The organism is Cellvibrio sp. GW822-FHT04B05 (genome assembly GCF_058800985.1).
On sequence record NZ_JBXAMU010000003.1, the window covers coordinates 574193 to 631863 of the forward strand.

53 protein-coding genes and 1 tRNA gene (2 of these 54 running past the window's edge) are annotated in these 57671 nt (G+C 50.3%); 31 read left to right on the forward strand and 23 right to left on the reverse strand.

Annotation, left to right across the window (positions count from 1 at the left end):
* From pelA to dksA, 10 genes are all read right to left on the reverse strand, one after another.
* Positions 1-393 carry the 5' end (the start) of a pectate lyase gene (pelA, locus tag AC1RJL_RS12340; protein ID WP_492914387.1) on the reverse strand. It extends 804 nt beyond the left edge of the window, so the window shows 393 of its 1197 coding nt (coding positions 1-393); it begins with the start codon at positions 391-393; the stop codon falls past the left edge of the window.
* 144 nt (positions 394-537) lie between these two features.
* Complete coding sequence (gene panB / locus AC1RJL_RS12345; protein WP_492914390.1) at positions 538-1377, reverse strand: 3-methyl-2-oxobutanoate hydroxymethyltransferase; 840 nt, start codon at positions 1375-1377, stop codon at positions 538-540.
* Positions 1378-1419: 42 nt separating this feature from the next.
* Positions 1420-2103, reverse strand: a complete 684-nt coding sequence (locus AC1RJL_RS12350; RefSeq protein WP_492914392.1) for a deoxynucleoside kinase — start codon at positions 2101-2103, stop codon at positions 1420-1422.
* 23 nt (positions 2104-2126) lie between these two features.
* Entirely contained in the window at positions 2127-2612 is a 486-nt protein-coding gene (gene folK / locus AC1RJL_RS12355; protein WP_492914394.1) for a 2-amino-4-hydroxy-6-hydroxymethyldihydropteridine diphosphokinase, read from the reverse strand.
* A 3-nt stretch (positions 2613-2615) separates the two neighbouring features.
* Positions 2616-4004, reverse strand: coding sequence for a polynucleotide adenylyltransferase PcnB (locus tag AC1RJL_RS12360; protein WP_492914396.1), 1389 nt, complete (start codon positions 4002-4004; stop codon positions 2616-2618).
* Positions 4005-4892: 888 nt separating this feature from the next.
* Positions 4893-6308, reverse strand: a complete 1416-nt coding sequence (locus AC1RJL_RS12365; protein WP_492914398.1) for a sigma-54-dependent transcriptional regulator — start codon at positions 6306-6308, stop codon at positions 4893-4895.
* 116 nt (positions 6309-6424) lie between these two features.
* A complete protein-coding gene (locus tag AC1RJL_RS12370) occupies positions 6425-9394 on the reverse strand; it encodes an ATP-binding protein (protein WP_492914399.1) in 2970 nt (989 codons plus the stop codon).
* Between the two features lie 51 nt (positions 9395-9445).
* Positions 9446-9628, reverse strand: coding sequence for a hypothetical protein (locus tag AC1RJL_RS12375; RefSeq protein WP_435782288.1), 183 nt, complete (start codon positions 9626-9628; stop codon positions 9446-9448).
* Between the two features lie 44 nt (positions 9629-9672).
* Positions 9673-10659 carry a tRNA glutamyl-Q(34) synthetase GluQRS gene (gene gluQRS / locus AC1RJL_RS12380; RefSeq protein ID WP_492914403.1) on the reverse strand — a complete coding sequence of 329 codons (987 nt, stop codon included), beginning with the start codon at positions 10657-10659 and terminating at the stop codon, positions 9673-9675.
* Positions 10660-10683: 24 nt separating this feature from the next.
* A complete protein-coding gene (gene dksA, locus AC1RJL_RS12385; RefSeq protein ID WP_007645291.1) occupies positions 10684-11127 on the reverse strand; it encodes an RNA polymerase-binding protein DksA in 444 nt (147 codons plus the stop codon).
* A gap of 249 nt (positions 11128-11376) precedes the next feature.
* On the opposite strand from dksA, the gene sfsA reads away from it, so the two are divergent.
* On the forward strand, positions 11377-12120 hold the full coding sequence (gene sfsA / locus AC1RJL_RS12390; RefSeq protein ID WP_492914743.1) for a DNA/RNA nuclease SfsA: 744 nt from the start codon (positions 11377-11379) through the stop codon (positions 12118-12120).
* 214 nt (positions 12121-12334) lie between these two features.
* Here the strand turns inward: sfsA and AC1RJL_RS12395 are convergent, their stop codons facing one another.
* On the reverse strand, positions 12335-12880 hold the full coding sequence (locus AC1RJL_RS12395; protein WP_492914406.1) for a DUF4136 domain-containing protein: 546 nt from the start codon (positions 12878-12880) through the stop codon (positions 12335-12337).
* Positions 12881-13015: 135 nt separating this feature from the next.
* Here AC1RJL_RS12395 and AC1RJL_RS12400 point away from each other — a divergent pair, with 135 nt between their 5' ends.
* The gene (locus AC1RJL_RS12400) at positions 13016-13834 is read left to right on the forward strand and encodes an undecaprenyl-diphosphate phosphatase (RefSeq protein ID WP_492914408.1); all 819 of its coding nucleotides are present in this window, start codon (positions 13016-13018) and stop codon (positions 13832-13834) included.
* Between the two features lie 21 nt (positions 13835-13855).
* Here AC1RJL_RS12400 and AC1RJL_RS12405 read toward each other — a convergent pair whose 3' ends face one another.
* The 5 genes from AC1RJL_RS12405 to AC1RJL_RS12425 form a co-directional block, all read right to left on the reverse strand.
* Entirely contained in the window at positions 13856-14236 is a 381-nt protein-coding gene (locus AC1RJL_RS12405; RefSeq protein WP_492914410.1) for a gamma-butyrobetaine hydroxylase family protein, read from the reverse strand.
* Between the two features lie 17 nt (positions 14237-14253).
* Positions 14254-15576: an ATP-dependent protease ATPase subunit HslU gene (hslU, locus tag AC1RJL_RS12410; protein WP_492914413.1), complete on the reverse strand. Its 1323-nt coding sequence runs from the start codon at positions 15574-15576 to the stop codon at positions 14254-14256.
* Positions 15577-15639: 63 nt separating this feature from the next.
* Positions 15640-16164, reverse strand: a complete 525-nt coding sequence (hslV, locus tag AC1RJL_RS12415) for an ATP-dependent protease subunit HslV (protein WP_492914415.1) — start codon at positions 16162-16164, stop codon at positions 15640-15642.
* A 112-nt stretch (positions 16165-16276) separates the two neighbouring features.
* Positions 16277-16825, reverse strand: a complete 549-nt coding sequence (locus tag AC1RJL_RS12420) for an SPOR domain-containing protein (RefSeq protein ID WP_492914417.1) — start codon at positions 16823-16825, stop codon at positions 16277-16279.
* Between the two features lie 128 nt (positions 16826-16953).
* Complete coding sequence (locus AC1RJL_RS12425; protein ID WP_492914418.1) at positions 16954-19179, reverse strand: primosomal protein N'; 2226 nt, start codon at positions 19177-19179, stop codon at positions 16954-16956.
* Between the two features lie 225 nt (positions 19180-19404).
* On the opposite strand from AC1RJL_RS12425, the gene rpmE reads away from it, so the two are divergent.
* Together rpmE and AC1RJL_RS12435 are read left to right on the forward strand one after the other, a co-directional pair.
* Entirely contained in the window at positions 19405-19629 is a 225-nt protein-coding gene (gene rpmE / locus AC1RJL_RS12430; protein ID WP_492914420.1) for a 50S ribosomal protein L31, read from the forward strand.
* Positions 19630-19633: 4 nt separating this feature from the next.
* Positions 19634-20491, forward strand: coding sequence for a thermonuclease family protein (locus AC1RJL_RS12435; RefSeq protein WP_492914422.1), 858 nt, complete (start codon positions 19634-19636; stop codon positions 20489-20491).
* Positions 20492-20496: 5 nt separating this feature from the next.
* On the opposite strand, the gene AC1RJL_RS12440 is transcribed toward AC1RJL_RS12435, so the two are convergent.
* Positions 20497-22962: a penicillin-binding protein 1A gene (locus AC1RJL_RS12440; protein WP_492914424.1), complete on the reverse strand. Its 2466-nt coding sequence runs from the start codon at positions 22960-22962 to the stop codon at positions 20497-20499.
* A 103-nt stretch (positions 22963-23065) separates the two neighbouring features.
* On the opposite strand from AC1RJL_RS12440, the gene AC1RJL_RS12445 reads away from it, so the two are divergent.
* The 8 genes from AC1RJL_RS12445 (at position 23066) to AC1RJL_RS12480 (ending at position 31578) form a co-directional block, all read left to right on the forward strand.
* On the forward strand, positions 23066-24133 hold the full coding sequence (locus AC1RJL_RS12445; RefSeq protein WP_492914426.1) for a pilus assembly protein PilM: 1068 nt from the start codon (positions 23066-23068) through the stop codon (positions 24131-24133).
* A complete protein-coding gene (locus AC1RJL_RS12450; RefSeq protein WP_492914428.1) occupies positions 24133-24720 on the forward strand; it encodes a PilN domain-containing protein in 588 nt (195 codons plus the stop codon). Before AC1RJL_RS12445 ends, AC1RJL_RS12450 begins: the two co-directional genes overlap by 1 nt.
* Positions 24721-25341, forward strand: a complete 621-nt coding sequence (locus tag AC1RJL_RS12455) for a type IV pilus inner membrane component PilO (protein WP_492914429.1) — start codon at positions 24721-24723, stop codon at positions 25339-25341.
* Complete coding sequence (locus AC1RJL_RS12460; RefSeq protein WP_492914431.1) at positions 25338-25862, forward strand: pilus assembly protein PilP; 525 nt, start codon at positions 25338-25340, stop codon at positions 25860-25862. The genes AC1RJL_RS12455 and AC1RJL_RS12460 overlap by 4 nt, the downstream gene beginning before the upstream one ends.
* Positions 25863-25868: 6 nt before the next feature.
* Positions 25869-28040 carry a type IV pilus secretin PilQ gene (locus AC1RJL_RS12465; protein ID WP_492914433.1) on the forward strand — a complete coding sequence of 724 codons (2172 nt, stop codon included), beginning with the start codon at positions 25869-25871 and terminating at the stop codon, positions 28038-28040.
* A complete protein-coding gene (aroK, locus tag AC1RJL_RS12470) occupies positions 28040-28555 on the forward strand; it encodes a shikimate kinase AroK (RefSeq protein ID WP_492914435.1) in 516 nt (171 codons plus the stop codon). Before AC1RJL_RS12465 ends, aroK begins: the two co-directional genes overlap by 1 nt.
* Positions 28556-28695: 140 nt before the next feature.
* Positions 28696-29778, forward strand: a complete 1083-nt coding sequence (gene aroB, locus AC1RJL_RS12475; RefSeq protein WP_492914437.1) for a 3-dehydroquinate synthase — start codon at positions 28696-28698, stop codon at positions 29776-29778.
* A gap of 27 nt (positions 29779-29805) precedes the next feature.
* Entirely contained in the window at positions 29806-31578 is a 1773-nt protein-coding gene (locus tag AC1RJL_RS12480; RefSeq protein ID WP_492914439.1) for an AAA family ATPase, read from the forward strand.
* An 84-nt stretch (positions 31579-31662) separates the two neighbouring features.
* Here AC1RJL_RS12480 and gcvH read toward each other — a convergent pair whose 3' ends face one another.
* The 6 genes from gcvH to AC1RJL_RS12510 all read right to left on the reverse strand — a co-directional run bounded on the left by gcvH (position 31663) and on the right by AC1RJL_RS12510 (position 37358).
* Complete coding sequence (gcvH, locus tag AC1RJL_RS12485; RefSeq protein WP_492914441.1) at positions 31663-32055, reverse strand: glycine cleavage system protein GcvH; 393 nt, start codon at positions 32053-32055, stop codon at positions 31663-31665.
* Positions 32056-32110: 55 nt separating this feature from the next.
* Positions 32111-33199, reverse strand: coding sequence for a glycine cleavage system aminomethyltransferase GcvT (gcvT, locus tag AC1RJL_RS12490; protein ID WP_492914443.1), 1089 nt, complete (start codon positions 33197-33199; stop codon positions 32111-32113).
* Between the two features lie 114 nt (positions 33200-33313).
* The gene (locus AC1RJL_RS12495; protein ID WP_492914445.1) at positions 33314-33880 is read right to left on the reverse strand and encodes a YbhB/YbcL family Raf kinase inhibitor-like protein; all 567 of its coding nucleotides are present in this window, start codon (positions 33878-33880) and stop codon (positions 33314-33316) included.
* 58 nt (positions 33881-33938) lie between these two features.
* Positions 33939-34991 carry an FHA domain-containing protein gene (locus AC1RJL_RS12500; protein WP_492914447.1) on the reverse strand — a complete coding sequence of 351 codons (1053 nt, stop codon included), beginning with the start codon at positions 34989-34991 and terminating at the stop codon, positions 33939-33941.
* Positions 34988-36463, reverse strand: a complete 1476-nt coding sequence (locus AC1RJL_RS12505; RefSeq protein WP_492914449.1) for a S1 family peptidase — start codon at positions 36461-36463, stop codon at positions 34988-34990. Before AC1RJL_RS12505 ends, AC1RJL_RS12500 begins: the two co-directional genes overlap by 4 nt.
* Before the next feature lie 169 nt (positions 36464-36632).
* Complete coding sequence (locus tag AC1RJL_RS12510) at positions 36633-37358, reverse strand: ComFC family protein (protein ID WP_492914451.1); 726 nt, start codon at positions 37356-37358, stop codon at positions 36633-36635.
* A 172-nt stretch (positions 37359-37530) separates the two neighbouring features.
* Between AC1RJL_RS12510 and bioB the strand changes: the two genes are divergently transcribed.
* The 19 genes from bioB to AC1RJL_RS12605 all read left to right on the forward strand — a co-directional run.
* Positions 37531-38589 carry a biotin synthase BioB gene (gene bioB, locus AC1RJL_RS12515; protein WP_492914453.1) on the forward strand — a complete coding sequence of 353 codons (1059 nt, stop codon included), beginning with the start codon at positions 37531-37533 and terminating at the stop codon, positions 38587-38589.
* 59 nt (positions 38590-38648) lie between these two features.
* The gene (gene bioF, locus AC1RJL_RS12520) at positions 38649-39830 is read left to right on the forward strand and encodes an 8-amino-7-oxononanoate synthase (protein ID WP_492914455.1); all 1182 of its coding nucleotides are present in this window, start codon (positions 38649-38651) and stop codon (positions 39828-39830) included.
* The gene (gene bioC, locus AC1RJL_RS12525) at positions 39823-41361 is read left to right on the forward strand and encodes a malonyl-ACP O-methyltransferase BioC (protein WP_492914458.1); all 1539 of its coding nucleotides are present in this window, start codon (positions 39823-39825) and stop codon (positions 41359-41361) included. The genes bioF and bioC overlap by 8 nt, the downstream gene beginning before the upstream one ends.
* Positions 41354-42049, forward strand: coding sequence for a dethiobiotin synthase (bioD, locus tag AC1RJL_RS12530; RefSeq protein ID WP_492914460.1), 696 nt, complete (start codon positions 41354-41356; stop codon positions 42047-42049). Before bioC ends, bioD begins: the two co-directional genes overlap by 8 nt.
* A gap of 94 nt (positions 42050-42143) precedes the next feature.
* A complete protein-coding gene (locus tag AC1RJL_RS12535; RefSeq protein WP_492914461.1) occupies positions 42144-42767 on the forward strand; it encodes a DUF2459 domain-containing protein in 624 nt (207 codons plus the stop codon).
* A 177-nt stretch (positions 42768-42944) separates the two neighbouring features.
* Complete coding sequence (locus tag AC1RJL_RS12540) at positions 42945-43187, forward strand: hypothetical protein (RefSeq protein ID WP_492914463.1); 243 nt, start codon at positions 42945-42947, stop codon at positions 43185-43187.
* A 30-nt stretch (positions 43188-43217) separates the two neighbouring features.
* Positions 43218-44168: a putative metalloprotease CJM1_0395 family protein gene (locus tag AC1RJL_RS12545; RefSeq protein WP_492914466.1), complete on the forward strand. Its 951-nt coding sequence runs from the start codon at positions 43218-43220 to the stop codon at positions 44166-44168.
* A gap of 197 nt (positions 44169-44365) precedes the next feature.
* A tRNA-Met gene (locus tag AC1RJL_RS12550) sits at positions 44366-44442 on the forward strand.
* Between the two features lie 303 nt (positions 44443-44745).
* Entirely contained in the window at positions 44746-45240 is a 495-nt protein-coding gene (gene rimP / locus AC1RJL_RS12555; RefSeq protein WP_492914468.1) for a ribosome maturation factor RimP, read from the forward strand.
* Between the two features lie 115 nt (positions 45241-45355).
* A complete protein-coding gene (gene nusA / locus AC1RJL_RS12560) occupies positions 45356-46837 on the forward strand; it encodes a transcription termination factor NusA (protein ID WP_492914469.1) in 1482 nt (493 codons plus the stop codon).
* 60 nt (positions 46838-46897) lie between these two features.
* On the forward strand, positions 46898-49666 hold the full coding sequence (gene infB, locus AC1RJL_RS12565; protein WP_492914471.1) for a translation initiation factor IF-2: 2769 nt from the start codon (positions 46898-46900) through the stop codon (positions 49664-49666).
* A gap of 157 nt (positions 49667-49823) precedes the next feature.
* Entirely contained in the window at positions 49824-50243 is a 420-nt protein-coding gene (rbfA, locus tag AC1RJL_RS12570; protein WP_492914473.1) for a 30S ribosome-binding factor RbfA, read from the forward strand.
* Positions 50243-51232, forward strand: coding sequence for a tRNA pseudouridine(55) synthase TruB (truB, locus tag AC1RJL_RS12575; RefSeq protein WP_492914475.1), 990 nt, complete (start codon positions 50243-50245; stop codon positions 51230-51232). The genes rbfA and truB overlap by 1 nt, the downstream gene beginning before the upstream one ends.
* Before the next feature lie 167 nt (positions 51233-51399).
* Positions 51400-51669 (forward strand): 30S ribosomal protein S15, encoded by a 270-nt coding sequence (gene rpsO / locus AC1RJL_RS12580; RefSeq protein ID WP_492914477.1) that lies wholly within the window; start codon positions 51400-51402, stop codon positions 51667-51669.
* A 243-nt stretch (positions 51670-51912) separates the two neighbouring features.
* Positions 51913-54039, forward strand: a complete 2127-nt coding sequence (pnp, locus tag AC1RJL_RS12585; RefSeq protein ID WP_492914479.1) for a polyribonucleotide nucleotidyltransferase — start codon at positions 51913-51915, stop codon at positions 54037-54039.
* 320 nt (positions 54040-54359) lie between these two features.
* Complete coding sequence (locus AC1RJL_RS12590) at positions 54360-55235, forward strand: TraB/GumN family protein (RefSeq protein WP_492914481.1); 876 nt, start codon at positions 54360-54362, stop codon at positions 55233-55235.
* A 121-nt stretch (positions 55236-55356) separates the two neighbouring features.
* Positions 55357-55731 carry a GntR family transcriptional regulator gene (locus AC1RJL_RS12595; protein WP_492914483.1) on the forward strand — a complete coding sequence of 125 codons (375 nt, stop codon included), beginning with the start codon at positions 55357-55359 and terminating at the stop codon, positions 55729-55731.
* Positions 55732-55777: 46 nt separating this feature from the next.
* Complete coding sequence (locus tag AC1RJL_RS12600) at positions 55778-57334, forward strand: alpha/beta hydrolase (protein ID WP_492914484.1); 1557 nt, start codon at positions 55778-55780, stop codon at positions 57332-57334.
* A protein-coding gene (locus tag AC1RJL_RS12605; RefSeq protein WP_492914486.1) for an ABC transporter ATP-binding protein crosses the window boundary here: on the forward strand, positions 57331-57671 show its 5' end (the start). The gene runs 454 nt beyond the window's last position; 341 of the gene's 795 nt are visible here — the first part of the coding sequence; it begins with the start codon at positions 57331-57333; its stop codon lies beyond the right edge, outside the window. Before AC1RJL_RS12600 ends, AC1RJL_RS12605 begins: the two co-directional genes overlap by 4 nt.

Below are 57671 nucleotides of genomic sequence, written 5' to 3' on the forward strand. Positions count from 1 at the left end.
AACACCAAACGCCTGACCGGGTTTGCGCAGTGCTTTGCCCATATCAGTGCGTTTTGACCAACCACCGGAAGGGGTTTGGAAGGAGAGGATGATATCCATCACGCGTTTACCTTCGACGCTTTTAAACCAATCTGCCGGTTGCTTGACCTCAAAGCCGAACTCTTTGGCTTTCTCGGGTAAGCTTGGCTTGTTTTGACCCAAGGTTTTTAATTCTGCGGCAAGGAAATCCCGGTCTGCCTGGCGTAGCTTTTGGGATGTGGCGAGATATTGCTCCCAACTGTTTTGCTCGGACTGTATTTGGGATGTAGGAGTTACTTGTGATGGAGTGCAGGCGTATAAACTGACGCTGCCGCACGCAAGCGCGGCAACAATCAATGCTGTTCTTGTGATCATAACGTTAAACCTTTTCTCATGTTTTTTGGTGAGGCTGCAATGTTTTGTCGTAGTGCAGCTGTTATGACCGAATTTTATGCTGAGTTTTTACCAGTTTAGCAGCACACCTGTGCGCTGCTAAGAATCCCTGTGTTTAATGAATTTTTAGATAAAAATATTATCGTCACCAGGGAATATACCTGACTTAACATCGGCAACGTATTTTTGCATCGCGCCGGGAATATCCTTCGCTTCCAATAAAAAATTCTTGGAGAATTTTGGCGGTTGCTCGGTGAGGCCAAGAATATCGTTGATCACCAACACTTGCGCATCAGTGTCGCGTCCTGCGCCTATTCCAATAACAGGAATAGCAATTTCACGGGTAATGCGCGCACCCAAATCGGCGGGTACACATTCCAGTACTAATAAATCTGCACCGGAATCGGCGAGTAGTTTTGCATCGGCAAGAATTTTTTCTGCGCCGGCATCATCGCGCCCCTGAACGCGGAAACCGCCAAATTTATTGACCGATTGCGGAGTTAAACCCAAGTGTGCACACACAGGCACGCCGCGTTCAGCGAGCATATTTACTGTTTCAGCAAGCCATGCACCGCCTTCCAGTTTTACCATCTGTGCACCGGCTTGCATGATGCGGGTGCAATTGCGCATAGCTTCATCGGGTGTGGCGTAGGTCATAAAAGGCAGGTCGCCGATAATGAGCGACTTTTTATTGCCGCGCGCGACCGCTTCCACGTGATAAATCATTTGTTCCATGGTCACTGGAATCGTGCTGTCATAACCCAGTACAGTCATGCCCAGTGAATCGCCAACCAATACAACTTCTACCCCGCAGCGTTGCGCCATAGCTGCCATGTGCGCGTCATACAGTGAAATCACAACAAATTTTTCGCCGCTGCTTTTTAGCTTGTTGAGTGTATTGATAGAGACATTTTTAGTGAGCGCGGTATTCGCCGTTGAGGTGCTGTTGATAGTTGAATAAGGCATAGCAATTCTCGCTACAAAAAATAAAAATCAGAATTGTCTGAATTAAAGTGCAGGCACCGGATTGTAATAATGGCGGCCACTTTTAATGGTGAGGATATATTCCACCAATTGCTTAAAGTGATCGCGATTTTTCGCCAGGTTTAAATCTTTGGCATTTACAATCAATAGCGGTGCACCATCATAAAAGTGAAAAAATTCTGTGTACGCATCGTTGAGCACTTTTAAATACTCGGCATTGATATATTGCTCGGCGCTGATGCCGCGCTGGCGGATGCGGTCGAGCAATACATCCAGCGGTGCTTGCAGATAAATCACTAAATCCGGACGCGGTGCATTGATGACTAATTTGTCATACACCTGACGATAAATATTGAACTCGTCGTCGTCCAAGGTGACGCGCGCAAATAATTGGTCTTTCTCAATCAGAAAATCAGCCACACGAACCGGTTCAAAAATGTCGTCCTGACGCAGGCTTTGTAATTGGTTGGCGCGTTGGAATAAAAAGAATAATTGGGTCGGCAGTGCGGTGGATTTTGGATCGCGATAGAAGCGTTCCAAAAATGGATTTTCCTCCGGCTGCTCCAACAACATGTCGTAATTAAACAGTTGGGCGATGTTGCGTGCAAGGGTCGTCTTGCCTACCCCAATGCACCCTTCCACGGCGATATAACGCGGCAGGTTGGTATTGGTTAAATCCAGTCCGAGTTCTTCAAAAACAACGTCCACGGTAACTCCTTGAAACTAATTCGTTAAGCGGGCAATGACAGCCGTACCAGCCCATCGGCAGGGCAACAGCTGAGCAAATCGGCAAGCGGAGTGCCATCGGGCAAGTGTAAATCCGGGGTGATGTCCGCGAGCGGATAAAGCACAAAGCTGCGCTGGGTCAGATAGGGATGAGGTACGGTGAGGCGCTCATGCTGGATAGTGCGATCCGCATACAGGAGCAGGTCCAGATCCAATGTGCGCGGCCCCCAGTGCTGGATACGCACGCGCTGATGGGCTTGTTCTATGGCTTGCAATGCATCCAGAAGCGCGAGAGGCTCGAGGTTGGTGTCCAGCAGTGCAACAGCATTGATGTAATCCGGCTGCTCGGGCCCTACTGCATGGCTGGAATAGATGGCGGAGCGCCTCACCAGAGCTGTGTAGGCTATATCAGCCAGCTCGGCGAAGGCGCGCGCTACCTGCGCGAGTGGATCTTCCAGATTGCTGCCGAGACCTATGTAGGCCAGCGCCATGGATTATTCATTCCCGCCGGGTGCGGCATCGGTTTTGGGTTTGCGCGGGCCACGGCGACGGCGCGGCTTGCTCGCTGATTTGCCACCGGCTTGCTTGCCGATGTCCTTCACCATTTGTTCGCGCTCTTCGTCGTTAGCGGTCTGGTAATTGGTCCACCATACACCGAGGCCATCAAGCGCTTCGCCTGCCGCTTCACGCATCAATAAGAAATCGTAGGCTGCACGGAAGCGTGGGTGATCAAGTGTACGCAGTGCGCGCATTCCCAGGCGGCTTGGCAGGCGCTGCTGCAAATCCCAGATCTCCCGCATTGGGATCAGGAAGCGTTTGGGCACTGCCGTGCGGGTCAATTGTTGGTTGATGACGTTTTGCGCTGCCTGTGCCCAGGCTTGGGTAGGCGTCATCTGTCCGCTGAGCAACTTGAATTGTTGCTGCAGACCGGGCCACAGCAGGGCGGCATAGATAAACGCGGGGGTAACAGTTTTATCGGCCCGGATGCGTTTATCGGTATTGATCATGCACTGCTCGATCAAATTGGCGCCAAATTCGTCGCCTGCTTTGAGTGCTTTATCGGTGCCGGGAAAAAGATGAGCCAGCAGGTCGTACTCACGCATCAAATTGAATGTAGCGGTGGCTGAGCCGCCCAAAAATAATTTCAGTACTTCTTCAAATAAGCGGGCATCGGAAACGTTCAGTAACAGGCCGCTCAGTTCACGAATGGGCTTGGCGGTTTTGGGCTCCAGGCTAAAGCCAAGCTTCGCGGCAAAGCGCAAGGCCCGCAGGATGCGCACCGGATCTTCTTTGTAGCGCGTGGCAGGATCGCCAATGATGCGCAGGGTGCGATGCTTTAGGTCTTCCATGCCATTGCAGTAGTCAATGACGGAAAAGTCCTTGAGCGTGTAGTACAGGGCATTAACGGTAAAGTCGCGGCGCATGGCATCGGTTTCGAGGGTGCCGTAAACGTTATCGCGTAACAGCATGCCGTCTTCACTGCGGGCATGTGAGGCGGACTCCTCGTGATGGCCGCGAAAAGTAGTGACTTCGATAATCTCGCGCCCCATGCGTACATGGACGATCTGGAAGCGGCGGCCGACGATACGTGCACTGCGGAACAGGCGTTTAACTTCTTCGGGCTTGGCATTGGTAGCGACATCAAAATCTTTAGGATGGTTGCCGAGTAGCAAATCGCGTACACCACCGCCAACCAAATAGGCGGCGAAGCCGGCATCTTCCAATTGCTTGATGATCTTGATGGCGGCGGGGCTGATGTTCTTGCGGGAAATATTATGCTGGTCGCGCGGAATCAGGCTGGCACCATCGCTAGTGCGGATTGCGGATGCCTTACTGGAATCCTTTGCGCCGGAAGTGAACAGGTTTAGCAAGCGTTTGAGCATGTTGTCTCGCTGGTGTTTAGGCAGTCAGTTGCACAAGAGCGGCGAGTTTAGCAGAAGCACGGAGTTTTTTACGACAATCCTGCCTCTCGATCAGGCTTGAAATCAGGTGCGAACTCCCGCTTTTATGGAAATAAACAGGTATGAGTTAGCGCTGTGCATGCGAACGATTAAAAAAGCACATACCGAAAAGCAAAACGGGAAAGCTTTCGCTTTCCCGTAGGAGGGAGCACCGGAGTGCTTTAATCGGCATTCAATGGGGTGCTTCCATGCCCATATCCAATCTCGCGTGCTATCCCATCCCGTGCCTAGTCAGTATCCGCTTTATTTTACTGTCTTATTGCTTTTGTCTTCTAGCGTGGTGTATCTAAGTTATTGTTTTCGTTATTATTATTCAATTTCTGTTGTTATTGTTTGTTGTTGTTATGTTCTTTATTTTCAGTTTTTTTATTGTTTCTTGTTGTTATTTGTCTGGTTCAGTTTCTTATTGTCTATTGTTGTTATTTTTAAGTTCGTTACGCTTTTTATTATTTGTTGTTGTTATTAGATTTTCACATTTAATTCTTATTATTTGTTTTTGTTATGGCGCTCTAAAAGCAGTACTTGTGCCATATTTGGAATTGTTAATTAAATCAATGCGTTGGCTTTTTTGGCGCGCTCCTTATTTCTTTTTGTTATTTCGATAGGTTACATATTTGTCACTTGTTTGTTACGTCTGACAAATGCGGTAACAGTATTTTTACGGTAACACTCTCGTGTTTGAGGGTAACGATTTGGCATTTTTAACAACATTGTTGGCGCCAAAATATTAAAAACTGTCACTAGAAACTAAAAATCCCCACTGCTAAAAGGCAAGTGGGGATTTTTTTAAAGCAAATGTTATTAAGTGGGTTATTTGGCGTTACTGAGTGCCGCCGAAGATTTGGTGCGCGGAATGCCAAGGCGTTGGCGGCGCTCCCACAGGCACTTGCGGCTGACGCCGAGCTTACGGGCGAGTTCTGTTTCGCTCATGCTGTCCTGATGCTCGAGTACAAAGCGCTGGAAATAATCTTCCAGGGACAAATCTTCCGATGCTGCTGGTGCACCGCCAGGAGTGCGGTTGGCGAGGCGTACAGGCTCAAAGAGTGAGCTGCCGGTATTATCGTCGAGATCGCTACCATCCATATCGATGGAGAGCAGGTGATCGCCGATTTCATTGCTGTCTTCGCACAGGATCACCGCTCGCTGCATGGCGTTTTCCAGCTCGCGCACGTTGCCTGGCCAGTTGTAGCTCATGATGGCATCCATTGCGGAGGAGGAGAGCTTGAGTTGCGTTTTGCCAAACTGGGCGCAGTAACGCTGTAACAGGGATTCGGCGATATTGATGATATCGCGCCCGCGCTCGCGTAATGGCGGCAGTTCGAGCTGTACTACGTTAATGCGGAAATAAAGGTCTTCGCGGAACTTGCCCTCTTTGGAAAGCTTGCGCAGGTCGCGGTGGGTTGCGGCGACGAGGCGGACATCCACTTTGCGCGACTCCACCGAGCCCAGCGGGCGAACCTCGCCTTCTTGCAGTACACGCAGCAGGCGCGCTTGGGCTTCCAATGGCAATTCGCCGATCTCATCGAGGAACAGGGTGCCGCCGTCAGCTGCTGCAACTAGGCCTTCACGGTTGGTCGCCGCACCGGTAAAGGCGCCTTTTTCGTAACCGAAGAGTTCGGATTCAATCAGGGTATCGGGAATCGCGGCGCAGTTTACCGAGATCATCAAATGATTATTGCGGCTGCTCTCTTCGTGCAGGGCGCGGGCGACCAGCTCTTTACCGGTACCGGTTTCACCGTGGATAAGTACCGTGGCATTAGTCGGAGCAACTTTGTGGATGCGGTTGTACAGGTCCTGCATAACATCGCTGGCGCCAATCATGCCGGCGATAGCCGTGCTGGCTGCGATTGAACCGCCGCTGGCCTTGTTGGCTGCCTTGGCTTTGCCGATTACGCGTTTGACGGCGTTGACCATTTCATCGTGGTCGAAGGGTTTGGCGATATAGTCCACCGCACCCATGCGCATGGAATCTACCGCGGAACGCAAGCTCGCATAGCTGGTCATGATGAGTACCGGTGTATCGCCTGCCAGTTTGATCAGATCGGTGCCCGGCGCGCCAGGCAGGCGCAGGTCGCTGACGATCAGGTCGAAATCCTTGAGCTGGAATTTGGACGTCGCCTCTTTTACCGACGGGGCCTCGCTGACCTCGTACTGGTTGCGCTCAAGCAGCTTGCGCAGGGCGTTACGGATGATGGTTTCGTCTTCAACAATCAGAATCTTACTCATAGCTATCCGGGTCTTGCGTTAAGTGTTACTGGTCAATAACGGGCAGTTGGCTGCCGGTCGCTGTCTGGTGTGCACTAACCGTGCTTCTTGTTATATCGGTGTACATTAAAGAGTTATCAGGCATCCATAAATGAATCCAGATGGCGTGGCAAGGTAATGACAAAGCGCGCGCCGCGGTTATGAACTGTATCGGCAGGGCTAATGATGTCCATATGGCCGCTATGGTCTTCAATGATGCTGTACACCATGGCCAAGCCCAAACCTGTACCTTCACCGGGTTCTTTAGTGGTGAAGAAAGGTTCGAGAATCCGTTCTATCAGTTCGGGAGGGATACCATGCCCCTCATCGGTAACAGAAACTGTTACCGAATCCTCATCTTCGTTACTTTCAAGCATAACACGCCCTTGCTCCGGGCTGGCATCCCGCGCGTTAGATAAAAGATTTATAAAAATCTGAATTATGCGTTGCGCGTCACCAGCGACTATCGCCGTTTTGGGAATGTCATTGCAGAACAGTACCTGCGTTTTCTCCTTTTGTAGGGAGAGCAGATGAATCGCTTCATTGGCGCAATCGCGGATTGAGACGGCCTCAAACTCGGTTTTGCTCGCGTGGCCAGCGTGGGAGAAGCTCACCAGTGATTGCACTATGCGGCCAACGCGATCGGTTTGGCTGAGGATCTGCTCAGCGGTTTCCAGGACTTCGGCTGGGTCGGTGGAGTCGTATTTCAGGTTTTGGGCAAGACAGGCGATGCCGGTAATCGGGTTGCCGATTTCATGGGCAACACCCGCCGCAAGGCGGCCAACTGATGCCAGGCGCTCGGAGTGCACCAGTTCCTGCTCCAGTAATTGGGTCTCGGTAACATCTTCCAGCAACATTACCTGATCGTAGACACCGGCAGTGATCGGTCCCTCAATATTGGCCTTATGCAGGCTGATCCAGTGCGGGCGGTTGTCCAGCTCGATTTCGCGGCGATAAAAATGCGGCTCTTTGCTTTGGCTGAAGTCGATCAGCAGGCTGCACCAGGGTTCGGGAATGTCCTCCAGATAAGAGCCGGTAACATCCTCGGTAGGCGTTTGCGTCAGCTCTGCCATGGCACGGTTCCACATCAATACTTCCATATCGCGTCCGAGTGAGCAGACCGCCATCGGCAACTCTTCCAGGGTTTTACGATGATAAAGACGCAAAGTATTCAATTCCGCCGCCATACCGGTGAGATGGTCGCGGTATTGCGCGAGGCGGTTTTCGATCAGGTTGATGTCCACCGTGCTCTGCGACTCAGCGGTCGAGTGAGGAATGTACTTATCCATAATTTCGCTGGCAACATGAATCCCCATCAGGCTGGAGAGGTTGCCCTCAATCTGGTCGCGCAAACGGCGCAGGGCATAAGGGCGGCGCTCATCAATATTGAGTTCTAACTCTTTGAGGGCGATATCAACTTCGCGGCTGGCGGTGACTTTGCCCAACGGCTTGGCGAGGCGATGTTTGAATTCCGATGCAGAATGTACATCCAGCGCCTGGCGCACCGGGTGACTCAGCTCATCGGCAGCGCAGAGGTTAGCGCTGTATTGCTCGTCTTCCGTTTGCTGGGTTAGCAGCGAGATCACCACAAAAAAGAAAGTGTTCAGCCCGAGGGAAATAAGCGTTACCTGACTCCAGTACTCAATTCCGATGGGGATGCTGATAGTGGCAATGGGCAGGTTGATGTATTCGATACCGGTCAGAATCGGCAGCAACAAACCGAGCGCCCAAATAGTAGTACCTACGGATAAGCCGGCGATCAAACCGCGCCGATTGCCCTTGCTCCAGAAGACAATGGCAAAGGTCCCGGGCAGGAATTGCAGGGTTTCGATAAACGCGGTCATGGCGAGATGCGCCAGGCTAAAGCTGTTGTCCAGCACCCAATAAAAGAGATAACCGCCGCCGAAAATGGCAGCGATGAGCACTCGTCTCAGCCAGAGCAATTGGCTGTAGAGATCGGTGCGGGTCTGCAGTTTCAGGCTGGGCAGCAGCCAATGGTTCATTACCATGGTGGCGAGCGCGAGAGAGATAATCACCATCGCGCCGGTTGCCGCCGAAAGTCCACCGAGGAAAGCCAACAGGGTCAGGCCGGGCGAGTTAAATAAAATCGGGACACCCAAGGTATAGTACTGCGGTGGCAATGGCACGCTAAGTTCAGTACCCGCCCAGAGGATCGGGAAAATCGGCAGCGCCATCAGCAACAAAAACAGCGGGAATGCCCAGGTGACCGTGTGTGAATTGCGCATCAGCGGGTTTTCCGCCAAACCCAAATGGAAGATGTGCGGCATGGTGACGGCGGTCGCAACAAACACCAGCAGGAGTGTGTGGGCGGAATCCGAGTGGATGGGGGTGTGCAGTAACGCCAGGTTTTCCGGGTGATCCAGTAACCATTGGTCTAGCCCATCAAGGCCATCAAATACGCCGAATACTGCGACCAAACCGACAGCACAAAGGGCGCAGACTTTCAGCAGCGATTCAAAGGCCATTGCAGTAATCAGGCCTTTATGTTGCTCGCGGTTGGCGCCGAAAGAGATGGTGAAGAAAGCAAGGATCGCGCAGTAACAGAGCGCCATAATATCTTTAAAAGTCAGGCCGGTTCCCGCCAGCGGCAGTGATGGATTACCGCTTACCGTGAGGATGTGCATGGTGTCGGCGATGGCCTGGATCTGCAGCGCCAGCAGCGGCAAGATCCCGCACAACATACAGAGTGTAGTGAGCGCTCCCACGCTGTGGCTGTGGTAGCGGAATACCAATAAGTCGGCGAGCGAGTGCACTTGATGGCGCCGCGCCAATTCTGCCAGCGGTGCCAGTGCGACTGGCGCGAACAGGAAGAGCGCGCCAGTCCCCAAATAGTAAGCGAGTGCGCCATAGCCATATTGGAAGGCTAGGTCAATCACCCCGTAAAACGCCCAGGCGCTGGCAAAAATACCCAATGACAAAATATAGGTAATCGGATGTGAGGTGACTGCCTCGGGAATCCAGCCACGCTCGGTAATCCAGGCGATGCCAAACAGCAGCAATAAATAGCTGATACCGATGAGTGCTACCTGGCTGAGGTCAAAAGTCATGTTGGTTTATATTCTTATCAGTCTTGTGGAAGGATCAATTGATCGGCACAGTTAATCAAAATCGTGATATTTCTTGCGGCGGATCTGCATGATAAACGCGATTACAATCACCACTACCCACACAATATAGGGACGATACCAGGCGCCTTCGGTATTGATAATCCAGTTAAACAGGCTCGGCGAAAATATATAAGCCACTAGCAGCAGCAAGATAACCAGGCGTTGATTGTTCATATCGTAATCTTCCCTATGTGCAAAGCGAGGCAGGTTAATGGCTCTTATTCTTCTTGTTCGTAATTTTCGTCCTGATACAGATGGCCAAGGCCAGAGATGGAATCGCGTTGCCAATGATGCAAAGCCCAGTCCAATAATTCAGGGGTAGAACTATCCGCCAGATCGGCGGGAGGATTTTGCCCTAAAAACTCTAGCCCATGCCACAGATTCCTGCTCGCAAGTTTGCCGTCTATCGCCTTTGCATGGTTTTGTTTACTGAGTTTTTGACCGTTGGCCTGCATGGCCAATGGCACATGGCCAAATTGCGGTAGCGGTGCGCCCAATAATGCGAAGAAAAATAACTGACGACCGGTAACCTCGAGCAGATCGCTGCCGCGAATAATATGGGTAATTCCCTGTGCGATATCATCGACCACAACCGCTAACGGGTAGGCGAAGTAACCGTCGCGTCGCTTGAGGATCTGGTCTCCCGCTTCAGTGCGCAGGTTTTGCGTTTGTGTGCCCTGGATTAAATCATCGAAGCGGATCAAGTCTGGTGTAGCACGATCCGGCAGATCGTAGAGCTTCAGGCGCTGTGAGCAGCTCTGACCGGACGCTGGCTGGTGTGCGCGGCAATGACCGTTGTATATCCCTCCCATATTGGCCAAGTCCTGGCGCGAACAAGTGCAAGGGTAGGCGTATCCGGCATCTGACAGTGCATCAAGGCACTGTTGATAGGCGTGGTGGCGCTGGCTTTGGTAGAGAACTTCCCCATCCCAATGTAGCCCGTGTTCATCGAGGCTTTGCAGTATTGCGCTGGCCGCCCCGGGTTGTTCGCGCGGCGGGTCGAGATCTTCTATACGTACCAGCCATTGTCCGCCATTGGCTTTGGCATCCAGATAACTGGCGAGCGCGCTGACAAGGGAGCCGAAATGCAGTGGGCCACTGGGTGAAGGAGCAAAACGACCGATATAGCCTGATGTTTCAGTGCTGTTGAGTCGGGAAGGGGTAAGCGAAAGAGGTGTTGCTGACATGGTGATTGAGGCGAGCAAGGGCTCGCCTCGATCAAACCGGCATTAGCCGCCGATTTGTTTTTCCTTGATTTCCGCGAGGGTTTTGCAATCCACGCAGAGGGTAGCAGTCGGGCGCGCTTCAAGGCGACGGATACCGATTTCAACGCCGCAGGCATCGCAGTAGCCGTAATCATTGTTTTCGATCAGCTCAAGGGTGCTGTCGATTTTCTTGATCAGCTTGCGCTCGCGGTCGCGGGTGCGCAGCTCAAGGCTGAACTCTTCTTCCTGACTGGCGCGATCGGCCGGATCAGGAAAGTTGGCCGCTTCGTCTTTCATGTGGCTTACGGTACGGTCTACTTCTTCCATCAGTTCTGAACGCCAGTTGAGCAGTAACTGCCTGAAGTGCAGCTTCTGGTTATCGTTCATATATTCTTCGCCTTTCTTCTCCACATAAGGAGTAAAAGGACGCAGTGCAAATGTTTCAGTAGAGGGTGATTTTTTCGCCATAGTAGCGCCTCGCAAGACTTCCTGGATCGGCAATAATCTGCACCGGTAAGTGGGCAGAATTAGAAGGGGGAGCAAGCTATCAGATAACAAATGCGAGTGCTAGCTTTTTTCGCGCACTGGCTGGCTGAGGTGCTTGATCCTGTAAATCCACTCTCCAATTCCTATTTCAAGCAAAAACTATAGCCCCAAATTGGCGCGTTTGTGCTTCAATTTGCCGCCAATCGACCAACAATCGGGTTATTGCTGCTTATGTCCTTGTTTTATCCCGCGCTGCTACTCAGGCGCTACAAACGTTTTCTGGCCGACGTGCGCCTGCCCGATGGCCGTGAGTTAACCATCCATTGCCCTAATACCGGCTCGATGAAAAATTGCGTCCTCCCCGAGAGCCCCTGCTGGTATTCCGTCAGTCTGAGCCAGGCGCGCAAGTATCCGCAGACACTGGAACTGGTGACAACACCCGGCGGTCATCTTGCGGGAATCAATACCGCGCGCACTAATGAGCTGGTTGAGGCTGCCTTGCGCGCGCAAGTTATTAGCGAATTGCGCGGCTACCAGACGCTGCGGCGCGAAGTGGTTTATGGCAGCGAAAAATCGCGCATTGATTTTTTATTAAACCAACGTGTATTGAGTGATAAATGTTTAAGTGAAAACAAAAGTCCTGATACGCGCCTGTGTTACCTGGAAGTGAAAAATGTGACCTTGATGGAAGAGGAGGGCGAAGGATTTTTCCCCGATGCCGTAAGTGAGCGCGGCAGTAAACACTTGCGTGAATTGATTGCGATGGTGGAGCAAGGACACAGGGCGGTTTTATTATTTTGCGTACAGCACACCGGCATTCAATCAGTGCGGGCAGCGGCGCATATCGATTCGGTGTATGCAACAACATTGCGAGCGGCGCATGCCGCTGGTGTCGAAGTGGTCGCCTATGCAGCGGCGATCAAGCCTGAGCAATACTCTATTGTGTTGGATCGCCCTTTACCGGTACTGATCTAGTTTATGCGCGGTTGAAATTAACTACCGCGACTGCGCTCCAATTAAATCGTCGCGCTCTATTCCAGCCAGCCTGGCATCCGGACGTCATAACCACGAGCGGTAAAATGCCTTCGGCAGCAAAACGTTGTGATTGCGACATAAGAGAAAAATCAGGAAGGAAAAATCGGACTGCCGGATTGGATAGTGTTATCCAATCCGGCATGAGGACAATGCATTATTTCGCAGAGGCTTGCGGCGGGAATGGACTTAAGAGTTTGGTAAAACTTTCGCGCAATTTGTTTTCGGCTTTTAGCGAGAAATTAATCAGTGGAATTTCTTCGGCGTTGCCGCGCCAGATCAAGGTATTGGTACTGGTCTGGGTGATGTCGAATACGATCACCCCGACTTGTTTGCCTTTACCCACGGTTTGTCCGGTTCCCAAACCAACATTGCCGTGACGCCCCACCGGTAAGCCGATACCAATGCCGATGCTGGTATTGCCGCCGCTGCTAACACGCGAAAATACCTGCATATCAACCAGTAAGTCACTGTTAGATGCGACTTTGGTGAAGCCTTGCGATTGCAATTGTGCATCGGCGAGATTTTGTAAAAAGGTTTGGTCAACGCCACCAATATCCACAGATAGAGCGCGCCAACTGTAGGTTTTTAAACCATAGAAGTTGGTGTCTGCTTTGAAGTCATTGGCGTAGTGGATATTAGTGCAGGCACTTAGCAGCAGTAACAATGCTGTCACCAGGGCTGTGGAATAGTAATTGCGCATTGCTTCATCCTCGTTGGGGTTTATATCTGTAATTATAACCTAGTCATTGACACCAGATTGGGCACAGAGTTTGCAAACACGGTGTAATTGTCGCAGACTTGCGCCCGCTAAATTAATACCTACCAAGGAGCTTTCGTGGATTTACTGCTGATTTTTAAAGCCATCATCATGGGAATTGTTGAAGGGTTGACTGAGTTTTTACCCATTTCAAGTACAGGGCATTTGATTGTTGTTGGCGATTTGATCGATTTTCATAACGATGGGCGTGTATTTGAAATTGCTATTCAGTTGGGCGCTATCCTCGCCGTAGTCGTTGAATACCGCCAAAAGTTTACCCGCGTTGCACTGGGAATGTTTAATGACTCGCAATCCCAGCGTTTTATTCTCAATCTGCTGATCGCATTTTTGCCCGCTGCTTTCGTGGGAGTGTTGTTCATTTCGCTGATCAAAACCTATTTGTTCAATGCGCTGAGCGTAGCAACTATGTTGATTCTCGGTGGCTTGGTGATTTTATGGGCCGAGCGGCGCACACATGAAATCCGTGTGACCGATGTCGATGATATGAGCTGGAAAGATGCGTTAAAAGTGGGCCTGTTTCAGGTGATATCGATGATTCCGGGCACATCGCGCTCGGGAGCGACGATTATCGGCGGTTTATTTATTGGATTGAATCGAAAGGTCGCGGCTGAGTTTTCATTTTTCCTGGCAGTACCGACGATGTTTGCGGCAACGTTTTATGATATTTACAAGCATCGCGATATGTTGGATATGGGTGATTTCCCGATGTTCGCGGCGGGCTTCATCACTGCATTTATCAGTGCCTGGATTGCGGTGCGGACGTTAGTGCGGTTTGTGGCTAATCACAGCTATGAAATTTTTGCCTGGTATCGAATTGTGTTTGGCCTGTTTATTTTGATCAGCGCTTACACCGGTTGGGTCAGCTGGTCGATATAAGCGATGCTGAGCGGATAACCGTCAATAAATAAATTTCACCACGCTGGTATCTTTTTCACGACTTTTACCCGCCTTGTGTAAATCCTCCAAATATTCTTGCCACATTTTCTCCTGGTTCTTGCCGAGTTCATAAAAATAGTCCCAGGTGAAAATTCCGCTGTCATGACCATCATCAAAAATTAATTTGAGCGCGTAATTACCTGCGCGCTCAATTTTGCTGATGCCAACGGCTTTTTTTCCATGCTGTAGAACGGCTTGCCCAGGGCCATGGCCTTTTACTTCGGCGCTGGGGGAGTGCACGCGCAAAAATTCGGCGGGCAATAAAAATTGCTCGCCACCGAAATGCAACTCAAGTTGTTGCGATTGTTTGTGGAACTGGATCTTTCTTGGAATTGCGCTCATGTTTTTTCTGCAATCAATTACAAAATAAAACGACTAAGGTCTTCGTTCTTCGCCAATTCGCCCAAGTGGGATTCAACATAAACAGCGTTGATCTCGACATCGGCTTTGCTATCGCCCGCTTCAAAGGATACACCTTCCAGCAGCCGCTCCAGAATAGTATGCAAGCGGCGCGCGCCAATATTTTCAGTGCGCTCATTCACTTCAAAAGCGGTTTCGGCAATGCGGCGAATTCCATCTTTGGTGAATGTAATCGTTACCCCTTCGGTTTTCAGCAACGCTTCCTGTTGTTCCGTTAACGATGCTTTGGGTTCGGTGAGGATGCGCTCAAAATCGTCCGGCGTTAACGCGCTCAATTCCACGCGAATTGGCAAGCGACCCTGCAACTCGGGAATTAAATCCGATGGTTTGCTCAGGTGGAATGCACCGGAAGTGATAAATAAAATATGGTCGGTTTTGATGGTGCCGTGTTTGGTGGAGACGGTGCAGCCTTCGATCAATGGCAACAAATCGCGTTGTACACCTTCGCGTGAGACATCGGCGCCGCTCACATTACCCTTGCGCGCAACTTTATCGATTTCATCGATAAACACTATGCCGTTTTGCTCGGTCGCTTCGATGGCTTGCGCTTTGATATCGTCGTCGCTCACCAGCTTTGCCGCTTCTTCATCCTGCAATTGTTTAAAGGCTTTTTTCACTGTCATTCTGGCTTTTTTGGTTTTGTCGCGCCCGAGTGATGAAAACATACTTTGCAATTGATTGGTCATGTCTTCCATGCCCGGTGGCGCCATGATTTCAACCCCCACGTTAGTGGCGGCTATATCGATTTCAATTTCTTTATCGTCCAGTTCGCCTTCACGCAATTTCTTGCGGAAAATCTGGCGGGTACCGGATTCATGTTTGCTTTCTTCGTCAGACAAGCTGCGTGCCGGCGGCAAAAGTACATCGAGGATGCGCTCTTCAGCTGCTTCGGCAGCGCGATGTTGCACCGATTTGGTCGCTTGCTCACGGCGCATTTTGATGGCGACATCGACGAGATCGCGAATGATCGATTCCACATCGCGGCCAACATAACCAACCTCGGTAAATTTGGTCGCTTCCACTTTGATAAAGGGCGCATTGGCGAGTTTAGCCAAGCGACGGGCAATTTCTGTTTTACCGACACCGGTTGGGCCGATCATCAAAATGTTTTTGGGTGTGATTTCATTGCGCATCTCGGCGGGCACTTGCATGCGGCGCCAACGGTTGCGCAGCGCAATGGCGACGGCGCGCTTGGCATCTGCCTGGCCGACGATATGTTTATCCAATTCGTGCACGATTTCGCGCGGAGTCATAGAGGACATAAAAAACTCTTAAAAAAATAAATGAATGTTGCAAACCTTAATTAATTTCCAAACGGAAACTGATCAATAGTCGAGCACTTCGATGGTGTGGGTATGGTTAGTGAAGACGCAAATATCACCGGCGATTTTCAGGCCTTTTTCAACGATAGTGCGCGCATCCAATTGGGTATTTTCCAGCAGCGCGCGGGCGGCTGCCTGGGCGTAGTTTCCACCGGAACCTATCGCGATCAGATCGTCTTCCGGTTGAATAACGTCGCCGTTGCCGGTGATGATCAGCGAGGCATCTTTATCGGCCACAGCAAGCAATGCTTCCAACCGCCGCAGGCTGCGGTCGCTGCGCCAATCTTTGGCGAGTTCCACGGCGGCGCGGGTCAGTTGGCCGTTGTGTGCTTCGAGTTTGGCTTCAAAGCGTTCGAAGAGCGTGAATGCGTCGGCGGTGCCGCCGGCAAATCCGGCAATAACCTGATTTTTATAAAGGCGGCGCACTTTGCGCGCATTGCCTTTCATCACCGTATTACCAAGGGAAACCTGGCCGTCGCCACCGATAACCACTTGCCCATCGCGGCGAACAGAGAGAATTGTAGTCACTGGACTTCCTATAAATTTACGTTGTGGAAGTCACAAAGTGGGGGGCAGGTGCGCCTTTTTCAAGGCGCTCTTTATCGTGAAGCAATCGTGGTGCGAGTAAGCGCGTTTTTAGCTAAGGTTTGGTTTTGGCACGTTTGAGGACTAATGCGTTGTACTGGTTATTGACCAATTGTGAGCGCGCTGTTGTCAATGCCGCTTGCGTTGCAAACGGGCCTACTACTACGCGATGCCAGATTTCACTTTTACGGATTTCCACTTTTTCGATATGGGCATCCAGATTGAGCAAAATTAATTGGGCACGCAATTTATCGGCATCGTATTCGCTCGGGAATGAACCTACTTGCAAGATGTATTCGGTGGTTTGTTCCTGCGCAGGTTTTTGCTCTTCCATCGTCTCGCTGGCGGGGACTATGGTTTCGCTTTCCTGCAGCAATTTATAGAAATCAAAACGCGGTTTCGGGGTTTTGTTTTCAGTGACTTTGGCTTTCGGCTTCTCTTTCGGCGCTTCCACCGTTACCGGATTCTTAATGAAGTAAACGCTGGCCGCAAAGGCACCCAGTACTAAACCGGCGATAAACCAGAGCCAGGCTGGTGTTGAACTGTTACCGGACGAGGTGCGGCGTGCGGGGGCACGGCTTTTTTTGGCGAAATCTTTGCTCATGGAATCGGTGTGTCTGGTGTGAATCAAGGGCGCGATTGTAAAGGGATTGCGCGGGTGAGTCACTAAGCCTGCAATTTGCGCCTTGGTCTGTTCTTTGTGTCACTTAAACATGACTCATTTCTTTATTGCTAACCCATCTCCTGCGGATCAACATCAATCGACCAGCGCACACGTTTGGCGAGGGGTGATGCTTCCAGTTGCAGTGCTAGTTGGCTGAGCAACTGTTGCAGTGGTTTGCGCTGCGCACTGTTGATTTGCAATTGGTAGCGAAAGCGATCGCCGCGTTTTTCCATCATCGCCGGCAAGGGCCCGAGATAATTAACGTGTGGCTGCGACGGCTGTAATTGCTCGGCTATTTGGCGCGCAACCTGCAGGAAGTCCACCGCTGCGATAGCCTGTTTGCTCTCCGCGCGAATGAGCGCCAAGTGGCGATAGGGCGGCAATTGGGTGATATGGCGTTCGTGCAGAATTAGATCGGCGAGGGCGTGATAACCCTGCTGTACCAATGTTTGCACCAGCGGGTGATCGGTGTGGTGGCTCTGCAAAATCACGCGGCCGTTTTTTTCTTCGCGGCCGGCGCGACCGGCCACTTGCAGTAATAACTGCCCCATGCGTTCTGCGCCGCGAAAATCAGTGCTGAATAAACCGGCGTCGGCATCGATAATCACCACTAGTGTGACATCGGCAAAATGGTGGCCTTTGGCAAGCATCTGCGTCCCCACGAGAATGCAGGGCTCGCCGGAATGCACATCGACCAATAACTTTTGCATCGCATTTTTATTGCGCGTGGAATCGCGATCCACGCGGATGACGTTGTGCGCGGGAAATAATTGTTGCAGCACAATTTCACTGCGCTCGGTGCCTTGGCCGATTGGCTGGATTCTGCTGCTGTTGCAGCTCGGGCAGCGCTTGGGGATGCCGCGTTGGTGATCGCAGTGATGACAGTGCAAGTGGCGTGGGGTCTGATGCACGGTCATGCGTGCATCGCAGTGATTGCAGTTGGCCAGCCAGCCGCAATCGTGGCATTCCAGCGTGGGCGCGTAGCCGCGGCGATTGAGGAAAACCAGCACCTGATTGCCTTTGCCCAAGGTATCGCCAATGGCGTCGATACTGGCTTGCGCAAAACCTTCGTGCAGGATTTCGCCGCGAATATCCAGCAATTGGATTTCCGGCGGTTTGGCATTGCCTGCGCGCGCCTTCAAACGCAAATAGTGATAGCGACCCTGCAGCGCATTGTGCAGGGTTTCCAGTGACGGTGTTGCCGAACCGAGGATCAGTGGAATCCCGAGGCGATGGGCGCGCACGGCGGCGAGATCGCGCGCCGAATAGCGAAATCCGTCCTGCTGTTTAAAGGAGCCGTCGTGCTCCTCATCGATAATCAAAATGCCCGGTTCTTTTAACGGCGTAAACAGCGCCGAACGGGTACCGATAATAATGCGCGCTATACCGTCGCGTGCTTGCAGCCAGGCATCCAACCGTTCGCGGTCATTCAGCCCGGAATGCAAAGCGACTATCGGCAGGGCAAAGCGGCGTTGGAAACGTTGCAGGGTTTGCGGGGTGAGGCCGATCTCCGGCACGAGTACCAGCGCCTGCTTACCTTGTTTGAGGGTTTGCTCTATAGCTTGCAGGTAGATTTCCGTCTTACCGCTGCCGGTGGCGCCATCGAGCAAGTAGGTTTTGAAATGGTGATAGTCGATCTGCGCAAATGCCGCCTGCTGTTCATCGCTCAAGGTCAGCGGCTGTTCGCGCAATATTTGCGATGGCATTGCTGTAGTGCTGGGGGCGACTTCCACAAGCGTGGCCAGCCCTTTGTCGATCAAACTTTTGGCGATGGTACGCGGGATGTCGAGCAGGTCGAGATCGTTACGGCTGAGCTGGTGGCGGTTTTGCAGCGCAGCGAGTAACGCGGCCTGTTTGGGTGAGCGTTTTAGTGCGCCTTCAGGCAAACCCTTGCCCTCAGTGGTGAGTCGGAACATAGGTTCGCCGCGCAATTGTGCCGGCTCCCCTTGACGCAACAGCGCGGGTAGCGCCGCTTGCAAGGCTTCACCGGGTGCACATTGATAGTAATCCGCGGCCCAGAGGCAAAGGTCGAGCAATTCGCTATCCAATGCCGGGTGCGAGTCGATAATCTCCAGCGCCGCGCGCAATTTGCCCGGGTCCTGCGTCAGCTCTGCTTTCACTTTCACCAACACGCCGATTAATTCCCGGTGCCCGAAAGGTACGCGCACCAATATGCCGGGTTGCAAATCACCTGGCGACACATTGATAGGTGGTAAATAGTCGAAGCAGCGACGCAGAGGTACTGGCAGTGCGACTTCAAGCAGCAGGAGATCGGTCGATAAGGTGTGGGTCATGGGGTCGGCAATAATCAAACGAGGCGGGCAGCATAACGCAATCGCTCTCGCCTTCGCATAATATTGCCATAGGGCTGATGATTTTTTGCTCGAAATGGCGCTTTTCAGTTGCGCACCTGCGGTTTTCTGGTAGTATCGCCGCTCCCAAAAACAGCCGTTTTTAAACCTATGTGCGGTGCCTGGCAAATGATCAGGTGGCGGCGCAGCTCACACAAGGCATTTATCATGAAAGCAGATATTCATCCAAATTACGTTGAGATCGCAGTAACTTGCAGCTGCGGCAACAACTTCGCTACTCGTTCAACCATGGGCAAACCCCTGCACGTTGACGTATGCGGCGCCTGCCATCCGTTCTATACCGGCAAGCAAAAAATTGTTGATACCGGTGGCCGTATCGATCGCTTCACCAAGCGTTTCGGCAGCCGTATCGCCGGTGCCAAGAAAGACTAATTTCTTGTTTCGCGCCCTGCTGGCATCGCTAGTAAAAACGCCGGGAATGAAAATTCCCGGCGTTTTTTTATGCTTGTTAATTCCTCTTACGGCAGTTGCTGAATGCGGCATCCCCTCAAGCGCGAGTATTCAAGTCGCCCGCGTATCGGACGGCGATACCCTGAAGTTGCAGGATGGCCGCTCGGTACGGGTACTTGGCATCAATGCACCGGAGATTATCCACGGGAAAAAATCCGGCCAGCCGCTCGGGCGTGAATCGCGCGCGTCGGCTCAGGCGTTTATCGATGCAACTAACGGAAAGGTGCGGCTCGGATTTGAGCGGGAAATTAAGGACCACTATGGTCGTTTACTGGCCCATGTGTATGACAGTCGCGGGCGCAGTTTAGCGGTAGCGCAGTTACGCGCTGGCATGGCATTGCAAATTGCAGTGCCGCCCAATACGGCCCAGGCGCAATGCTTGCTGGAGGTTGAGCGGGATGCGCGTAAAAAATCACTCGGTATGTGGCGCGATAGTTATTGGCAGCCGCTACCGACCAAATCGATGCGCGGTGATGAAGTTGGCTTCCGGCAGGTGCGTGGTCGTATTGCCAAGGTGAGCATCAATTCGGCGATATGGTTGGAGTTTGAGGGCAAACTGGTAGCGCGAGTCGCTAAAAAAGATTGGTCGGCATTTTCCTACCAACAATCCGATTGGCAGACCCTAAAGGGCAGGGAGATAGAGTTGCGTGGCTGGATCAGCTCGCAAAAATTGAAGGCTCGATCAACTTCAAAGGCTCAGTCAAACCCAACCGGGTCGCAGCAATTTAAGCCGCTGTTATTGCAGCTGCGATCCCCCTCATCCATGAGGATAATCGCACTATAAGTGGTTTAGAAAAGTTCTTCCGGCAGGGTTGCCTGCTCAGTTGTTTCATTACCGGCGGCTGACGTGCGTCCGGTGTCTTCCCTTAAAAACACTTCGAAGATCGCATTGGGATCCCCTGGCATGGCGGGTTTGCCTGTATCGGCATTAATCCGTACGGTCACTATTCCTTCCGGTTGGCGCGATAGCTGATCGGGCACGCCTTCCAGCGCAATGCGCATAAAGTCGATCCACATAGGCAATGCTGCCGAACTGCCGAATTCTTTGCGTCCCAAGAGCGTGTTTTGGTCGAAGCCTACCCATACGCTGGCGGCGATATTGGGGTTGTAGCCGGAAAACCAGCTATCGCGCGGGCCATTGGTAGTACCGGTTTTGCCGGCGATATCACTGCGCCCGAGTTGTTTGGCCAGCCGGCCGGTGCCTTTGTCGACGACATCGCGCAGCATTGAATCAATTAAATAGGCGATGCGGGCGTCGATAATCCGCGGCGCCCGCTGGCTGCTATCCATGCTGGGAGTGGATGGTAATAGGGTGCCATCTTCGGCATAGCGAACCTGTTGGTTATCGCACTCTTTGCACACCCGCTTTGGATGTGCTTCGTACACAACCTTACCGGTACCATCTTCAATCCGCGTGACCAGATAAGGATCAACTTTGAATCCGCCGTTGGCAAAACTGGCATAAGCGGTCGCCATCTGGATGGGGGTGAGCGCGTGGGTGCCCAACGCCAGCGTCAGGTCGCGCGGAAATTCTTTCGGATTAAAGCCGAAGCGCGCGAGGCTATCGAGTGCGGTTTGCATACCGATACTGCGCAGCAGGCGGATTGATACCAGATTGCGCGAGCGGTAGAGCGCCTGACGCATACGCATGGGGCCGGTAAATTTGCCGTCGTCATTTTCCGGACGCCAGGCTACGCCAGTGCTGGTGTTTTCAATCACGATGGGGGCGTCATTAATGATCGAAGCGGGGGTAAAACCATTCTCCAGTGCGGCGGTATAAATCAGCGGTTTGAAGCTGGAGCCTGGCTGGCGCGCACCTTGTATCGCACGGTTGTAATGGCTTTGATTGAAATCGAGGCCACCGACGAGTGAGCGAATGGCACCGTCAAGCGGGTCGAGCGATACCAGTGCAGCCTGGATTGCCGGCACTTGGCTAAAATGCCATTGGTCGTCATTATCTTTGGTGATGCGCACCACATCGCCGGGTTTCAAGAACTCGGTAACTGTCTTGTAAACCGCACCGCGACTGTCCTCGGTAATATAGGGACGGACATTGGATAGCCCTTGTTCCCAGCCTAACTCGACAAATTCGCCATTGCTCATCAGTAGGCGCAACGACTTCTCCTCTACATCAACCACTGCTGCCGGCTCCTGGCCACCCAAAGGTTTGATGTCCTGCAACTGGTCTTGCCAATCGAGTAACTCGGTATCACCGGATGGTTTAAGGCGCAGTTCCGGGCCGCGATAACCGTGGCGCTGGTCGTAACCCAGTAATCCCTTGAGAACCGCTGCCTGTGCTGTTGCCTGCATGGCGCTATCGACGCTGGTATATACCTTGTAACCATCGGTATAGGCTTTTTCACCGAAGCGATCCAACACTTCCTGGCGTGCCATTTCGGAAATATAAGGCGCTTGAACATCCAGTGTGGTGCCGTGATAGCTGGCGGTGTTGGGTTCATTGATCGCGGCTTCGTAAGTCGCTTGATCAATATGCCGCAATTCGTACATGCGGCCAATAATCCAGTTGCGGCGAATCATTGCCCGCTTGAGGTTGGCGAGTGGATTGTAGGCAGAAGGTGCTTTCAGTACACCGACGATCATGGCGTATTGGGCGACACTGAGCTGGTGGATATCTTTGCCATAGTAGATCTGCGCAGCCGCTTGCAGGCCATAGGCACGGTTACCAAAGAACATTTTATTGTTGAACAGTTCAAGGATTTCCTCCTTGGTAAATTTTCTTTCAATTTCAAGGGATAAGAGGATTTCGTTAAACTTGCGTGAGAAGATTTGTTGGCGAGTGAGAAAGAAATCACGCGCCAACTGTTGAGTAATAGTACTTCCGCCCGATTGGATGGCGCCAGACTTTAGAATTTGTGATGCGGCGCGCAACATGCCTTTTAGAGAAACTCCATGATGCTCGAAGAACTCTGCATCTTCGGCGGAGAGGAGTGCTTTTATATAAAGAGGCGGTATCTGGTTATAGGTCAGCGGAGTGCGACGCTGTTCTCCAAATTCACCAATCAGTTTGCCGTCGCTTGAATAAACCCTTAAAGGGGTCTGTAATTTAACTTCCCTCAATGAATTAACGGATGGCAATTTAGGGCTTAAATAAAGATAGAGCCCGGCGAATGTCACCAGGGTAACGCTGAAACCAGCCAGTAACAGCCAGAAAATAATGCCGAAGAAGGATTTTTTACTGAACATTTTTTCTATGTGAATTAATGAGTTAGCGCGGTAGCCGCAGGTGGCGGGCATTATACGGGCTTTTTGCCTGTTTACATATTCATCGGTTTGTTGCAGGCTTAAGTTAAAGTGCTATAACATAAACAACGTCTAAGTTACGGATATAGATAGAAAAATGGGCATTTTAAGTTTCCTGGAAAAGAAGGCAAAGCCGGTTGTCGGGCTGGATATCAGCTCCACATCGGTAAAATTGCTTGAGCTTAGTCGCAGTGGCGATCGCTACCGCGTTGAGTCCTATACCGTAAAAGCCCTGCCGCCTAATGCGGTGGTGGAAAAAAATATTGCCGATCCCGCTGCTGTGGCAGAGGTGGTCAGGTCAATGGTCAAGCAATCAAAAACCAAGCTCAAGCACGCCGCAGTCGCGGTTGCCGGGTCGGCGGTGATCACCAAAATGATCGATATGCCAATCGACTTGAATGATGACGCCATGGAAAGCCAGATTGCTGCAGAAGCGGATCAATATATTCCCTTCCCGCTTGAAGAGGTTGCACTCGACTTTGAAGTGCAAGGTATTTCTCCTCGTAATCCCGATCAGGTTGAGGTGTTATTGGCCGCATGTCGGCGCGAGAATGTAGAAGTTCGCCAGCAAGTGCTGGCTGATTCAGATTTGATCGCCGAAAAAGTCGACATTGAAGCTTATTGTATGGAGCGTGCTTTTGAGTTGATCGCCGAGCAACTGGAGGATCAGGAAGGCCAAGTGGTAGCGATTATTGATATCGGTGCGACTATGACCACTCTCAGCGTTTTGGTAGATGGTAAAACAGTTTATACCCGAGAGCAGTTGTTCGGTGGGCGTCAACTGACTGAGGAAATTCAGCGTCGTTACGGTCTGTCGCGTGAAGAGGCAGGTCTTGCCAAGAAGCAAGGTGGTTTGCCTGATGATTATGAGATGGAAGTGCTTACTCCTTTTAAAGATGCCGTTGTGCAACAGGTTACCCGTTCACTCCAGTTTTTCTTTTCCGCCAGCCAATACAACGATGTTGACTACATCATTCTCGCTGGCGGTGTTGCCTCATTGGAAGGATTGGTCGGTCTGATAGAAGAAAAGTTGGGCACCCAGACGGTAGTTGCAAATCCCTTTGCGCGTATGTCGGTCTCATCAAGAGTTAATGCGGTGTCGCTTGCCAATGATGCGCCCGCGTTGATGATCGTTACCGGTTTGGCGATGAGGAGTTTTGATTAATGGCCAAGATTAACTTACTACCTTGGCGTCAGGCCTATCGTGAAGAGAAAAAGCGCGAGTTCCTCGGTGTCATTTTTGGGGTCGGTATTGTCGCTGCTTTTGGAGCATATTTGTGGGTGTCCAGTGTGCAGTCTGCAATCGAAAATCAAAATGCGCGCAATCAAATGTTGAATCAGGAAATTGCCAAACTTGATGCACAAGTAAAAGAAATCAGTGAAATCAAAAAGGTGCGTGATGATTTACTGGCTCGAATCAAAGTCATCACTGATTTGGAAGGAACTCGCCCTGTTATTGTCCGATATTTCGATGAGCTGGCAAGGGCTATTCCCGATGGTGTTTGGATTAGTTCTGCCGAGCGTAAAGGCAATATCGTAACCATTGAAGGTGTAGCTGAATCCTATAATCGTATTGCCAGTTTCTTGCGTAATCTTGAAGCTTCTGATTGGTATGCTTCACATAATTTAATTTCTGTGGATGCAGCTCCTGAAGAGGGAGAAGATGCGAGCAAATTCAAGATGACCGTTGAAACCTCCGCGCCAGTCGATCCAACTGCTGATCCAGCGAAATCCGCAGGAGGAGCAAAATAAATGTCATTACAAGATACCTTGGAGCAGCTCAAAGAATTCGATGTTAATAATATCGACTTTGAAAAAATTGGCGTTTGGCCATGGCCGGCTAAAGTGTTTGTTTGTCTTCTGCTCATCATAGTGATTTTTGCAGGGACCTATTATCTGAAAATCAGCGATTTGAATCTTGAATTGGAGTCAGTTGCATCCCAGGAACAGGCGCTGCGTGGTACCTTCGAAAAGCGTAGTTTTGAAGCGGCAAATTTAGATGCATATAAAGCGCAGATGGAAGAGATGAAAGTTACTTTTGATTCGTTGTTATCGCGCTTGCCTGCTAAAACCGAAGTGCCCGGATTGCTCGAAGATATCGGTACCCGTGGTAGTGAAAGTGGCCTTACTAACATCAATATTAATTTTCAGCCAGATGTTGTTGCAGAGTATTACATTGAGGTGCCAATTAATATTTCTGCGGAAGGCGGTTATCACGATATGGGAGGGTTTGTCAGTGGTGTGGCGGGTATGCCACGTATTGTTACCCTGCATGACTTTGCTATTACTACCTCAAAAGGAAGTAAAACGTTAAGCATGAAGATATTAGCGAAGACCTATCGCTACAAGTCACAGGAGTCTGCAGCAAAATGAAGCGGTCACTGTTAATCGTTCAATTGTTCTGTATGTTGGCGCTTGTTGGTTGCGGGCAGTCATCGCAGCAGGATCTGGTCAATTTTATGGAGGAAACCAAGCGTAGGCCAAAAGGGCAAATTGAGCCTTTGCCGACGTTTAGTCCGTATCAGCCATTTACTTATAGTGCCATGACTTTGCGCAGCCCATTTGAAAAGCCTATCCCAATAGACGAGTCTGCTGCAAAAGGTGGACGAGCTGTAGCACCGGATTTGACCAGAGAGAAAGAGTTTCTTGAAGGTTTCAATATCACTTCACTCAAAATGGTTGGCACTATCAGTAAAGGCGGTCAACTTTGGGCGCTTATCGACGATGGTGCAAATAGCGTAGTGCCTGCAACTGTTGGCAATTACTTGGGGATGAACCACGGAAAAATTATATCTACCAGTTCATCACAAATTGAAGTGATGGAAATTGTGGGCGATGGTTCCAATGGCTGGGTTGAACGTCCCAGAATTATTAAATTAGAAGAGAAGGAATAAGCGGACATGCGTGCTCTATTCACTCCGGGGTTGAATATGCGTAAATTTGTTGTGGCATTGATTGGTGTTGTTTTGTCGCCATTGGCTTTAGCCAGCACACTAAAAGAAATAAATTTTTTCCAGTTGCCGGGTGAGCGTTTTGAAGTGCGTATGGCTTTTGATACGCAGCCGCCTGTACCTAAGGGATACACGATAGAAAAACCAGCGCGAATTGTGCTGGATTTTCCCGAGGTGGTGAGTGGGCTGAAAGAACGCCGCTTCCCCTTGGCAGTTGATAATGGTCAAAGTGCAATGGTGTTGACCAGCGAAGGACGCACCCGTCTTATTTTAAATCTTAATGATCTCGCTTCTTATACTACTCGCACGGATGGTAATAGTTTTATTGTTGAGGTTGGTGCTGCAAAAGGCTCGGATAGCCGCCAAACCGCACGTCCTGCTGTTGAAGTTGCTACAAAAACTTCTTTTAGTGATGCTATTGGTAATCAAACGAAAATCACCAATATTGATTTTCGTCGTGGTGCTGCGGGGGAGGGGCGTGTCATCGTGACTTTGTCCAGCCCTAAGGTGAGTGCAGATATGGTAGGCACTGGTGCCGGTGTGAAATTGTCCTTTAAGGATGCATGGTTGCCGCCTGAGTTGCGTCGTCGTTTGGATGTGGTTGATTTTGCTACGCCAGTTTCTTTAGTTAGTGCTACCCAAGAGGGTGAGAGTTCAGTATTAAATGTAAGTGCAGGTGGTGATTTTGATTACCTCGCTTATCAAACCGATAATGAGTATGTGTTGAGTATTAAGCCGCTTACTGAACAGGAAAAGCAGGAAAAGAAAAAAGATTTTGAATACACCGGCGAGAAGTTGTCACTGGACTTCCAGGACATTGAAGTTCGCGCTGTATTGCAAATTATTGCAGACTTTACCGAGTTAAATTTGGTTGCCAGTGATACCGTCCAGGGACGTATCACATTGCGGTTACAAAACGTACCGTGGGATCAGGCATTAGAGATGGTGCTCAAAAATAAAGGATTGGATAAACGCCAGGTAGGTAATGTTTTAATGGTGGCGCCGGCCGCCGAGATTGCTGAGCGTGAGCGTCAGGAAATTACAACCAAGAAGCAGCTCGAAGAACTTGCCCCCTTAAGAACAGAATACATTCGTGTGCGCTATGCCAATGCCAAAGAAATGTTTGAATTGTTCCGTGGTGAGAGTCAAGGTGGTAGCGGCGGTGGTGGTGGTCAGGGTGGAAGCCGGGCTACTGGTAGTGTGCTTTCCGAGCGTGGTCAAGGTGTTGTAGATGAGCGCACCAACTCTATTATTATTACCGATACCGCTGAGCGTATTGAAGCATTTAAACGATTGGTAGATCAGATCGATATTCCCATTCGTCAAGTTATGATTGAAGCGAGGATTGTTATTGCCAACACTGATTTCGAACGGGAGCTGGGTGTTCGTTGGGGCGGCGCCGGTTTTAATGCAAACAATAACCGAATCATTGATTTTGCTGGTTCCCAGGAGGGATTGGATGATAATGATGGAACAAGTCCTTATTCATGGTTTAATCAAGGACCTAATGGCGGTAAGTCGCTTAATATCACTGAAAACAATGCGATAGATTTTGCGGTTAACAATACTAATGCTGCCACGGCGGCGATTGGTGTTCTCACAGACAATACGTACCTTGATTTGGAGTTGAGTGCTTTGGAGACATCCGGTTATGCCGAGATTGTTTCGCAACCAAAAGTAATTACCAGTGATAAACAATTGGCAATTATTAAATCAGGTAAGGAGATTGGCTATCAGGAAACTGCACCTAGCGGTGGAACAACGACAGGTTTCCGTGAGGCTGTTTTGAAATTGGAGGTTACTCCGCAAATCACGCCAGATAATCGCATTATTATGGATTTGATTGTTTGGAAAGACTCTATTGGTCAGGTAACTGTATCTGGAGTACCTACAGTAGATATCACACGCCTGGAAACAAAAGTACTGGTTAATAATGGCCAAACTGTGGTGCTGGGTGGGGTGTTCTCGCTTGAAGGTACTAAAGGCGAAACCAAGGTTCCTGTATTGGGTGATATACCTTATCTTGGTCGTTTGTTTAAGAAAACGATTGATAGTCAATTCAAAACTGAATTGTTGATTTTTGTTACTCCCAAGTTGATGTCGGATACTCTTTCAAACTAATGCGTAAAACCAACGTCTTTCTTGTCGGCCCCATGGGGGCCGGCAAATCCACAATAGGCCGCTTGTTGGCTGCTGAATTAAACCTCAGTTTTCGCGATAGTGATCGTGTCATTGAAGAGCGTACCGGGGCTGATATTCCCTGGATTTTCGATATGGAAGGAGAAGAGGGCTTTCGTGAGCGTGAGACAGCAGTATTGTTGGAACTGACGAATGAACGCGATGCGGTTATTGCCACTGGCGGCGGTATTGTATTGCGTCAGCAAAATCGCGAGTTGATGCAGGCTTCAGGCTTTGTCTGTTATCTTACGGCGTCTATTGACCAGTTGGTTGAGCGTACTGCCCGCGATAAAAAGCGCCCGTTGTTGCAAGTAGAAAATCCGCGCCAAAAAATCATTGATCTGCTTGCCCTGCGCGATCCTCTATATCAGGATGCTGCCGATTTTGTTGTGAATACTGATCGTCGCTCACCTAAAGCTGTGGCTCAAGAGATTGCTTCGCTAGTTCAGGGTGCTTAGGCTCAGATACTTTTGTTTTTTTACCATCTTGTATTAACAAACCGCGTTGTATTCCGAACTCTTCCCCTATCGCTGATATCAGCCCATGCTTTGTGATAAAGTGCGGCTGATTTTGTATGTCTTCGTAAAAGGCTCATTTTATGCAGGTTTTAACCGTTAATCTGGATGACCGCAGCTACCCAATTTATATCGGTGAACAATTATTGTCGCAACCAGAACTACTTGGGCAGCACATTCGCGGGCGACAAGTATGTGTGGTTACCAATGAAACTGTGGCGCCTTTGTATCTTGATAAGCTGCGCAATGTGCTCGGCAAGTATCAGGTAGATAGCGTAATACTGCCTGATGGTGAGAGCTACAAAACCCTGGAAGTATGGGGCAGTATTTTTGATAAATTGCTTGGCGCCCGACATAACCGCACCACGACTTTGATTGCGTTGGGTGGTGGGGTAGTGGGTGATATGACAGGTTTTACTGCTGCGTGTTACCAGCGTGGCGTTGATTTTATCCAGATTCCGACAACCTTATTGTCGATGGTGGATTCATCTGTCGGTGGTAAAACAGGTGTTAACCATCCGCTCGGCAAAAATATGATTGGCGCTTTTTATCAGCCGTTGTGTGTAGTTGCTGATACGTCTTTGTTGACGACTTTACCTCCACGTGAGTTATCCGCCGGTATTGCCGAAATTATTAAATATGGATTAATTTCTGATTACGCTTTCTTTGTCTGGTTGGAAAATAATATGGATGCGCTGCTAGCGGGTGATTTGGAAACGCTTGCCTATGCGGTAAAACGCTCCTGTGAAAATAAGGCAGATGTGGTTGCCAAAGATGAGCGTGAAGGCGGCTTGCGTGCCATCTTGAATTTAGGTCATACCTTTGGCCATGCGATCGAAACTGCGCAAGGATATGGCAACTGGTTGCATGGTGAAGCTGTTGCAGCCGGTATGGTGATGGCAGCAGATTTGTCCTGGCGTCGTGGTGCCATTAGTGAGCAAGAATTGGCGCGCACAATTCATTTGTTGCAACGCGCAAATTTGCCGGTAAAAGCGCCCGCCGATATGACTCCTGCGCAATTTATGGAATTAATGGGTGTCGATAAGAAAGTGTTGGACGGTCGCCTGCGCCTGGTGTTACTTGAGTCGATGGGCAAAGCCATTATTACCAGCGATATCGATGCGCAAATGCTGCAAAGCACTTTCGATGCGTGTAAAGCGAATTAACAAAACAGGATACAAGAGAGTTACATCATGACGAGAGAGCCACCGTTGCGTGCCGAGCCGGACAGCCGCCTGCTCGATCACGGCGATTCACAACAAGGCTATTTGTTTGATGGGCCGGATGATGATCAGGTCGAAGACCAGTTGTTAGCAGATTATCGCCAGCGTTACGGCTTGTCGGAAGATCCTTTCGCGCATGATTATTCTTTTCCATTATTCACCGGTGCAGGCCGCCGACAACTGCTCGACCAATTGCTGCATCTCTGCCAATTCAGCAACAGTGTTATTACCGTGCTGGGTGAGTACGGCGTCGGTAAAACGCGTATCGCGCACGCGTTTATGGATTCGCTTTCTGATCAGGACCAAATTTGTTTTCTGAGTTTGAGTTCCGGCCAGAGCCTTGAGCAAATTTTATTGTCGGTCATTCAATCGTTCGGCATCGACACCAACGGCGAGCCTTCGACCGAAAATTTATTGGCAAGCCTGGAAGCTTTTATCGCAGAAGAGGCTGTGACGGAAGATGATGGTCTCGCGGTTGTGGTGCTGGATAATGCGCAACTGTTAGATGATCAATCGATTTCAGTTATTACCTCGTTGTTAAATAATTTTCCGCAACAAAATCGCCTGCACCTCGCGTTATTTGCCGAGCCGCAATTGATGCCGCGACTGGATCGCTTAAGTCCGGAAAATTTATTGATCAATGATTTCCAACTGCAGCCCTTCGGTTTGTTGGAAACTGTTGATTATTTAAATTTCCGCATGGAAATGGCGGATTATCTCGGGCCTGAAATTTTTACCGAGTCGATGGTTGAACCTTGGTGGCGTCAGACGCGCGGGCAATTAAGTGTATTGCATGAATTGGCCCAAGAGCGTTTACTCGAATCAGTAACCCCCGCTGCACGGTCACATAAGCGTCCCCTGCCGGTTGTGCATATAGTTGCAATTTCTATGTTGATTGCAGTGGTTGGCGTTGTCTTTTTGTATATGGGTGATGATGAAACTGCTGAGCCAGGTAGCCAGTCGTTGGCGACTTCTACATCTGTTCCTGCGTTGGTGCCGCAGCTCGCTGCATCACAACCGGCAGTTGCATCATCTGCACAGCCACCAGCGGCCACATCAGAAAGCAATCCAGAGTTGACCTCGACGCAGACGCCAGTGCGGCCTTTACTGCAATCATTGCCCCAGCCGGTACAGCCGAATCAACAAGCCCAATCTGCTTCACAGGGAGAGCAGCCTGTACAAGCAGCTGCAACCTCAGCGGCAGTTGCAGTGAGCGATGATTTCCCGAAAGAAAAAGTAGTCCCTTTAGCGCAATTGCCAACTGCGCAGCCGCAGAAAGTGGAGCAAGCTCCGGTGGCAGCATCTGATCCTGTAGCACAACCGCAAGCGAATTCAGCACCGCAACCGAGTGCGCAATCACAGGCTTCAGAAGTAAAAGCCGGGCCCAAACCAGAAGCAGTTAAACCAGTCGTAAAACCGCAGGTGGCAACGATAGCGAGTGGCAGTGTGCAGGAGCGTAATATCCTGACGTGGAAGCCGAATGAATTTACGATTCAATTATTGGGTGTTAGCAACGAGAAAGCCGCACGTGATTTTGTTGCAGCGCAGGCCAATAAAAAAGATTTGTTGGTATTCAAAAGCAAGCGCCAGGGCAAAGATTGGTTTGTGGTGATTACTGGGCGTTACGCGAGTTCTGCGCAAGCCCGGCAGGCAATTGCAAATTTGCCAGCTGTCCAGCGCGATGCCGGCCCTTGGCCGCGCGATATAAAAACAATCCAAAACGAAATTCGCTCGGCGATGTAAGCAAACTGGAAAAAATCAGATAATAAAAAACGCGGCATTAGCCGCGTTTTTTATTATTTGTTTTATGGAAATGAACGATAAAAATTATTCGTCGCTTTCCAGCAACTCGCGGTACTCGGCTGCATCGAGTGCTTCTTCAAGCTCCGATAAATCATCAGGTTGAACGCGGAAAAACCAGCCGTCATCGTAAGGTGAGCTGTTTACCGTTTCCGGTGCATCTTGCAGTGCTTCGTTTACTGCGACAACTTCACCGGAAACCAGTGAATAGATATCAGAGGCTGCTTTAACAGATTCCACCACCCCGGCTTCTTCGCCAAGCGCAACGCGGGTGCCAACTTCCGGCGTCTCTACGAAAACAACATCGCCCAGTGCGTCTTGTGCATGGTCAGTAATACCGATGGTGACTGTGCCATCTTCTTCAACACGCGCCCACTCGTGGCTGCTCAAATATTTCAGTTCTTTGCGAATATCGCTCATGGTGTTGTTCCTATGATGGTTCCTGTGAGAATTTTTAACGATTTACTATTGAGATTCAGATAACAGCTTTGCCGTTACGTACAAAATTAGGCGCTACTACTTCGACCGTCACTTGCTTGCCGCGCATTTCCACCTGGCAGTGGCTGCCAATACTGCGGGGTACGCGCGCTAAAGCAATAGAATAGCCCAAGCTGGGAGAAAATGTCCCGCTGGTGATTACGCCTTTTTCATCGCTGCCCTTGATGCTCACAATTTGCTCCGCGCGTAGCACACCGCGCTCGCGCAATACCAATCCCACCAGCTTTTGGGTCGATGCTGCCGCTTTTTGTGCTTCCAAAACGGCGCGACCGATAAAGTCACGCTCAGCAGGTTGCCATGCAATAGTCCAGCCCATATTGGCTGCCAGTGGCGATACACCTTCGTCCATTTCATGGCCGTAAAGGTTCATTCCCGCTTCCAGGCGCAAGGTGTCGCGCGCACCCAAACCGCAAGGAGCGATGCCTGCTTCAGCCAGTGCTTGCCATAATCCAGGCGCGTTCTCGCTGGGCAGCATAATTTCTACACCGTCTTCACCGGTATAGCCGGTACGGCCGATGAATAAGTCACCCGCTGGGAGACCTTGAAAGATTGCCAGGCTGGCGATCACGGCCGCCTGCTCGGTACTAACCAGTGATGAAACTATACGGATCGCCTCAGGACCTTGCACGGCGATCATCGCCAACTCGGGGCGCTCGGTGATAACTACCGAAAATTTTTCCGCAACCTGATTCATCCAGGCGAGGTCTTTTTCGCGCGTGCTGCAATTGACCACTACGCGATACCAGTCGCCCAAGTTATAGACGATCAAGTCGTCAATCACACCACCTTCATGGTTGAGCATGCCGCTGTAGAGGGCTTTGCCGTGCAATAAATCCAGCTTGGCTACATCGTTAGCGAGCAGGTATTGCAGGTAGGCTTTGGCATCGTTGCCAGTCACATCCACCACGGTCATATGGGATACATCAAACATCCCCGCCGACTGGCGCACTTTATGGTGCTCTTCGATTTGCGAGCCATAGTGAAGCGGCATGTCCCAGCCGCCAAAGTCCACGAGTTTACCGCCCATGGCTTGATGGATGGTATAGAGAGCGGTTTTATTGCCCATTGGTTTACCTGCACAGGAGGGTGGGTCGGAAAAAGGGCGCCATTCTAGGCGCGTGGGCGGACACTGTCCAACGAATCGGCGCGGGCGATGGAAATGCCCGCGCATTCGTGGCGATTAGCGCCCGTAGTAAGCGGTAAAGCTGGCTTTATCGAGGCGATTGGCGTTGATCATATAGCCAATCAGCGCGGCAGTCGCATCTGCCGGTACGTCGATTTTGTCGGTCTTGAGCGCGTGCAGGGTAAAAATGTAGCGATGCGGTTTGTCGCCCACTGGCGGGCAGGCGCCGCCAAAACCGGGTACACCAAAATCAGTTCGGCCTTGCAAGCTGCCAGCAGGCAGTTTTTTGCCATCAGTAGTGCCTGCGCCCGCTGTTAATGTAGTGCTGTTGGCGGGCAAATTGTAAACCACCCAATGCCACCAGCCGGAGCCGGTCGGTGCATCCGGATCATACACCGTCAGCGCAAAACTTTTAGTACCGTCGGGAGCATTGCTCCACACCAATTCGGGCGAAATATTTTTGCCGGTACAGCCAAAACCATTAAATACCTGATCGATACCCAAGGTTGCCCCGGGTTTAATGGTAGGGCTGGATAATTGAAAGTCCGCCGCAGTGACGGCACCGCTAAGTGCCAGACCACTGATCAAGCCCAAGGCTAATTTCAAACTGTTTTTTTTGAACATGCATTTGCTCCTTCGGTTTTGTTTCTCTGTATTATCAAACCAATTAATCACGTCGAGGTTAATTGGTTTGCTCTGGTTCCGACTCCGGTTTTGATTTCGGCTCCTGTTCTGGTTTTGATTCAGGTTTGGGTAATTTTTTTACCACTTTTTCGCCATCCTCTTTATCCGGATTTTCTTTGCGCGCTTCATCGACTTTTTTCTGGAGGGATTGCATATCCTCCATAAATTCTTCCAGTGTGTGATCGCGGCTGATGCGTACTGCAGGTGGATAAATATTACCCATATAGAGTTCATCAGCTAAATGATTAGTGGCCTGGTACTTTTTGGTCATGGTAACGGCAGAACCCAAAATCGCCAACGCGACTAAATATATCTTTAAGCGACCGGGGCGTTTATTGCCTGCGGTTTGCATATGGAAATACAACACAATGGCGCAGATCACAATCACCGGCGCGGTGGTGAAGTTCACCAGGAATTCCCAGCTGAAGGCGTAGGCAATCACACCGCTCAGGCGTTCCCACAATTCCATAAAAGTAAGCCCGGCGCTGGCGATAAATAAATGGCGACCAAAACGCGCGTGGCCATTAAACAATCGGCTGAACAGCGCCCAGATTCCGCTCCAGCCGATAGCAAAGCCCAGCACACTCACCAGCTCCAGCAAATATTTACTCAGCGTACCCTGATTTAAATCTGCCACCCATGTGCTTAACAAACCGGTGATTAATAGCAACACTAAACCGGTAATCGCAGGCAGCAAACCTTCCCAGCGATGGTTAGTGTAATCGGTGACTTCGGCGGCAACTTTATAATCCGCCGTGCGAATGCGCAGGCGGGTGTGACCAAGGCGATAAATTTTATCGCCATCGACCACAAAGAAATTGTCGCGGGTATTAGCGTGGGTGATGCCGTTGTAACTGCCTAAATCTGAAATGACCAACTCATCTAATTGGCTCAATTCAATTTGCGCGTGATGCGCTGCCGTATGCGGATCATCCAGAATAATATCGTTGTCATAGGCACGCCCAATTGAAATGGGCAGATGGGTGATCTTGGAGCGATGAATAACTTCGCCATCAGGTGTCAACTGTTCAACAAAAATGGAGTGGCTCATTGTGCGGCCTCCATTTTTTCGCTGTTGTTTTGTTTGGTGCTTTCTTTCGGTGTGATAGGTGGTTTTTCTTCATCGTCATTATCAGGTAATGAGTGGGCCTCGCCATTTATTTCACTGGTTTTTTTCGCGGCGCGATCTATCCCCTGCAAAAATTGGTTAACGAGTTTCATTCCGTTGCTGTATGAAACACCTCGCATATTAATCATGCTTTGCAAGCTCATTTGGCTGTCATCTGTGCTCGCGGTGATCAAGGTGAAATCGTAGAGTCCTTTAAATTTGTGATAAGCCTCGGCGCAGACGAGTGCGCGTAAGGAAATATTATTGTGCGCAATAAAATCCTCGGTACAGTAGGCGGGAGTAATCGTTTCGCTTTTGGCGGTGCTGTATACCTGACTGTTAAACATGTTAGTAGCGAGCTTGGAGAATTGCATCGCGTTGAGTTTTTTATTGTGCGCATATTTGTGATGCATGCTGACATGGCCGGTTTGCAATTCGCCGGAGACAAAAATCGCTGACTCCATTGAGCAATTAATGCTGGCAATGGTATAGGCTTTTTTCACCGAGCTATCGGTATTGCCCCAGCAGCGCACTTGATCCGATTCGCGCACGGGAACGCGATAGGGGCCGAGGTCTTTAATGCTGAACGGCTGCTCCAATAATTTATCTACCATCACCGATTGGTGCTCCAGCAATTGCTCGCCGATGATGGGTTTGAAATCGGTGGGTGGCGTCATGTCCGGGGTAACGCGTGCGAGCAGCGCCTGTACATAGCGCACCGGCACTAAAAAGCTCACCAATTCGCCATCGAGCCGATGCGCGACATTCACACCTGCCACTTGGCCATCAGCGGTTACGTTCGGGCCGCCGCTCATGCCGGCATTCACCGCGCCGGTAAACATCAGTTGATCGGAAAAACCACGTGCGCTGATGCCGTTATAAGTGCCCTCGGAAATGGTGAAGCCCAAATCGAGCGGATTACCAAGCGAATACAAATGCTGGCCTTGATTCAATTTTACCAGTGCCGGCTGCCCGTCGCTGGCGGATGTGTGCGGCACTTGAGATGGCATATGAGGCACTTTAAAAAAGCCGGTGCCAGTGCGGGCTACACGCACTACCGCCAAATCGTGCAGTACATCAACGGCGAGCAATTCGATGGAGCCGCTTTTGCCTTGTGTATCTTTGTATTCACCAAAATAGGTTTCCGACTCCAGCGCAATCTGCGAAATCACATGGAAGTTGGTCACCACCAGATTGGAGTTGCCGATTAAAAATCCCGATCCCACCGACGATTGGCTGTTGCCATTTTTCAGCAGCACACGCAATTGCAGGAGATCCTGCTGCGCAGAGGCATAGAGCTGCTGTGCGGCAGAAGAGGGCAATGGTGGGGTCGGGGTTATTTGTGCCAAGGCTGGCAAGCTCAGGCTGGCGGCCAAGGCGATAGCGCCGGTCAGCAGACGGTAGGGAAATCTCATGAAAATCCTGCGGCTATTAATGGTAGAGGTAAACGGTTGATCATAAGGCTTGATCGTAGAAGGATATTAGCGACTATTTTCCGGCGGAGGTAAAAAGATTTGTATCACTTGCGCCGAATGTTGAGTAATGCGCAGCCCACATTGGATTGCACATCAATCCGGGTAGGTTTTAATGATCCGGTGTACGGGCCAAGGCCCAAATATCCACTCTTTTGGCGCCGTTTTTAAGCAATAGTTCACTCAAGGTGCGGGCGGTCGCGGTGGTGGTGACCACATCATCAATCAGGGCGATATGGGCATTAGCAAGCCGCGATTGCATATGTGCCCTGATTCTGAATGACTGGCGCAGATTTTTTAACCGTTCGGTGCGCCCCAAACCTTTTTGTGAATGGTGATAGCGAGCTTGGCTGCAGGCAGACAACACCGGAATGCCGAGGTTTTTGCCCAGCCAGCTAGCGATCAGGTCGCTCTGGTTAAAACCACGCTGCCAGCGTTTGCGCCAGTGAATGGGAACGGGTACGAGGAAGTCAGGTCGCTCTGCTGTGCGACAGGTGTTGGCTAAGAGCCGCGCAAGCAACTTGCCGCTGCTCAACTGGCGACGGTATTTGAATTGCTGGATTAAAAAGTCGAGCGGATGTGCATAACTAAAGGCAATGCTCGATTGGCTAAACGCGGGCGGTTTATGCAGGCATTTGCCGCACAGTGGAGCATCGCAGGCCAATGGCAGTGAGCAGCAGCGACATAAATGTGGCTCCCGGCTCAGGCGTGGCAGTGCTACATCGCACGTGGGGCAGAGCAGTTGGTAATCGGCGTTTGCCAAGCCGCAGATCAGGCAGGGCGCAGGTAATAGATGATCGAGCGTTCGGGCGGCGAGCAGAGTAGTAAAGCGCAGCATACAAATCCTTTATCGGTGCAGTCCTTGAGGCTCTATTCTCGACAGCCGTGGATATTTTGTCAAAGTAGAGTTGTAAACCGGTAATCGACTTTTTGGTTGACAGCTTTTTTGGCTCGGTTAATATGCGGCTATAGTCCAAAAGTAAGCCCCACAAAATTGATGGAATACCCCTATGAATGCCAGTTTTGCTCCCACGATCAGACATGATTGGACCCGCGCCGAAATCACCGCACTCTTTGCCCTGCCTTTCAGCGACCTGATGTTTCAGGCGCAAAGCGTACATCGCGCCCATTTCAATCCCAATGAAGTGCAAGTCAGCACTCTCTGTTCGATCAAAACCGGCGCCTGCCCGGAAGACTGCGCCTACTGTCCGCAATCAGCCCGTTACGACACTGGCCTTGAGCGCGAAAAACTGATGGCCGTGGAAAAAGTCATCGAAGAAGCCAAAGCCGCCAAAGCCTCTGGTGCCACCCGTTTCTGTATGGGCGCTGCCTGGCGCTCGCCTAAAAATCGCGATATGCCCTACGTGACCACCATGGTACAAGGCGTTAAAGCGCTCGGCCTCGAAACCTGTATGACCCTCGGCATGCTCGATGCAGAGCAAGCACAAGAGCTGGCCGATGCCGGTTTGGATTACTACAACCACAACCTTGATACCTCGCCTGAATACTACGGCGAAATTATCACCACCCGCACTTATCAAGACCGTTTGGCGACCTTGGACAACGTGCGTAAAGCAGGTATGAAAGTGTGCTGCGGCGGTATCGTCGGTATGGGTGAAGAGGAAAGTGATCGCGCTGGTTTGCTGCAGCAATTGGCGAATATGCCAGATCATCCGGAATCAGTACCTATCAACATGCTGGTAAAAGTCGGCGGCACTCCGTTGGAAAACGAAGCGGATCTCGATCCGTTTGATTTCCTTCGCACCATCGCTGTTGCGCGTATCCTGATGCCGCAATCCCATGTGCGTTTATCCGCTGGTCGCGAGCAAATGAACGAGCAAACCCAGGCGATGGCATTCCTGGCGGGTGCCAACTCGATTTTTTACGGCGAAAAATTGTTGACCACACCCAACCCTGAAGCGAACAAAGACATGCAATTGTTCAAAAAGCTCGGCATCAAACCCGAAGCTTACGAAGTGCATGAAGATGAAAGCGAACAGGAGGCGTCGATAGTGCATCAGTTGCAAGAAGCGGCAATGGATTCAATGTTCTATAACGCTGCAAAATAATTTTAGTGATTGTCCATCGGCGGCTTCTGCCACGAAGCCGCCCTGCATGTGCCTCCTTCATGTCTTCTCATCTCGATCAAACTCTTACACTTGCCCTCGCTGAGCGCCGCGCTGCGCATTTGTATCGCACGCGCAAATTATTGCAGTCGCCGCAAACGCCACAGGTCACGGTTGATGGAAAAAACTATCTCGCGTTTTGCAGCAACGATTACTTGGGGTTGGCTAATCACCCTGATGTTATTGCTGCATTGCAACAGTCAGCGGAAAAATTCGGTGTGGGCAGCGGTGCATCGCATTTAGTGGCGGGGCATTCCAGTGAGCACCATGCCCTGGAAGAAGAGCTGGCCGCATTTACCGGTCGCGCGCGCGCGCTATTATTTTCCACCGGTTATATGGCCAATATGGGCGCAATTACGGCACTGGTCGGCCAAGGCGATGCGGTATTTGAAGACCGTTTAAATCACGCGAGTTTATTGGATGCCGGTTTATTAAGCGGTGCACGCTTCCAGCGTTTCTTGCACAATGATTTGGATAACCTGCAAAACCGTTTGGATAAAACCGAAGCGCAGCGAAAATTAATTGTGGTCGATGGTGTGTTCAGTATGGATGGCGATTGCGCGCCGCTGCCTGAACTCGCTTCACTCGCGCAAAAAAATAATGCCTGGTTAATGGTGGATGATGCCCACGGTTTTGGATGTTTGGGAAAAACCGGCGCGGGTTGTGCAGAACACTTTGGCTTAGCGCAAGACCAGCTGCCGATTTTGATGGGTACATTGGGCAAGGCAGCGGGCAGCTTTGGTGCTTTTATCGCGGGCAGTGAAACGCTGATCGAAACACTGATCCAATTTGCACGCCCTTATATTTACACTACTGCTATGCCACCAGCGGTGGCGGCGGCAACGCGCGCGAGTTTGCGTTTAATCCAAACTGAACAATGGCGACGCGAACATCTCAATAAATTAATTGCGCATTTTCGCGCGGGTGCCCAAGCGCTTGATTTGCAATTGATGAATTCGTTTTCGCCAATCCAGCCTATTGTGATTGGTGATGAAGCAAAAACTCTCGCGATTGCTGAGCAACTTGCTGCACGCGGAATTTTAATTATTGCGATTCGACCACCCACAGTTCCCGCTGGCAGTTCGCGTTTGCGCATTACTTTTTCAGCGAAACACAGCATCGCACAAGTGGATCAATTATTAACAGCACTGGCGGAAGTGATGCACGAGGTTGTGCATGACTAATCTGGTGTTAATTCACGGTTGGGGTTGCGATAGCTGTACTTGGCAGCCCTTATTGGAATCCTTGCAAACATTTGCCTCTGTTACCTTGATCGATTTACCTGGTTTTGGCGCAAGCCCGACGTTGCCGGAATTTACGCTCGCTGCGGTGCTCGACAAAATTGCACCGCAAATTCCGCGAGATGCAATCCTTATCGGCTGGTCGCTCGGCGGCATGCTTGCCGTGCAATTGGCGGCGCGATTTCCCCGGCGTATTCGCGCGCTAATCACACTGGCCGCGAATTTGAAATTCGTAACTTCGCCGGATTATCCCACTGCTATGCCGCGCGCAATCAATCGCCAATTCAATCAGGGTTTTGCGCAAGACCCGCAGGCAACATTGAAATTATTCAGTGGCTTGTTGGCACAAGGTGATGCAGATGAGCGCGGGCTGCTAAAGCAATTGCGTCGCGCTGATTCGGGAGTTGTTACCGATAACTGGTTGCAAGCATTGCAGTTATTGACTGAGTTGGATAATCGCAGTGTCTTTGCGCAACTTGGGCAGCCGGGTTTACATCTGCTCGCTGATAAGGATGCGTTGGTTCCGGTCGCTGTTGCAGAGGTTATGCAGCAGATTAATCCGCAACAACAGATTAGGGTATTTGAAAATACTGCTCATGCAATACATTGGAGCAAACCGCAAGCGGTAATCGATTGCATTGCAGGTTTTGTAAATGCACACGCAGGGTCTGTTACGACATTGGATAAGAAAAAGATTGCACAATCTTTTAGCCGTGCGGCAGCGACTTATGATTCTGTCGCGCAATTACAGCGCGATATAGGCGCACAATTATTTTCCGGATTGCCTGCCACTTTATCTGCACAATCAATAATGTTAGACATTGGTTCGGGCACCGGATTTTTCACCCGGCAATTAGCTGCGCACTATCGTGAATCCAATATCATTGGTTTGGATATTGCCGAGGGAATGTTGCGCTATTCATCCATCCGGCAAGACGGCATAAATTGGTTGTGTGCTGATGCAGAATTATTGCCGCTTGCCGATAACAGCGTTGATATTATTTTCTCCAGCCTTGCGATCCAGTGGTGTAATAATTTACCGCAGCTAATGACTGAGCTTACCCGTGTGCTTAAACCGGGCGGTCAATTGCATATCGCAACGCTCGGGCCTGATACCTTGCATGAATTAAAATCGGCTTGGCAGCAAGTAGATAATTACGTGCATGTGAATCGCTTCCAGTCATTGCAAAGTCTTGTTGCTGCGCTCCAGTCTGCGCAACTAATACTTGATGACGTGAAGCAGGAAAATCGCACGCTTTACTATGATCGTTTAAACGAGCTAACCCGCGAGTTAAAAGCACTCGGCGCACATAATATGAATAGCGGCAAGCAGGAAGGTTTGACCGGGCGGGCACGCATGCTCGCATTCAAAACGGCTTATGAAAAATTTCGCGGTTCGCACGGATTGCCTGCAACCTACGATGTTATCTACCTGAAGGCATATAAAGAGGCGGCGCACAAAAAACATGGCTAGAAAAACGTTTTTTATTGCAGGCACTGATACCGACGTTGGTAAAACCCTGGTGGCAGCCGGGCTTTTGGTCTCTGCAAAAAATCATGGTTTAACTACCGCGGCATTAAAGCCGCTTGCGGCAGGTTGTGAAAAAACCGAAGCTGGTTTGCGTAACGCCGATGCGCTGTTATTGCAGTCGGTAATCACGCAGCCGTTGGTGTATGAACAAATAAATCCCATTGCATTGGCGTCGGCCATCGCACCGCATATTGCCGCGCAGCAGGAGAAGCGGGTTTTATCCGCGGATCGGATTGCAGGATTTTGCCGCGGCAGTTTGAATCAGGCAGATTTTACGTTGGTAGAAGGTGCAGGCGGCTGGCGTGTACCCTTAAATCCGCAGGAAACGCTTGCGGATGTCGCAAAAATTTTGCGTTTCCCGGTAATTTTAGTTGTGGGGGTACGCTTGGGTTGTATCAATCATGCACTTTTGACGGTAGAGGCAATTCGAAATGATGGTTTGCAATTAGCAGGTTGGGTCGCTAATTGTATTGATGCGGATATGCCGGTGTTGCAAGAAAATATCCACAGCCTTGCCGCGCGCATACCGGCGCCTTGTTTGGGGGTGGTGCCCTGGTTAAATAATGTGGTGCCTGAGTCGGTTGCTGCTGCGCTGGATTCCGATGTGTTGGCGCAACTTTTTTCCGCGTGATCTTTCAATAATATTGAATCGGTTTATGAATATTCAGTGGCGGCATTTTGTTTTCAGCATGGTGATCTTGTCAGTCTTGGCAGGTTGCACCTCTATGCCGGCAAAACAAAAAATTCCTGTCGCCAACGCTGAGCACACTATTTATTTTATTTACCGCGATTGGCATACGAGTATTTTGCTCGATGCAAAAACGGTAGCGCTCCACAGCCGCCATTTGCAGCAAGAGGCGCAGGGGCAGCGATACATTCGCATCGGCTGGGGGGATGGCAATTATTTCACCGGCAAAAGCAAAACTTTCGGCGCAGCGACCAAGGCGTTGATCGCATCAAGTCATTCAGCGCTGCAAGTCATCACTTACGCCCAACCGCCATTCGCATCAATTCCTGCAAACACCCTGGTGCCAATCGTGATTACAGATAAAGGTATGCGCGAGTTAATTCGCTACCTGGATAAGTCATTTGCGCTGGATGAATCCGGTCAATCTATTCCGCTGCAAGCGTATGTCGTCGATGCGGGGCATTTTTACCGGGCGAGTGGCCACTACAGTGTTTTCAGTAACTGCAATACCTGGAGTGGACGCGCTCTTCAATCGGCCGGATTGCCTGTTCGCAGCAGCCTGCAATTGACTGCCAAAAGTGTTTTCGAACAGGCTGGCTTTATCTCCGATTACCAGAAAAACCTGGGGCTTATCGCGTCCTTTCCTGCCAAAAGTGAATAATGCAGGGTTATATCAAGTCGATTCTTACATCAAACTCATCTTAAAAGCGGCAATTCCAGCGGCAAAACAGCCTGTTTTTTGGCCGTCTCCCGGCGTAAACTATTAATAACTGTGGGAAAGTGTTTTCTTTTTATTCCCATGAATGTATTTATTGAACTCTATTCTGGAGAAAAACTGATGGATGTAGGTTCTGTGGTCAACCAGGGCTTGATTGGTATGCAAAAAAGCCAGTCATCCATGCTGCAGTCGGCACAGCAAATCGCGCAGGCGGGAACTACCCAGCGCGATAATCCGCAAGCGAATGATATTGCTGAGTCACTGGTTAATCTTCGTGCCCAAAGTCAGGTATTTGATAGTTCAGCAAAAGTTGTTAAGTCGGCTGAAGAAACTATCGGCACACTGCTGGATGTTAAGGCCTGACAGGTCTTTGTGATAGCTGAGGTGATTTGATTGATCAGTAATATTCCATCTGGCTTCGCCAATACCGTAGCGCCCTACGCGCCTGTCGGGCGGGCGCCTGTTAGTCAGGAAACCACAGACCTTAAGTCATCCAGCTTCCGACCTACTGAACAGATGGCTGAATCAGGGCGCGGATTGAATCGTCGTTTTCCCGATGAACGCCCTAACGATGAGGTTGAGCGCGACCGGGTTGAGCGCGGTGCGCAAAGTGCTTCGAGTAATGATCCGGCAGTCCGGGAAGCTGCAGCGAAATTGCGCAGTGAGAAAGAGAACCAAGAGGCTGAGCGCGACCAAATCCAGGAATTGTCTGCGCGCGACCGCGAAGTGCGTGCCCACGAACAGGCTCACGCGGCTGTCGCCGGCCAATACGGCAGCAGTCCAACCTATTCTTTTGTGCGTGGTCCTGATGGGGTGAGCTATGCCGTTGGTGGTGAAGTCCAGATTGATACCTCACCTATTCCCGGTGATCCGGAAGCTACCTTGCGTAAGGCGCAACAGTTGCGCCGCGCCGCTAATGCTCCTGCTGAGCCTTCTGGCCAGGACAACAGCGTGGCGGCGCAGGCTGCGCAAATGGAACAGCAGGCGCGCGCAGAGTTGAATGAGCAGAGGGCTATAGAAGCGGAGCAGCGTCAGGAAGGAAATGAAGCTGGCCGGGTTGGCCAACTCCGACAGGCTGATGCGGACCCATCTGTGCAGGATAATCGTCGTGCGCAAGAAAATTCAGAATTGGAAAAGCAACGCTTGGCTGAAGAAGAGGCAAAGCTGCAGGCGGAACAAGAGCGATTTGAAACCGAGCAGCGGTTGTTGGATCAGCGCCAGGCGCGTTCAGAATTATTCAATGAAAGCACCAGGCGCAATATCGATATTAATCGACGTCTGATTGAAATCGGTGTTGTAAATTCTGGCTCGGGCATCGGTAGTTTTCTTAATCGAACCGTTTGAGCCTTAATAAAACTGTCATCAGAGCTGAATATTCTAGGTGTTTCATCCGTTAACGTTGTGTTTTTGAGCGTATCGCTTAATAAGCAAGCCGCCCGATTGTTTATTCGGGATGAATGCAGATTTTCCCTTGACCGGCATAATTTACCTCCCTATAATTCGCGGCCTCACTTGAGCAGTTGGCAAATGTGAGTTTCAGTCGCGGGGTGGAGCAGCTTGGTAGCTCGTCGGGCTCATAACCCGAAGGTCGTAGGTTCAAATCCTGCCCCCGCAACCAAAATTTTGTATTTTGTTGTAGTTTTTGCATCATTAACGTGTAATTTACAACAGAATGCGGGTAGAGATGAGGGATTCCCCGGTTCTCGCCGATGTTAGCAGTAGTGAATTTGCTTCCATCTAAAGCAGATTCAGGTCGAGAAGCCCCTTTTTGGGGCTTTTTTGTATTTGTTTTTTGCGGGCTCTGCCCCCCATCGTACAGGCCAGTGCGATAAATGTAGTAAACGTTCGAATGGGCCTTGTGCCCATTTTTGTTTTTTGGGCTTCTGCTTTTTGCAGGGCTGGATTTAATGCGGATTAAAGCATGGCTTCCAAGCAAGAATTGTTAGAGCAAATGGTCGCTCCTGTTGCCACAGCCCTGGGTTGTGAGTTGTGGGGGTTAGAGTATTTGACGCAAGGGCGCTACACCACTGTGCGCATTTTTATCGATGGCCCCAACGGCGTTTCGCTGGATGATTGCGAACGTGTCAGTCGCCAGGTAAGTAGTGTGTTTGATGTAGAAGATCCAATTGATGGCGAATACACGCTGGAAGTGTCTTCTCCCGGAATGGATCGCCCGCTTTACACAGAGGCGCAATATGCGCGTTATGTTGGCGAAACTATCAGTGTGCGTTTGCGTATTGCTCGCGATGGTCGCCGTCGCTTTAAAGGTATCATCACCAAAGTGGAAAACGGTGATGTGTTTTTGCAAGTGGATAATAAGGAAGTGCAATTGCCGGTTGATATTATCGACAAGGCAAATGTGGAGCCGCGTTACGATGATCTGATGCGCCAACACAATCTCAGTGATAAAGAGTAAATAGCAAAAAAATGAATGAGGCGGTTACCGCAAAAAAATGCGGTAACCGGGATGGAAAACGTAATTATCTGGTGTGTGCATTGCACTGGCTTGAGGAGTTAACAGAGGCAAACCAATGAACAAAGAAATTTTGCTGGTCGCTGATGCGGTATCCAATGAGAAAGGTGTCGATAAAGAATTAATTTTCCAGGCGATTGAAACTGCTCTCGCTACCGCCACCAAAAAACGTTTCGATGAAGATTCAACTATCGACGTTATTATTAATCGCACTACCGGCGATTATGAAACCTTCCGCAGCTGGGAATTGGTTGCCGATGACGTTATGGCGGAATTGGGAACCCAATTGTATTTGGATGAAGCACGCGATAAAGACGCATCATTGACCGTAGGCGACATCTATCGCGAAAAAATTGAAAACGCCGAGTTTGGCCGTATTGCTGCGCAAACTGCCAAACAAGTTATCGTACAAAAAGTACGTGAAGCTGAGCGCGCGCAAATGGTTGATGAGTATCGCGATCGCATGGGTGATCTGATTAGCGGTACCGTGAAAAAAGTAACTCGTGACAGCATTATTGTTGATCTGGGTAATAACGCTGAAGGCGTTTTGCCGCGCGACCAATTGATCGGCCGTGAAATTTTCCGCATGGGTGATCGCATTCGTGCGCTCTTGTTGGAAGTGCGCACTGAAGCGCGCGGGCCGCAATTGTTATTGAGCCGTTCGAATCCGCAAGTATTGGTTGAATTGTTCAAAATTGAAGTGCCGGAAATTGCTGAAGAAGTCATTGAAATTAAAGGCGCTGCACGCGACCCCGGTCTGCGTGCAAAAATCGCCGTGAAAACTAACGATGGTCGTATTGATCCCGTTGGCGCCTGTGTGGGTATGCGCGGTTCGCGCGTACAAGCAGTGTCCAATGAGTTGGGCGGTGAGCGTGTTGATATTGTGTTGTGGGACGATAACCCGGCGCAATTTGTTATCAATGCCATGTCGCCGGCTGAAATTGAATCCATCGTTGTTGATGAAGATGCGGGTTCAATGGATCTTGCTGTTAACGAAGAAAATCTTGCAATGGCAATTGGTCGTGGCGGTCAGAACGTGCGCCTCGCATGCGAACTGACCGGTTGGAATATCAACGTCATGAGCATTGCTGAATGGCAATCCAAGCAGGAAGCGGAATCCGGCAGCTACATCAATATGTTTATGAGTGCGCTGGATGTTGATGAAGATATCGCCGGTGTATTGGTCGAAGAAGGTTTCACCACGCTCGAAGAAGTTGCCTATGTACCGCTGGAAGAAATGCTGGCGATTGATGGCTTCGACGAAGATGTTGCTGAAGAGTTACGTGCGCGTGCCAAAGATGCACTCTTGACGCAGGCCCTGGCAACGGAAGAGCGCATCGAAGGTGTTGCTCCGGCAGAAGACTTGCTGACTATGGAAGGTATGGATGATGCGCTAGCCGCCAATCTTGCGCGTCGTGGCATTGTGACTATGGAAGATTTGGCCGAGCAATCGATTGATGAATTGTTGGATATTGAAGGTGTTGATGCGACTCGTGCCGCCGCACTGATTATGAAAGCGCGCGAGCCCTGGTTTGCCTGAGTGTGAGCCACTCTAGTGAGCGAAACCCTGTAGGCAACGAACAATCCCTGAGGAAAAACAATGGCAGAAGTAACCGTTAACGAACTCGCCAAATCAATAGGTGCACCGGTCGAGCGTTTGCTTAAGCAAATGCAGGAAGCCGGTTTGCAGCACAAAAACGCCGAGGCAAAAGTTTCTGACGATGAGAAGCAGCGCTTGCTTAATTTTTTAAAGAGCAGCCATGGCGAAGCCGCCCTGGAGCCAAAAAAGATTACATTGCAGCGTAAAACCACCACCACCATCAAAACCGGTACGGGTAATGCACGCAAAACGGTAAATGTTGAAGTGCGTAAAAAGCGCACCTACGTTAAGCGTGAGGATGAAGTGGCAGAGTCCGCCGTTGCAGAACAACAGGAACCGGATTTTGAGCCGGAAATTGAAGTGGCATCTGAAGCGATAGTGGCTCAGGTGGAGCCTACGCCTGAGCCTGTTGTTATTGCCGAGGTTGCGGAATCTGCAACTGAAGTGCAACAGGACGCTGATGCTCCTGCAGCAGAATCTACGTCTCATCGCATCTCCTTTACCGATGGTATCGAAGAAAAGCGCCGTGCCGCGATTGAGCGTCGCCAAGCGGAAGAAGCTGCTCGCCTGGCTGATGTTAAGGCTCGCGATGATGCAAAACGCGCGGCGGAAGAAGCCAAGCGCAATCCTGTGCGCACTGAAAAGCCGGCTGACAAGCCTGCTGGTCAGGCACCGGCTAAAACTGCCAGGCCGGACGCCCGTGGCCCAGCCAAAGGTAAGCCAGCGGTTGCGGTTATTGCGCCACCTGCAGACAAAGAAGATACCAAGCATGGCCATGGCCATAAGAAAACCCACAAGCGCGATGATGACGATGCGGAAGATTCGGATCGCAATAAGCGCGGTGCAGGCAAAGCGGTTAAAAAGGGCGCGCCTGGCTCCAAAAAGTCTCCTAAAGTGGATCTGTTGGATTTTGTTGCCGAAGATGGTGAAGACAGCGATGTATTAGCGCGTCGCAGTCATTTGCGTGCGAGCCACAAAAAGCACAACAAGCATGCCTTTAAAAAGCCGACCTCCAAAATCGTTCACGAAGTGAATGTTCCGGAAACTATTCCGGTGGCAGAACTGGCACAGCGCCTTACTGTTAAAGTGGGTGAAGTGATCAAGCGTCTGATGAAGATGGGTGTGATGGCGTCGATGAACGAATCAATCGATCAGGACACAGCCGTGTTGCTGGTTGAAGAGATGGGGCATCAGGCCGTACTGGTTAGCGAAAACGATATCGAACATGCGTTGGAGCGTTCGTTGGAAACCGAAGGTGATCTGGTGCAGCGTGCGCCGGTTGTTACCGTAATGGGTCACGTTGACCATGGTAAGACTTCGCTGCTCGACTACATCCGCGAAGCCAAAGTGGCGGCGGGCGAAGCCGGTGGTATTACCCAGCATATCGGTGCTTACCGTGTGACTACCTCTCGCGGTGAAATCACCTTCCTTGACACTCCCGGTCACGCCGCGTTTACCGCAATGCGTGCCCGTGGTGCCAAGGCAACTGATGTGGTGATTCTGGTGGTGGCAGCGGACGACGGTGTAATGCCGCAGACCGAAGAAGCGATCCTCCACGCCCGCGCTGCCGGCGTGCCTATCGTGGTTGCGATCAACAAGTGTGATAAGCCTTCTGCTGACCCGGATCGCGTAACCAATGAATTGGTAGTGAAGGGTGTTATCCCTGAAAACTACGGTGGCGATACCCAGTTTATCCAGGTATCTGCCCACACTGGTCAAGGTATTGATGAACTGCTTGAAGCTATCTCGCTGCAAGCCGAAGTACTGGAATTGCATGCAGTACCGAGTGCGGCAGCGAAAGGTGTGGTGATTGAAGCGCGTGTCGATAAAGGCCGCGGTACCGTTGCTACCATCCTTGTTCAACAAGGTACTTTGAAGCAGGGCGATTTGATCCTTGCCGGTCAAAGCTACGGCCGTGTCCGTGCGATGAGCAACGAGCGCGGTCAGCAGGTAACTGAAGCCGGTCCATCCACTCCGGTTGAAATTCTGGGTCTGGATACCGCACCAAGCGCCGGTGATGATTTTGTGGTGCTGACTGACGAGCGTAAAGCCCGCGAAGTCGCCCAGTTCCGTGCCGAGAAAGAGCGCAAAGAGAAACTTGCGCGCTTCCAGGCATCCAAACTGGAGAACATGTTCTCCAACATGGAAGCGGGCCAAAAGAAAAATCTTACTGTGGTGGTTAAGGCTGATGTACGCGGCTCGCTCGAAGCGATCATGGCATCACTCAACGACATCGGTAACGATGAAGTACAGGTGAACATTATCTCTTCCGGTATCGGCGGTATTACCGAAAATGATGTGAATCTGGCGATTACCTCCGGTGCCATCATTGTTGGCTTTAACGTGCGTGCCGACAGCACTACCCGTCGCATGGCGGAGTCTGAAGGCGTTGATATTCGCTACTACAGCATCATTTACCAATTGCTGGACGAAGTGAAAGCAGCGCTTAGCGGTATGCTTGATCCAGAGCGTGTTGAGACCATTGTTGGTATCGCCAACGTACGCGAAGTGTTCAACTCACCGAAGTTCGGCCAGGTTGCCGGTTGTATGGTGATTGAGGGTACCGTATCGCGCAATAAGCCGATCCGTGTACTGCGTGATAACGTGGTGATCTTCACTGGCGAACTCGAATCCCTGCGTCGCTTCAAAGACGATGTTGCTGAAGTGCGCAATGGTTTCGAGTGTGGTATCGGCGTGAAGAACTACGACGTTAAAGTCGGCGATCAGATCGAAGTTTACGAAGTAAAAGAGGTCGCGCGCCAGCTCTAAGGCGGTCGCAACACCCGCGCCCCGCCCCTGTCATGGGGGTGGGGCTTTGTTTTTTTGACCCCTCCCCAACCCTCCCCTTAAAAATAGGAGGGAGTAATAGCTCCTCCCCCTGCGAAGGGGGAGGTTGGGAGGGGGTAATTATTGAGGTTAGTGGCGCATGCCAAGAGAATTTACCCGTTCAGACCGTGTCTCCGATGCCATCCAGCGTATATTGGCGCAGGTGATCCCCAATGAAATTCGCGATCCGCGCATCGGATTGGTCAACATCAATGAAGTCACCGTCACCCGCGATATGGCTTACGCCAAAGTCTATGTGACTTTTGTCGGTGTTGATGACGAAAAAGACAGTATTGCCGCTGCTTCGATCCTGAATAAGGCGAGCGGTTTTTTGCGTACCTTTTTAGCCAAGGAATTGAGCATGCGCACTGTGCCCAAGCTGCAATTTATCTACGACAAAACCTCGGTCAAAGGTCAGGCGCTATCGACCCTGATTGAGCGCGCATTAAGAGAAGACAGTCTGCATCAGCACGATGATGAACCTTCCCCGGAAGATGATCCCAAGGGCGAGCAGCACTGATGGCGCGTAGAAAAGGCCGTCCCGTTGACGGTGTATTGTTGTTGCACAAACCTGCCGGCATGACCTCCAACCACGCATTGCAGCGCGCCAAGCGGTTGTTTTTTGTAGAAAAAGCCGGCCATACCGGTGCGCTTGATCCTTTAGCTACCGGCGTACTGCCGCTGTGTTTTGGTGAGGCTACCAAGTTCTCGCAATTTTTGCTCGATGCTGACAAAGGCTATCGCACCTGTATCCGCCTGGGTGTGACTACCGATACCTGCGATGCCGACGGCGAAACCATCGAGCAAAAATCCACGGTGGGCATCACGCTCGCGCAAGTGGAGGCGGCGCTCAAACCGTTGACGGGCGATATCCTGCAAGTCCCGCCTATGTATTCCGCGCTGAAGCTCAATGGTCAACCGCTCTACAAAATGGCTCGTCAGGGTGTGGAAGTGGAGCGTGCACCGCGGCCGGTAACGATTCACAGCATCGATATTCTGGCGTTTCGCGCGGGTGATGAAGCTGAAGTTGAGCTGGATATCCGCTGCACCAAAGGTACCTATATCCGCTCAATTGCGGTGGATCTCGGTGCGGCTTTAGGCTGTGGCGGTCATGTCAAAACCCTGCACCGCTCGGCTGCGGGGTTGTTTAATGAGAGTCAGTGCATCACGCTCGAGGAACTGCAAGCACGCTTTGATGAAGAGCAGGCAGCGGCGGGCGACGAAGCGGCCTATGCCGCACTGGATACATATCTGCTCAGCGTCGATGCGCCAGTTACCAGCTTGCCTGCGGTAGACTTGCCCGCCAACAGCGCGCACTACTTCCGTTTGGGTAATCCGGTGATGGTGTCCAAGGTCTATCGATTTGGCGAGCAAGGTGATATTGTGCGCGTCTTTTGTACAGCAACCGAACAATCGCCCCGCGCGTTTCTCGGTTTGGGCAGTATCACCGACGAAGGTGGCGTAGCCCCCAAACGAATTTTGGCGAACCGCTCGGCCAACGAGCAGTAAGCCGCAAGAATTTACCCGCAAGCACTGCTTACCTGGGTAAAAAGCCGCGGATGACATCCACATGCACTCTTTATAAGAAGGCGTGGTGGATAATCACCGCAACAACCCACCTGTAAATATGCACGGGCGGGCTGTAATTGAATCGCATATTAATTGAGGAAAATATCATGGCACTGAGTGCTTCTGAAAAAGCTGCAATCGTTAAAGAGTACCAACAAGCAGAAGGCGACACCGGCTCGCCCGAAGTCCAAGTAGCTCTGTTGACTATCAACATCAACAAACTGCAAGGCCACTTCGCTGACCACAAGGCAGACCACCATTCACGTCGCGGTTTGATCCGTATGGTAAACGCGCGTCGTAAATTGTTGGACTACCTGAAAGGTAAGGACTCTTCTCGTTACGTTGCACTGATTCAAAAATTAGGTCTGCGCCGTTAAGTTTGTCCAGTGCCCGCTTTGCGGGCACTTTTTTTCTACTGGTGAGAAAAGTTGCTTTTATTTTTTTAATTGCATAAAAGAAAGTAGGGATTTGCGCTGATGAGAGAAAAAGTTAGCGCTCGGGCAGGACGCATCGTTTGTACTGATTTGTATTGATCTTGTATAGAGTTAAGAACGAGCAAACTTAAATAGACGCGTAACAATTAACGCAATTGATTTTTAGTGAATACAAAGGATAAAAGAGTGAATCCGATTATTAAGAAATTTCAATACGGCAACCAAACCGTAACCCTCGAAACTGGCCGCATTGCACGTCAAGCGACCGGTGCAGTATTGGCAACCATGGGCGAAGTATCTGTCCTCTGTACCGTTGTGGGTGCCAAGCAGGCATCACCAGGTCAGGACTTCTTTCCACTGTCTGTGCACTATCAGGAAAAAAGTTATGCCGCTGGCCGTATCCCCGGTGGTTATTTGAAGCGTGAAGGCCGTCCTTCTGAAAAAGAGACCCTGACTTCCCGCCTGATCGATCGTCCAATTCGTCCACTGTTCCCTGAAGGTTTCCTCAACGAAGTGCAAGTTGTGTGCACCGTTGTTTCTACCGACAAACAATACGATCCCGATATCGTTGCGATGATTGGTACTTCAGCTGCGCTGGCAATCTCCGGTATTCCATTCAACGGCCCAATTGGCGGTGCGCGTGTTGGTTATACGCAGGAAGAAGGTTACCTGCTCAACCCAAGCTTTGCACAACTTGAAACCTCCGAGTTGGATATGGTGGTTGCCGGTACCAAAGACGCTGTATTGATGGTGGAGTCTGAAGCAAAAGAATTGCCGGAAGACATTATGCTCGGCGCTGTACTTTACGCTCATCAAGAACTGCAAGCCGTTGTACAGGCTTGTGCTGAATTGGCGCGCGATGCGGGTAAACCGCGTTGGGATTGGCAACCGGTTGTTGCAAAAACTGCACTGACTGATGCATTGGTAAAAGACTTTGGCGATTCAATCGGCATGGCTTACCGCATCACTGATAAAGCGAAACGTTACGACCGTCTGGGCGAATTGCGCAATCAAGCGGTTGCTGAGTTGGCGACTGAAACTTCCGGTTTCACTGCTGATGAAGTTAAAGCGGAATTCGGCATGGTTGAATACCGTTTAGTGCGTTCGCGCATCGTTGCGGGCGAGCCACGTATTGATGGTCGCGACAACAAAACCGTTCGTCCAATCCAGGTCGAAGTTGGCGTGTTGGGCAAAGCGCACGGTTCTGCATTGTTCACCCGTGGTGAGACTCAAGCGCTCGTAGTAGCGACTCTGGGTAACGCGCGCGATGCACAAATTATCGATTTCCTTGAAGGCTCCAAAAAAGACGCATTCATGCTGCACTACAACTTCCCTCCTTACTCTGTAGGCGAAGCTGGTCGTATGGGCGCAACGGGTCGTCGCGAAATCGGTCACGGCCGTCTGGCACGTCGCGGTGTTACTGCCGTGTTGCCAAAAGAATCTGACTTCCCATACACCTTGCGTGTAGTGAGCGAAATTACTGAATCTAACGGTTCAAGCTCAATGGCTTCTGTGTGTGGCGCGAGCCTGGCGTTGATGGATGCCGGTGTTCCACTCAAATCACCTGTTGCTGGTATTGCAATGGGCTTGGTAAAAGAAGCTAACGGTTTTGCGGTATTGACTGACATCCTTGGCGACGAAGATCACCTTGGCGATATGGACTTTAAAGTTGCCGGTACCACCAGCGGTGTAACTGCACTGCAAATGGATATCAAAATCGAAGGTATTACCGAAGAGATTATGGAAATCGCACTGGAGCAAGCCCTGGCCGCGCGTTTACACATTCTCGCCGAGATGAACAAAGTGCTCGCCACTTCCCGTTCAGTGGTTAGCGAAAATGCGCCGCGTTTTGAAACCATCAAAATTCATCCGGACAAGATTCGCGACATCATCGGTAAAGGCGGTGCGACTATTCGTGCAATCACCGAAGAGACCCAATCTTCTATCGATATCGATGATGACGGCACTGTTAAAATTTACGCCGACAACAACGACGCATTGCAAGCCGCGATCCTGCGTGTAATGGGCATTGTTGCTGAAGCGGAAATCGGTGCAATCTATGAAGGTACTGTAGTGCGTATCGTCGACTTCGGCGCATTTGTAAACTTCCTGCCAGGCAAAGATGGCTTGGTACACATCTCTCAAATTGCCGACGAGCGCGTAAACAGCGTGAGCGATTATTTGAAAGAAGGCCAGGTTGTTAAAGTGAAATGTCTCGACGTAGACCAGCGTGGCCGTATCAAACTCTCGATCAAAGAAGCCTTGGCAGAAGAGTCAGGTGCAGCACCTGCGGCGGAATCGACTGAAGAATAATTTCAGTTATTTCTGCAATAAAAAACGCCCGCTTTTGCGGGCGTTTTTGTTTTTGGCAAACATGTTCAACATCACGAGGTTAACGATTTAATTTTCACCAGACTGCGGATGACAAAAACACACATGCACAGAGACAGTCAATGCCTGCCTTTGGATCAGCCCCAGCATCGTTAAGTGGTGCTTGGATATGTGGTCGTTGTTATTGCTCCCATTGTTAAATGCTTCATTGGAGCTTGCCAAACTATATTTTGTGTATTAGTGTAATAATACACTTTGGGTTTAAGTAATCTATCAGTACCGTATTTACCAGGGAGTTAACCATGAGACCTTACTCCAGCATTATTATTGCGTTGTTTACATTCGTCAGTATTGTTGCCAATGCTGAAACCAGTCTTTATGAAATCAGCAAAGGCGCGCAAAAAATTTATCTCGGCGGCACTATCCATGTGTTGCGCGATAGCGACTATCCGCTACCTGCAGAATTCGAACAGGCATATGAAAAATCAGATGTAGTGGTGCTGGAAACCGATATGAAAAAAGCAGGTTCGCCTGAATTTGGCCAGCAAATGGCGCAAGCGTTTATGTATAGCGATGGCAAAAATTTATCCCAGGATCTGCAACCGAAACTCTGGCAAGCGCTGCAGGCCTTCGCACAGCAAAACCAGTTTCCACTCGCACAGATGAGTGTGTTTAAAGCGATGTTTGTCAGCCTGTCGCTATCAATGACGGAAATGCAACGTAAAGGTTATGGTGTGGCGCAGGGAGTCGATACTTTCTTCTATCAAAAAGCCATCCTCGATGGAAAAGTTACGCAGGAATTGGAAACAACAGATGAAGTGTTAGTGCAGTTGAAATCACTCGCCGATATGGATGCAAATCTGGTGATTAAATCAACGCTGCGCGATTTGCGCAAAGTGGATCAGGTATTGGAAAAGTCGGTGGATTATTGGCGCGCAGGTGAATTGGACAAATTGGATAAAGAAATGGCAGCCGATATGCGCAAGGAAACTCCTGAAATTTATGAAAAATTGTTAATTACACGCAATCAAGCCTGGTTGCCAAAAATTGAAAAAATGTTTCAGTCACCTGAGATTGAATTGGTGTTGGTTGGTAGCCTACATCTCAGCAGCAAAGAAGGTCTGCTCGCACAGTTGGAAAAGCGCGGTTACTCTGTTAAGCCCTATCGCCACCAATAATAATGTATTTCAGAGGTTTCTATGTTGGCGTTAATTCAGCTCACTAATCTACGGCGTCAATTCGGTGGTGTGAGTGTTTTTAAGGGAATTACAACAGACGTATTTCCTGGGTGAAAAATTAATGTTCACTCTTAACCCGCAATCCGGTACTCCAATTTATCGTCAGTTGGTCGAACAAGTGCGGCGCATGGTGGCAGGCGGGCAATTAAAGGCTGGTGATGAATTGCCTTCTGTGCGCGAGCTTGCAGTGGCGCATGCAGTAAATCCCATGACAATTTCCAAAGCCTATAGTTTGTTGGAAGTTGAGGGCGTGTTAACCCGGCAGCGTGGTAAACCAATGCAAATCGCCGCACAGAATGCCCGAAAAAATTCCGAGCAGGAACGCTTGCAGCATTTGCGGCCACAGTTGGAACACTTAATTCTTGCAGCGCGCCAACTGGAAATCTCCGATAAGGTGTTAATTGCGAACCTACGTGAATTACTCGACGATAAATAAATTGAATCAAAATTGATAAGTTATTGGTTTTACTAAGGAACTACGTATGAAAGTACATGGGTCGTTTGGCGTCATCGGTTTGGTGATGCTCGGGTTACTGCAAGCGTGTAGTCCCCAAACAGAAAAAGAAATTGCGGCAAGTGCAATCATGCAACGTTGCCCGGGATTTGTTGAAACCGGTAAATCTCCGCTGGTTTATGGTGCTGAGTGCGGTGAGTTAACAGTAAAAGAAAACCCTGCTGATGTCAGCAGTAACGATATCCGTTTGGCAATTTTACGTCTGCCCGCGATCAGCCCTGTAGCGGATGCTGATCCGCTGTTCCTGATTCAAGGCGGTCCCGGTGGTTCATCTATTGATATGGCAAATGAGATCCATGGTTTTTTTGCTGATGTGCGCAAAAACCGCGATTTGATTTTTGTGGATCAGCGCGGCACAGGAAAATCCAATCCACTCGCTTGCGGCCAACTCAATCGCGAAGATTTAACCTTGTCGGAGTCTGCGCAAACAGAAAAGTATCTGGCACAGATAAAAAGCTGTGCCGAAAAATATCAAGCCAACTCTGCCTTTTATACTACGGTTTATGCAGCACAGGATTTAGACGCGGTACGTATTGCATTGGGATACAAAAATATTAATTTATGGGGTGGGTCTTACGGTACCCGCGTTGCACTCGAATATGCGCGACGTTATCCCCAGTATACACGTAGTATTATTTTGGATGGTGTGGCGCCTGTGAGCATTGCTTTGCCAAAATATTTTGCGCGCGATGCAATGGCTGCGTTGATTGCTGTTAATAATGAATGTCTTGCAAAAGCCGATTGTGCAGCCGAATTTGGCGATATAGTGCAAAAGGCAGAAATAGTCCTGCAACGTTTAAATATATTGCAGGAAAAAGGCGAATCGCTAGAGGTTAACTATGAACATCCACGCAATCAATTGGCTGAGAAGCTCAATTTAACACCGCGTACATTCTCATCACTGATATTTATGTCGCTCTATTCGCGTGATTTAACGGTATTGTTACCGCGCGCTATCAGTTTTGCCGAGAAGGAAGATTATCGGTTGCTGGCAGCACTTTCAGCGCTATCCAGTGAGCAAATACAATTGATGAATATTACTGAGGGTATGCGCTACAGCGTTATCTGCAACGAAGATTGGCCATTGCTTTCCAGGGATGATATTGAACAGAGCAAGCCGTTTCTAGGCTTTAATTTTGTGAAGGAAATGCAAGCGATTTGCGATCTGTGGCCCAAGGCCGGATTGCCAGCCGATTATTGGCAACCGGTAAAAAGTGAAGTGCCCGCATTGTTGTTGTCAGGCAAACATGATCCGGTAACGCCAGAAATATGGGCGCAAACCGTTGCAACGAATTTACCCAATGCCACTATGTTAAATGCCGCGGGTGGCAATCACTCCATTTCATCCGAAGGCTGCGTGCCACAATTAATTGCGCAGTTTATTGAGCGTGCTTCCATGCAAGGCATTAAAGCTGATTGTGTCAATAACATAAAACCCCTGCCGTTGGTATTGGGTGCTAATCAAAAACAAAGCACGAGTTCAACAGCAGATAGTGTGTCCTCGACAGGGAGTGCACAACCATGATCCGGGTAGAAAACCTTAGCAAAACCTTCTCAATAAAACAACGCAGTGGCTTTAATTTTTCCGCGAAGAAAAAGCGCATTGCGCCTGCTGCTATCACCGCTTTGGACGATGTCAGCTTTACTGTAAATGATGGTGAGATTACCGGGCTGTTAGGATTGAACGGCGCAGGTAAATCAACTTTGATGCGATTGATTTATGGCTTGTTGCAACCGAGTGCTGGTGATGTATGGATCAATGAGCATCAAGTCAGTAAGAATCCCAATGCGGCGCGTAAGCAATTAGGTGTATTGCCGGATGATACGGGTTTGTATAAGCGTCTGACAGCGCGTGAGAATAT

Excerpts from the sequence above, each read along its gene's own strand:
- panB (WP_492914390.1), bottom strand. The coding sequence starts at position 1,377 with ATGCCTTATTCAACTATCAACAGCACCTCAACGGCGAATACCGCGCTC.
- folK (WP_492914394.1), bottom strand. The coding sequence starts at position 2,612 with ATGGCGCTGGCCTACATAGGTCTCGGCAGCAATCTGGAAGATCCACTC.
- AC1RJL_RS12360 (WP_492914396.1), bottom strand. The coding sequence starts at position 4,004 with ATGCTCAAACGCTTGCTAAACCTGTTCACTTCCGGCGCAAAGGATTCC.
- AC1RJL_RS12365 (WP_492914398.1), bottom strand. The coding sequence starts at position 6,308 with ATGAGTAAGATTCTGATTGTTGAAGACGAAACCATCATCCGTAACGCC.
- AC1RJL_RS12370 (WP_492914399.1), bottom strand. The coding sequence starts at position 9,394 with ATGACTTTTGACCTCAGCCAGGTAGCACTCATCGGTATCAGCTATTTA.
- AC1RJL_RS12375 (WP_435782288.1), bottom strand. The coding sequence starts at position 9,628 with ATGAACAATCAACGCCTGGTTATCTTGCTGCTGCTAGTGGCTTATATA.
- dksA (WP_007645291.1), bottom strand. The coding sequence starts at position 11,127 with ATGGCGAAAAAATCACCCTCTACTGAAACATTTGCACTGCGTCCTTTT.
- sfsA (WP_492914743.1), top strand. The coding sequence starts at position 11,377 with ATGTCCTTGTTTTATCCCGCGCTGCTACTCAGGCGCTACAAACGTTTT.
- AC1RJL_RS12395 (WP_492914406.1), bottom strand. The coding sequence starts at position 12,880 with ATGCGCAATTACTATTCCACAGCCCTGGTGACAGCATTGTTACTGCTG.
- AC1RJL_RS12405 (WP_492914410.1), bottom strand. The coding sequence starts at position 14,236 with ATGAGCGCAATTCCAAGAAAGATCCAGTTCCACAAACAATCGCAACAA.
- hslU (WP_492914413.1), bottom strand. The coding sequence starts at position 15,576 with ATGTCCTCTATGACTCCGCGCGAAATCGTGCACGAATTGGATAAACAT.
- AC1RJL_RS12420 (WP_492914417.1), bottom strand. The coding sequence starts at position 16,825 with ATGAGCAAAGATTTCGCCAAAAAAAGCCGTGCCCCCGCACGCCGCACC.
- AC1RJL_RS12425 (WP_492914418.1), bottom strand. The coding sequence starts at position 19,179 with ATGACCCACACCTTATCGACCGATCTCCTGCTGCTTGAAGTCGCACTG.
- rpmE (WP_492914420.1), top strand. The coding sequence starts at position 19,405 with ATGAAAGCAGATATTCATCCAAATTACGTTGAGATCGCAGTAACTTGC.
- AC1RJL_RS12440 (WP_492914424.1), bottom strand. The coding sequence starts at position 22,962 with ATGCCCGCCACCTGCGGCTACCGCGCTAACTCATTAATTCACATAGAA.
- AC1RJL_RS12445 (WP_492914426.1), top strand. The coding sequence starts at position 23,066 with ATGGGCATTTTAAGTTTCCTGGAAAAGAAGGCAAAGCCGGTTGTCGGG.
- AC1RJL_RS12450 (WP_492914428.1), top strand. The coding sequence starts at position 24,133 with ATGGCCAAGATTAACTTACTACCTTGGCGTCAGGCCTATCGTGAAGAG.
- AC1RJL_RS12455 (WP_492914429.1), top strand. The coding sequence starts at position 24,721 with ATGTCATTACAAGATACCTTGGAGCAGCTCAAAGAATTCGATGTTAAT.
- AC1RJL_RS12460 (WP_492914431.1), top strand. The coding sequence starts at position 25,338 with ATGAAGCGGTCACTGTTAATCGTTCAATTGTTCTGTATGTTGGCGCTT.
- AC1RJL_RS12465 (WP_492914433.1), top strand. The coding sequence starts at position 25,869 with ATGCGTGCTCTATTCACTCCGGGGTTGAATATGCGTAAATTTGTTGTG.
- aroK (WP_492914435.1), top strand. The coding sequence starts at position 28,040 with ATGCGTAAAACCAACGTCTTTCTTGTCGGCCCCATGGGGGCCGGCAAA.
- aroB (WP_492914437.1), top strand. The coding sequence starts at position 28,696 with ATGCAGGTTTTAACCGTTAATCTGGATGACCGCAGCTACCCAATTTAT.
- AC1RJL_RS12480 (WP_492914439.1), top strand. The coding sequence starts at position 29,806 with ATGACGAGAGAGCCACCGTTGCGTGCCGAGCCGGACAGCCGCCTGCTC.
- gcvH (WP_492914441.1), bottom strand. The coding sequence starts at position 32,055 with ATGAGCGATATTCGCAAAGAACTGAAATATTTGAGCAGCCACGAGTGG.
- gcvT (WP_492914443.1), bottom strand. The coding sequence starts at position 33,199 with ATGGGCAATAAAACCGCTCTCTATACCATCCATCAAGCCATGGGCGGT.
- AC1RJL_RS12495 (WP_492914445.1), bottom strand. The coding sequence starts at position 33,880 with ATGTTCAAAAAAAACAGTTTGAAATTAGCCTTGGGCTTGATCAGTGGT.
- AC1RJL_RS12500 (WP_492914447.1), bottom strand. The coding sequence starts at position 34,991 with ATGAGCCACTCCATTTTTGTTGAACAGTTGACACCTGATGGCGAAGTT.
- AC1RJL_RS12505 (WP_492914449.1), bottom strand. The coding sequence starts at position 36,463 with ATGAGATTTCCCTACCGTCTGCTGACCGGCGCTATCGCCTTGGCCGCC.
- AC1RJL_RS12510 (WP_492914451.1), bottom strand. The coding sequence starts at position 37,358 with ATGCTGCGCTTTACTACTCTGCTCGCCGCCCGAACGCTCGATCATCTA.
- bioB (WP_492914453.1), top strand. The coding sequence starts at position 37,531 with ATGAATGCCAGTTTTGCTCCCACGATCAGACATGATTGGACCCGCGCC.
- bioF (WP_492914455.1), top strand. The coding sequence starts at position 38,649 with ATGTCTTCTCATCTCGATCAAACTCTTACACTTGCCCTCGCTGAGCGC.
- bioC (WP_492914458.1), top strand. The coding sequence starts at position 39,823 with ATGACTAATCTGGTGTTAATTCACGGTTGGGGTTGCGATAGCTGTACT.
- bioD (WP_492914460.1), top strand. The coding sequence starts at position 41,354 with ATGGCTAGAAAAACGTTTTTTATTGCAGGCACTGATACCGACGTTGGT.
- AC1RJL_RS12535 (WP_492914461.1), top strand. The coding sequence starts at position 42,144 with ATGCCGGCAAAACAAAAAATTCCTGTCGCCAACGCTGAGCACACTATT.
- AC1RJL_RS12540 (WP_492914463.1), top strand. The coding sequence starts at position 42,945 with ATGGATGTAGGTTCTGTGGTCAACCAGGGCTTGATTGGTATGCAAAAA.
- rimP (WP_492914468.1), top strand. The coding sequence starts at position 44,746 with ATGGCTTCCAAGCAAGAATTGTTAGAGCAAATGGTCGCTCCTGTTGCC.
- nusA (WP_492914469.1), top strand. The coding sequence starts at position 45,356 with ATGAACAAAGAAATTTTGCTGGTCGCTGATGCGGTATCCAATGAGAAA.
- infB (WP_492914471.1), top strand. The coding sequence starts at position 46,898 with ATGGCAGAAGTAACCGTTAACGAACTCGCCAAATCAATAGGTGCACCG.
- rbfA (WP_492914473.1), top strand. The coding sequence starts at position 49,824 with ATGCCAAGAGAATTTACCCGTTCAGACCGTGTCTCCGATGCCATCCAG.
- truB (WP_492914475.1), top strand. The coding sequence starts at position 50,243 with ATGGCGCGTAGAAAAGGCCGTCCCGTTGACGGTGTATTGTTGTTGCAC.
- rpsO (WP_492914477.1), top strand. The coding sequence starts at position 51,400 with ATGGCACTGAGTGCTTCTGAAAAAGCTGCAATCGTTAAAGAGTACCAA.
- AC1RJL_RS12590 (WP_492914481.1), top strand. The coding sequence starts at position 54,360 with ATGAGACCTTACTCCAGCATTATTATTGCGTTGTTTACATTCGTCAGT.
- AC1RJL_RS12595 (WP_492914483.1), top strand. The coding sequence starts at position 55,357 with ATGTTCACTCTTAACCCGCAATCCGGTACTCCAATTTATCGTCAGTTG.
- AC1RJL_RS12600 (WP_492914484.1), top strand. The coding sequence starts at position 55,778 with ATGAAAGTACATGGGTCGTTTGGCGTCATCGGTTTGGTGATGCTCGGG.